We start from the raw sequence: 57,671 nt of genomic DNA on the forward strand, positions 1-57,671 counted from the left end.
CCCGACCGGCTTCCTGCTCGAAGCCTTCCCGCAGGGCCTGGTGCGCTACGTCGGTGACTTCGTCGCCATGTCCTCCTTCCGGGGTGATGATGGCTGGCTGAATGGCTGGACGCTGTTCTTCTGGGGCTGGTTCATCGGCTATGGCCCGCTGATGGCGATGTTCGTCGCGCGTATCTCGCGTGGCCGCACCCTGCGCCAGATGGTGCTGTTGATCGCGGTCATCTCGCCGCTGGTCACCTGCCTGTGGTTCACCATCATCGGTGGCAGCGGCCTGGCATTCGAGCTGAGCAACCCGGGCAGCGTCTCCGGCCCGTTCACCGGCTTCAATCTGCCGGCAGCGCTGATTGCCATCACCCAGCAGCTGCCGTTCGGCTTCACCATCTCGGTGCTGTTCCTGGTGCTGACCACGCTGTTCGTCGCCACCACCGGTGACTCGATGACCTATGCAGTCTCGATGGTGATGAGCGGCCACGACAATCCGCCGCGCGGCGTGCGCGTGTTCTGGAGCCTGATGATGGGCGTGGTCGCGGCGCTGTTGATCTCGATGGGTGATGGCGGCATCAATGCGCTGCAATCCTTCATCGTCGTCACCGCCGTGCCGGTGTCGCTGATTCTGCTGCCCAGCCTGTGGAACGCTCCGCTGATTGCCCGCCGCATGGCGCGCGAACAGGGCGTCTGATCGACTCACACGCTTGCAAGCAACGAGCGTGTCACACCATCAAAAACGCCGCCCCGAGGGGCGGCGTTTTCGTGTCTGTCGATCAGTCGTCAGCCATCAGACGCTGACGTTCAGCGTCACATCGATGTTGCCACGCGTCGCGTTGGAGTACGGGCACACCTGGTGCGCCTTCTCGACCAGCGCATCCGCCTCGGCCTTGTCCATGCCCGGCAGGCTGATATCCAGCGCCACCTCGATACCGAAACCGGCCGGAATCTGGCCGATGCCCACCTTGCCGGTGATCTCCAGGCCTTCCGGCAGCGTCACGCCGTCAGTGCTGGCCACGTGCTTCATGGCACCGATGAAGCACGCAGAGTAACCCGCCGCGAACAGCTGCTCCGGATTGGTACCTTCACCGCCACCACCGCCCAACTCCTTCGGCGTGCTCAGGGTGACATCCAGCGCCCCATCGGAAGAACGCGACTTGCCCTCACGACCCCCAGTGGTAGTGGCTTCTGCACGGTACAGCACTTGTTCGATAGACATGCCTGACTCCTTGAGCGGAAAAGCCCTCAGTCGAGGGATGGAAACAAGATGGCGCTTGTCGGGCAGAGTTTCAATTGCTTGATGTAGGACGTGTCCTTGGCGGCGAGGAAGGCCACTGATGGAAGGGGTCTTCGCCTGTGATGATGTTAACGACAGATTCCAGGTCATCGGAGCAATGCTTCAGACCACATTCCCAGATGATTAGCACTCGCCACCCATGACTCACCAAATCAGCCCACTTCCGCCAATCACGAGCCACGTTCCCCTCTAGCTTATCCTTCCAGAACGTCTTGTGGGTCGCAGGTGATGAGGCGTAAAAGCAGTCTTTGTGCTTATGCCAGAAGCACCCATTCACAAAGATCGCGAGGCGGTATTTTGGAAGCACAAGATCAGGTTTTCCGGGAAGATTCTTACGGTGAAGCTGATACCGGAAGCCCCGAGCATGGAGGTAGCGACGTATCGCCAACTCGGGGCTGGTATTCTTGCCTCGTATCGAGGCCATCATGCGTGAGCGGGTTTGGGAATCGACGATATCAGTCATTTTTCCCTACAGGCTATTTAAGTGTCTCAGGTTATTATCTGGCGACCAGAGCATACGATAAAAGCGACTAACGAGATTGTACCTTCTTTAGTGTCTGAACGATTTCTGTTGCAACGGCTTTGACAACATTGATACAAACAGAGTTACCAAATTGTTTGTATATCTGGCCTTGAGAGACAGCATCAACAATAAATTCTTCAGGGAAGCCTTGAAGTCTCGCACACTCACGAGGAGTAAGCTTCCTTGGGTTCTTGTTTAAGTGACTCTGATCAATTAAAATCTCTGAGCCATCTTTGTAATAGCGAGCACTAATGGTGTTAGTATATTCGCTATCAGCATTGTAAAGGGAGTAACCAAAGCCGTTGCCTTTAGTTTTATGACCTTCTTTTCGCTTTTGATGACCTTCCCAGAGCTTATCAGAAATTGTGTACTTATCTTTACCACATCTTTCTTTCTCTGCTTCCAGCTCTTCATCTGTCTGAAGAATATCACCAACACGAGTTGGCGTTAGTGCTGGTTCTGGCCAGTTGAAATCAAGATCAAAATCAGCATTAGGGAATTGATCTTTATCAAACCCGACAATGAAAATGCGTTCACGATTCTGTGGCGCGCCAAAGTCACCAGCACGAAGTACCATGTAAGTGACGTAATAGTTGAGTCTTTGTGATAAGGCGTGACGTGTTTCTTCACCAAGTTGAATTTCATCTGGTACTTCCTGCTCATGAGTACCCTGAAGAATGTCCAAAATGGTTTTAAGGGTTTTTCCTTTATCATGACCACGCAGCTGTTTTACGTTTTCCAGCATGAATGCTTTCGGACGTTTCTCAGCCAGCAAGCGCTGAATCTCGAAGAACATGGTGCCACGAGTATCGCTAAACCCTTTTTTCAGCCCTGCTTGAGAGAAGGTCTGGCAGGGGAAGCCGCCGAGGAGGATGTCATGATCCGGGACATCAGCAGCGCTAATCTGCGTGATATCACCATTTGGCATTTCGCCGTAATTCGTCAGGTAGGTCTTCTGGGCAAACTTGTCCCATTCTGAGGTAAAGACACAACGCCCGCCCAGCTGCTGAAAAGGCAGACGTATGCCTCCAATGCCTGCGAACAGGTCAATAAACCGGAACTCGGCATCATCCCCCTCGCTGCGGAAGGGGGCTGATTCCAACGCCTTGTTCAGATTTTCCTTGACCGCCTGTATGTCGGCCCATTTTTTTCCGCTTGGCTGGTGCTCGCCTTCCTCCCAGCCACGCACGGTACGCTCACCGTTGCTGCCGAGGCCAAGCAGGTTGGCAAGCTCAGTACGTCCAAGGCCCAGCGACCTGCGAAGTTCCTTGATGTACTCCGCTTTCACGTTCACATGAGCAGTCATATTCATCCCCTTATCCGGTTTCTGTCCCGGATGCTAACACTGGATGGATGGACAGTCAAACGGTAGTAGTAGTATATAATTTTATTTTGTATGTTTTGTTTTAATTCTAGTATCATTGTTTTCTTATACTTGATCTTGTTTAAGGAGAATTTATGTTGGTTGAACTAGAAGCCCACTTGCCTAAGCGTCCTGTAGTAGAGGATTCAGATCTTCCTGATTTCTTCTTGCCAAGTTATATTGTGAACAAATTGAACTCCGTACTTAATAAAGAGCATATTCAAGTCGATAGCTATACCTCAAATGCATTAACAAACCCTAAAAGATCTTCAATAGAAAAGAATTACGCTGTTTTCCCAAATCAATATTTCGTATATGTATGCAAGGTTAAAGATTTTGCTGAAAAAATATACGAGTATTTTAAGATTTTTGATAATTTAAAAAATAAAGAGTATGAAGAAAATGGAGAGCTAGTAAAGTATAATATGTATGGGAGTAGAGATTATCTATACAACCTGTTTAAGAGCAAACCAGACCTCAATGAAATATTTACTAATGACGAAGAAGTAGAGCTATTTTCGAAGTTTATGGATAAAGATAATAATGAATTTCGTTTAAAAGGTAAGAATTTAGTAAATGAGAGAGGTGAGCCTAGAGGTGCAGAAGACTGTTTTTCATCAGTACTTTTGACTCAATTAAATGTGCCTAACGTTTCTTCTAGTATTATTGGGACTATTGCATATCTTTTATGTGAAAATAAAAGTGTTTATGAGGAGTTAACGCAATTTTGTAAGAATTTTTATGCGCAGGCAGACATAGCTGATATTATAAAATATCATTACGACATTACGCTCCCCAAGTCTTTTATATTACTTGCTGGTTTGTCGGGAACTGGCAAGACGCGTTTTGTTAGGCAGCAAGCTGAGAAAACAGGAAGGCTTGACGAAACATACTGCTTAACATCAGTGCGTCCGGATTGGCATGAACCAAGTGATCTTTTGGGTTATATATCAAGACTTGATGGAAGGCCGCAATTTATTGTTACAGATGTTTTGTATTTTATTGTACAAGCATGGCGTGAAATTCTTTCTGCAGGAGTTCGGCTCGAAAAGACAGTAAATGGTCGATTCGTAGTGAGTGGGGAGAAAGCACATCTTGAACAAGTTAGACCCTACTGGCTTTGTTTGGATGAAATGAATTTAGCACCAGTGGAACAATATTTCGCTGATTATCTCTCAACATTGGAGACTCGTGAATGGGCATGGAGCGGAGAGTCATTCTCATATAGTAGTGATCCATTACTCAAATCAGCTACTATGGCTCAACTAGGGGAAGATTCCACGCTAAGAGAAGATCTTGGGCTTCAAAGTGTCAACTACGATATGGCATGGGAGATGTTTCATCAGCATGGTATCGGGATTCCTTTTAATTTAATCGTTGCAGGTACGGTTAACATGGATGAAACAACTCATGGTTTTTCAAGGAAGGTGATAGATAGAGCATTGAGCTTCGATTTTGGGGCCTTTTTCCCTAATGATTTTGATGATTTCTTCGTGCCAACTGTTAGTAATAAAGTACTAAGCTATCCGCTGCAATCACAAGCAGGTCAACTAGATTTGAAGTCAACTCATGATAGTGATGGCCAAAAGAGTATTGCGTTCCTAGAAGCGATTAATAAGGTTTTAAAAGGCACGCCTTTCGAGCTTGCGTATCGTGCACTTAATGAGTTGTTATTGGCAGTTACCTGTGCGCAGCCACAAGACGATAAAAGTCTGATAGCGGTGTGGGATGATTATATAATGTGCAAGGTGCTTCCTCGTATTGAGGGAGATAATGATAAGCTTACAACTGCAGGAGGGGACGCGATACTGATAAAGCTAAATGTTGTGCTGCAGGATCAGCTAGCCCCAATTTTTGACGAAAGTCATAATGATGTAATGCAGCGACCAGATCTTTATCGGGAAAGAATAATAACAGATAGTAATAGCGAAAAGACAATAAATATTCCATGTCGTTCTATAAGAAAACTGGAGTGGATGCAGCAAAGGTTAGTTAGCGCTACCTTCACCAGCTTTTGGCCTTAACCTTTTGCTTATAGTGGCAATAGACAATATGGAGGTCTAGCTATGCCTGAATTATTTCGATTGCAAACTCCTAATTACGAGTTTTCAGTCTGGTCTAGTGATATTAGTCAGCGCGTCAAAATGTATAATACCACTATGGCTAGAAATTCTAGTTTGACCACTAGTAATTCTAATGAGAATGGGCAGGAGAATAATGCCTCTGTGGTACCTATGGAAGGTATGTCGACGCCTAGTTACCAGTTACGCTTTTCACCTGAAATCGATCTTGTTGATTTTCGTTTAGAACCAAGTTCAAATCTGGAGAACACAAGTACTTCTGTGACAACAGAGCTGTCCACAAGTGTTTTAGGGCCTAAAAAGAAAGATAAGATACTATTAAGTTCACCAATTTTTTTTGAGAACACTCAATATCAGTTTGAGTGGGTGTTCTTCTCTAATGTGTCGTTTGCATGCATAAAGCATCGTAGTCAAAATGTTAATGACACTTTTCGTTTCTCAGAGCAACGAGGGCCAATGCCGGCTCGTTTGACAGGAACTATAAATACTGGAAACGATGTAGGATGGATGCGCTTGCCTTTATCTTTTGAAATTGAAGGCAGGATCCATCTACAGTATATCGCGTTCGAAGTGCTGCCAGTCAAGATGATGTTGCACCGTGATCTCCCATGTATGTATCGAGCAATTGATTCTATTTATCCGTTGTGGCGTTTCAGCCTTGTAGGAAAAACTGAGCAAGATGCAGCGATAGGCAATCAGCGAGGTCATTTCCCTTTAATGTGGCTAGCGAATTTTGCTGCTTTAAGGTTACGTTTTGAGCAGGGTCTCAAAGTGGTTTGTGCAGCACCCCATAGTCGCCTGCAGTCGCATATTGATAGTATCAAGGCTTCAAAGTTAAAGGGGCGTCTTCCTAGAAAGCTAGCTGAGCGCGTGAAACAGGATTTTTCTTCTGGGCAATATGATAAGCGATATAGAGTGAATAAAAAAAGGCTTAGTGTTGATACTCCCGAAAACAGGTTTATCAAGATGGCGGTAAGCCAAAGTAAGCGAAAACTAGCAAATTTCGAAAACAAGTTGCGCGCTAATAATAGTGCGCCTGAGAACCAGCGGTTATCAAATTATTTTTTAGATGAGCTACATTGCTGGCAGAAGCCTTTAAATAAAGTATTAACTCAAAGCTTTATTAGCGAGGTCGGCTCTTTCTCTGGAATGACACGAGAGTCATTGGTGCTACAACAAAAAACTGGTTATAGTGCAGTTTATCGAGTCTGGCAAGAGTTGAAATACTATCTCGATGCCTTTGACAATCAATCTAATATGTCTATGAAGTCGGTGTCTGAGATTTATGAGGTATGGTGTTTTTTATGCCTGAAGCAAATTCTTGAAGATGAGCTTGGTTTTAATTTGGTTGATAGTGAATTAATAAGTTTAGCTCAAAATGATTATTTTGAGTATCAATTAAGAGATGGATTTGCAGGCGCCTTTTGTTTCAAGCGAAGTGATGGTGTAACAGCGAGGCTGGCGCATGAGCCAAAGTTCACCAAAAAAGGCAAAGATATACGTTCCTATCTGGTGAGCCAGGAACCCGATATTGTATTAGAAGTCACGATCCCAGGAAATAATCAATCGGAAGAGGCGCAAAAGTTTATTTGGATATTTGATGCGAAGTACCGCATAAAAAATCATAAGGGACGTTATGATGATCAGTCTGAAGATGTCGACAATATAGACCGAGTGCCAGATGATGCAATCAATCAGATGCACCGATATCGTGACGCATTAATCCGCTTAACTGATCCCAATAAAAAAAGTGATAAGTTTGATGCTTCTTATCTAGTGAGAAAAAGTCGTCCCGTTTTTGGAGCATTTGCTCTTTATCCTGGATTTTTTGATCAGAAAGCACATGATAATCCATATGCTCGTGCGATTGAGGAGGTTGGGATCGGGGCTTTTGCATTGCTTCCTAGTCAAGCTGAGACGAAGTATTGTGGGCATCAATGGTTATTGGAATTTCTAAGGGCTCAAATTGGTGTAGCCCCTGCGGTAGAAATGACTAAATATTCCTCCTCAAGTATAAAAGAAAATCTATATGTACAAGAGGCTTCACGTATACCCTATTCTGGTATGCAGCAAGTACTATATTCAGATTTAACAATGACAGTAGCATTAAGTGGTAAGCGTAAGCGAGATAATGGCTACTTTGAGGCATTTGAACAAGGGGGTGCGCGCTGGTATCACATGCCGCAAAGTACTTTCTTGGGTAAATTTAAGCAGCATGTTGTAGAAGAAATTCGCTACCTGGCTTTGGCATCTACATCTGATGTCCAAACTAGCACCAAAAAAATAGATAAGCTTTGGCCAGTTAAGCGCGTAAGGCTCCTCCCTCGATATGAGATCGACGAAGAGCAGGCTGGAAAAGCTTCTAATGCGTCTGAGCTATATTATTTATTTGAGCTTGGAAAGCCACTTACATTACACGTTCCGGTAACGCGTGTGCCACATCGACCAATAGCTCATTCAATGAAACTCACTACTTTAACTCAGTTAGAGAGCGTAACAACTTTTGCCGATGTAGAGAAGGTTTACAATGAGGCAATGGTGTAACCGTGACTGGCGGAGGCCATGAATAATTTACCTTAAGCTATAAAGGCAGTTTGGCAATGGCATCCGCCAGTTTCTTAATACTGTTGGCCGCTATCACTCGATATTCTGAATCTGCTCGCGCATCTGTTCGATCAGTACCTTGAGCTCGACGGCGCAGCGGGTGGTGTCGGCAACGACGGACTTGGAGGAGAGGGTGTTGGCTTCGCGGTTGAGTTCCTGCATCAGGAAGTCGAGGCGGCGGCCGATGGGGCCTTTCTGGGTGAGCTGGCGACGGACTTCGCCGACGTGGGTGTCGAGGCGGTCGAGCTCTTCGGCGACGTCGGCCTTCTGGGCCATCAGGGTCAGTTCGGCTTCCAGGCGTTGCGGGTCGAGGGTGGCGCGGACTTCTTCGAGGCGAGCGAGCAGGTTCTCGCGCTGACGAGCGAGGATGTCGGGCATCAAGCGGCGGACTTCAGCGACGTGGGTGTCGACGCCATCGAGGCGTGCGCTGATCAGCTCGGCGAGGCGTTCGCCTTCGCGGGCGCGGCCTTCGATGTGCTCGTCCAGCGCGCGCTTGAACAGGCTGAGGGCATCGGCCTTGATGCGCTCTTGATCGGCGCCTTCGCGCACCAGCACACCGGGGTAGTCGAGCAGGGCGAGGCGTGAGGGCTGCGGGGCGTCCGGGCAGTGTTGGCCGACTTCGGCGAGTACGCGGCTGAGTTCACCCAGGCGTCTGGCATCGACGGCGAGGCTGTCGGCACCGGCTTCGGCGTCAAAGCGCAGCGAGAGTTCGACCTTGCCGCGGTTGAGGCGCTTGCGCAGGCCTTCGCGGAAGGCGCTTTCCAGTTCGCGCAGGCTGTCGGGCAGGCGGAAGTGCGGTTCGAGATAGCGCTGGTTCACCGAGCGCAGCTCCAGCGTCAGGGTGCCGTAGTCGGCTTCATGGGTCTGGCGGCTGAAGGCGGTCATGCTGTGGACCATGACGTGCTCCTTGTCGGTTGGCTGTCAGAAGAGGGGCGGTGCATGAGCGACCGCGCTGATAGCCTGAAGTGTACGCGTGCCGCTCTTGAGCGCCCAGTGATCAGGAGCGGGTCTGGCCCGCGCGGCGCGAAGGTCGTCGCCCGTGGCTGCGGCGTGTAGACTCTGGCCTCCCGAATACTGCAACAAGGAATCCCCATGAGCGAAGCCAACGTGATCCGTCCCAGTGGCCGTACCCCGGAGCAGCCGCGCGAGATCCGCCTGACCCGTGAGTTCACTCGTCACGCCGAGGGTTCGGTGCTGGTGGAGTTCGGGGAGACCCGCGTGCTGTGCACCGCCTCTGTCGTGGCGGGCGTGCCGCGCTGGCTGCGTGGTTCCGGCAAGGGCTGGCTGACCGCCGAGTACGGCATGCTGCCGCGTGCGACCCACACCCGTAATGATCGTGAAGCGGCGCGTGGCAAGCAGGGTGGCCGCACGGTGGAGATCCAGCGTCTGATCGGTCGTGCGCTGCGCGCCGCGGTGGACCTCAAGAAGCTGGGCGAATACACCATCACCATCGATTGCGATGTGCTGCAGGCCGATGGTGGCACGCGCACCGCGGCGATCACCGGTGGCTGTGTGGCACTGGTCGATGCGCTGCAGGGCCTGCAGCGTGAGCGCAAGATCAAGACCGACCCGCTGGTGAGTCTGGTCAGCGCCGTGTCGGTCGGCATCTACAAGGGTGTGCCAGTCACCGATCTCGATTACCCGGAAGACAGCAAGGCCGATACCGACATGAATGTCGTGATGGCCGAAGGCAAGGGGCTGATCGAGGTGCAGGGCACCGCAGAAGGCGCAGCCTTCGATCGCGCCGAGCTCAATGCGCTGCTGGATCTCGCCGAGCGTACCGGTGAGCAGCTCTTCGCCGCGCAGCGCGCCGCACTCGGCATGCCGGTCGACGCCTGAGCCTTGTGGCCCAGCGCTACTTCATGTGTGTCATGTCATCAGAGCGATGTCATGAGCGCTTGAGGCCAGACAGAAAACGCCCCCACCGCTTGCGCGATGGGGGCGTTTTCGTCAGTGCCCGAAGGCACATCATGCGACTGGCAGGGTGGCCCGAGGCCGAACGCTCAAGGGGTGACAGCGTGCATCACAGCTCGAGGTCGTACTCGACGATGACCGGTGCGAACTCGCTGAAGGTGGCATCGGTGTCGATCCAGGCGTCCTTGATATGACGGCGCAGGTTCGGGTCGATGACCTGATAGTCGAGGCGCCAGCCTTCCTGACGGGCGCGCGGCTGGTCACTGTCCAGCGCTGGCCACCAGGAGTACTGGTCGGCATCGCGATTGACTTCGCGGAAGGCGTCGATGAAGCCGATCGGGCCGAAGACCTGATCCATCCATGCGCGTTCTTCCGGCTTGAAGCCCGGCGTCATCTGATTGTCGGACCAGTTGGCGAGGTCGACAGTCTTGTGGGCCACATGCCAGGTGCCGCAGATCATGTAATCACGACGCTTGCGGCGCAGCTTGCTGAGGTATTCCTGGTACTGCTCCATGAAGGCGCCCTTGGCAGCCGGATCACTCCCATCAGGCATCAGGAAAGAGCAGATGCTGAAGCGGTCGTAATCGGCCTGCAGGTAACGGCCTTCGTTATCGCACTGCTCGAAGCCCAGTCCATACATGATGGCCTTGGGAATCTGGCGGCAATAGAGGCCAACCCCTGAGAAGCCGTCTTTTTCGGCGTCCAGAAAGTAGCCTTCGTACCCTTCCGGGTAGAGGATGCTGTCGTCGAGCTCGAAGCTCTTGGCCTTGAGGTTCTGGATGCAGACGACGTCGGCGTCCTGACTGGCAAGCCAGTCGAGGAAGCCGCGGCTGACCGCTTCTCGAATACCATTGACGTTAACTGTAGCGATTTTCATACGTGGTCCCTGGTTCGTCGCGCCTGTATGATACCCGAGCTTTAGACGATTTGGTAAATGGCTAACGAATTCAAAGGTGATATCGGATGCAGGACTACCAGCGGGAGTTCATTGAGTTTGCCATCGAGCAGGGCGTGCTGCGGTTTGGCGAGTTTACGCTCAAGTCCGGGCGGGTGAGCCCCTACTTCTTCAATGCTGGTCTATTCCGCTCCGGACAGGCCCTGGCACGTCTGGGACGCTTCTATGCGCGTGCCATCGTCGAATCAGGCCTGGAGGCCGATGTGCTGTTCGGTCCGGCGTACAAGGGTATCCCGCTGGGTGCCGTGACGGCCGTGGCGCTGGCTGACCATCATGATCGTGACATGCCGTTCACCTTCAATCGCAAGGAAGCCAAGACCCACGGTGAAGGGGGCTCGTTGGTCGGCGCGCCCCTCGAAGGCCGCGTGATGATCATCGATGATGTCATCACCGCCGGCACCGCCATCGGCGAAGTGATGGAGATCATCCACGCCGAGAGTGCCAAGGCGGCGGGCGTCGTGATCGCACTGGACCGCCAGGAGCGCGCTCCCGATGGTCAGGGAGGCCTGAAGGCGAACAGCGCCATTCAGGAAGTGGAGGCACGTTTCTCCATGCCCGTGGTCAGTATCGTGACGCTCGACCAGGTGCTCGAATATCTGGAACAATACGCACAGCAGGAACTGTCTGGGCATGCGGTCGCGATTCGCGACTACCGTGCGCAATACGGTCTCCAGGGCGCCTGAGAGCGTTCATGACCCGCGCAGCATTACCTTCCCAGTCACGTACAGAGGTGCATACATGACAGCTCACCGTAACATTCTCGGCCTTTCGGCAGCCATCCTCGCTGCCAGTCTGTCCGCCCCGGCCATGGCCGGCAACGCTGACCTCAACCTGAATAGTGAAGCCGTTCAGGGCGAAATCAATGGCGAGATCAGCAATGGCGTCCAGCTCGGCGGCGGTATCCTGTCCAGCGATGACCATGACGACGTCACGGCTGGCCACGTCCAGCTGCTGGGCACCGAGCGCACCAGCGAATACGACGTGGGCCTCGGCGCACGCTGGAGCCAGTACGACACCGACCACGGTGACGGCGGCGGTCTGGGCCTCGGCGGCTACGGCTACTACTACCTGCCGGGCGCACCGCGCGTCTCGCTGGGTGGCTACGGCTACGTGACCCCGGACGTCGCGACCAGCAACGACCTCGAGCACAGCTACGAATACGGCCTGCGCGCACGCTATCAGGTCATCGACAACGTCGAAGGCTATGTCGGCTACCGCAAGGTGAAGGCCGACTTCGAGAACCGTGACGAACGCACACTGGATTCCGGCCCGCTGGTCGGCATGCGTCTGCAGTTCTGAGCATGGTTCTCGGCAACGCGTGCTCCGCGTGAGTCACGCATTGCGGTAAGATGGCGGGCCCTCCGGGGCCCGCTTTGCGTTGTCATGACCAGGTGATCATCGCCGGGCAGCCCCCTGTTTTCGCCTTCTGCCGCGAGTCTGCTCATGCTCGATATCGTGCTCTATCAGCCCGAGATTCCGCCCAATACCGGCAACATCATCCGGCTGTGTGCCAACACCGGTTACCGCCTGCATCTGATCGAGCCATTGGGGTTCGAGCTGGATGACAAGCGCCTGCGCCGTGCCGGTCTCGATTATCATGAGTGGGCACGTGTGCAGCGCCATGCCAGCCTCGATGACTTCGTGGCGAGCGTGAGGCCTTCGCGGGTCTTCGCGCTCTCGACGCGTGGTCGCACCGCGCCGCATGAGGCCAGCTTCCAGGCCGGTGATGCACTGGTATTCGGCCCCGAGACACGCGGCCTGCCACAGGCGATGCTCGACAGCCTGCCCCGCGAGCAGGTGTTGCGCCTGCCGATGCTGGCCGACAGCCGCAGCATGAACCTGTCGAATGCCGTCGCCGTGGTCGTCTATGAAAGCTGGCGTCAGCTCGATTTCGCCGGCGCCGCAATTCTTGATTGATCGTCCAGCACGCGATTGATCGACCATCGCTCCGCGTGAGATGCATTTTCGCTCCCTTTCTTCGCCCAGCAGGACACCGTGATGACCGAGATCCGTGATCGCCTCGCCAAGCTCAACCCCCGCCAGCAGGAAGCCGTGCGCGCCATCGATGGCCCCTGTCTGGTACTGGCCGGTGCCGGATCAGGCAAGACCAGCGTGATCACGACCAAGATCGCCTATCTGGTGCAGGAATGCGGCATGAAGGCACGCAACATCGCCGCCGTGACCTTCACCAACAAGGCGGCGCGCGAGATGAAGGAGCGTGTCGGCAAGATGCTCAAGGGCCGCGAGGGCCACGGGCTGATCGTCTCGACCTTCCACACTCTCGGACTGACCATCATCCGCGGCGAGCTGAAGACGCTGGGCTACAAGCCGGGCTTCTCGCTGTTCGACACCGATGACGCCAAGGTGTTGATCAAGGAGCTGATGCACAAGGAAGCCGACACCGACGCCGAGCAGATCAACGCGGTGCAGAGTCAGATTTCCAACTGGAAGAATGACCTGGTCCTGCCCGGGGCGGCGCTGTCGCATGCCGAGGATGAAGACGCCCAGTACGCCGCGGTGATCTACGAGGCCTACAACCGGCATCTCAAGGCCTACAACGCGGTGGACTTCGATGACCTGATCCTGCTGCCGGTGGTGCTGTTCCGTGATCACCCCGAGGTGCTGGCGCGCTGGCAGCGGCGCATCCACTACATGCTGGTCGATGAGTATCAGGACACCAACATCAGTCAGTACCTGCTGGTGAAGATGCTGATGCAGGAGCGCCAGACCTTCACGGTGGTGGGCGACGATGACCAGTCGATCTACGCCTGGCGCGGGGCGCGCCCCGAGAATCTCGTCACTCTCGGCGAGGACTTCCCGCGCCTGAACCTGATCAAGCTGGAGCAGAACTATCGCTCCACCGGCATCATCCTGCGCGCGGCCAACACCCTGATCGCCAACAACCCGCACGTCTACGACAAGACGCTGTGGTCGCAGATGGGCGATGGCGACCCGATCCGCATCATCATGAATCGCAACGAAGAGGCCGAGGCCGAGCGCGTGGCGGGCGAGATTCTCACGCGGCGCATCAAGGAAGGCGCCGAATGGCGTGACTTCGCGGTGCTCTATCGCGGCAACTTCCAGGCGCGCCTGCTGGAGCTGAAGCTGCAGCACTACCAGATTCCCTACAAGCTCTCCGGCGGCACCTCCTTCTTCGGGCGCAACGAGATCAAGGACGCGATGGCCTATCTGCGTCTGCTGATCAACCCGGCGGACGACAACGCCTTCCTGCGCATCGTCAATGTGCCGCGGCGGGAAGTCGGGCCGGGCACGCTGGAGAAGCTGGCCAACTACGCCACCGGGCGTGGCGTGTCGCTCTACGCCGCCTGCAGCGAGATGGGCCTGCGTGAGCAGCTGAGCGAGCGGGCGCTGGACCGCCTCGGCCGCTTCACCCACACGCTGGACCGCGTGCGCCGCGAGATGGACGCCGGCCAGTCGATCAGCGCGATCCGCGAGCTGTTCCGCGAGGTGGATTACGAAGGCTGGCTGTATCAGAACGCCAGTGCGCCCAAGATCGCCGAGCGGCGCATGGCCAACGTCTGGATCCTGATCGATCAGCTCGAGAAGTCGATCAGCGGCAATCCGCAGGAAGAGGTGGAGGAGCTGGAGGGCAGCGAGGCGATGATCGGCGATACCGAGACCGGCGATGTCGCGGCGGCCATCTCACGCCTGGTGCTGCGCGACATTCTCGAGCAGCAGGCCGAGGAGGATGACTCCGACCGCGTGCAGCTGCTGACGCTGCATGCCTCCAAGGGCCTGGAGTTTCCGCATGTCTACGTGCTGGGGCTGGAGGAAGACCTGCTGCCGCACCGCAACTCCATCGAGATGGACACGGTGGAGGAGGAGCGCCGCCTCGCCTACGTGGGCATCACGCGGGCGCGCCGTACTCTAGTGCTGACGCTGGCGCGCCAGCGCAAGACCTACGGCGAGATGATGGACTGCGTGCCGAGCCGCTTCCTGGACGAGCTGCCGCCGGAAGACCTCGAGTGGGAAGGGCGGGCCGACAAGCCGCAGGATCAGGAGAAGAAAGTGGCCCGCGGGCGGGATGCCATCGCGGGCCTGCGTTCGTTGCTGGGCTGATGTTATCGTCGGGTGCTGTGCGCTGAGGTTCAGCGCACGGAATCGAGCAGGTAATCCACCGCGGCCTTCACTTCCTCATCGGAAAGCGCCGGATTGCCGCCCTTGGCCGGCATGGCATTGAAGCCTTCGATGGCGTGGGTGTAGAGCGTCTCGTCGCCCTTGGAGAGACGGCCTTCCCAGTCGCCGGCCTCGCCCAGGCGCGGGGCACCGGCGGCACCAGTGGTGTGACAGGCCATGCAGATGCCACCGTAAACCTTCTCGCCGTCTATCGCGCTGGCGGCATTGGCTTGCCCGCCAGCGCCACTGTCCGCCGGCTGTGAGCTCGCTGCCGAGGCATCACCGGCGCAGGCGTCGCCCTTCACGCATAGCTCGCCCACCGGCTTGAGTCGCTCGGCAATCGCCTCGCGGGAGTTGTCTGCGGCCTGTGCGGATGCGCTGACAAGCACGCTGAACAGCATCGCGCTCAATGAGAATGACAGGGGAGAGCGCTTGAGGGGAAAAGCAGCTGGCCGGCGAGCTTGCATGGCGTGCACCTTTTGGGGCTGTGTATCGAGCCAGTATAGCGCTCGCCGGAGGGGCAGCAACCGCATGGCTGGCGGGATATCTCGACATCGTAGAATCAAGACGTTACCATAAGCGCGCCTCGGTTCACTGCAACCCTGGCATGCGCGCCCATAGCTCAGCTGGATAGAGTACTGCCCTCCGAAGGCAGGGGTCGCAGGTTCAAATCCTGCTGGGCGCGCCAACGGATTCCCGTCACCGGCGCCATCGCCGGTCGACACCCGAAAAGCCCTCGTACCTCACGGTGCGGGGGCTTTTTGCATTGCGGCGTGCGGCAGCGGCGCAGGCGACTTTCTTTGACGTCATCAAACGAGTGTTCTAAAACGGGGTGAACCACGCCGGCGATCCTCCTCGCGCCGGTCGCTATCGGCTGGTACGCCATACTTGTGGCTGTCTGCCTTCGCTGCTGGCTCCGCCGGCCCTCACTGGATGTTCTCATGACGACTGCCGCCCCTGTTGATCCTGCTTCGCCTGAGCCTGCTACCTCGGCTGAATCTGCTGCCTCGCCTGCTGGCTCGTCTACTGAGAGCAGCGAGGCTGCCACTCGGGAAATCACGCGCATGCAGGCGCTGCTGGAAGACCAGCGCGCCGCCTATGGCCTGTCGCCTATGCCCAGCGCCAACGAGCGCCTGGCCTGGCTGACTTCGCTGCGTGATGCGCTCAAGTCGCACGAGGAGGCCTTGATCGCGGCGATCAGCGCCGATTTCGGCCACCGCAGCGCCCATGAGACGCGGCTGGCCGAACTGGTGCCGAGCTACGAAGGCATTCGTCATGCGCGCCGTCACCTGAAGGGCTGGATGAAGCCCTCGAAGCGCCATGTCAGCGCCGCCTTCCAGCCGGCCTCTGCGCGTGTCGTCTATCAGCCGCTGGGCGTGGTCGGCATCATCGTGCCCTGGAACTATCCCCTCTATCTGGCGCTCGGCCCCTTGATCAGCGCCCTGAGCGCCGGCAATCGGGTGATGATCAAGATGAGCGAGTTCACCCCCGAGACCGCCGAGGCGCTGCGCGTGATGCTGCTCGATGCCTTCGATGAGGTGCAGGTGGCCGTGGTGATCGGTGAGGCCGATGTGGCGGCGGCCTTCTCGGCCTTGCCCTTCGACCACCTGCTGTTCACCGGCAGCACGGCGGTCGGCAAGCATGTGATGCGTGCCGCGGCGGACAACCTGACTCCCGTGACGCTGGAGCTGGGCGGCAAGTCGCCGGTGATCATGTCGCGTGAGCTGTTGGCGGATGAGGCGCAGCGTCGTGAGGCGGCGGGGCGGCTGGCCTTCGGCAAGGGCATGAACGCCGGCCAGACCTGCGTCGCGCCGGACTATGTGCTGTGCAGTGAGGACCAGGTCCCGCTGCTGGTCACGGCGCTGGGCGAGGCATTCCAGCGCTTCTATCCGCGCTTCTGCGAGACGCAGGACTATTCGCGCATCATCAATCAGCGTCAGTACCAGCGCTTGCGAGAGGTGCTCGAGGATGCCCTGGCGAAGGGGGCGACACTCAGGCCTCTGGTCGACAGCCCCGACTGGGATGACCCGGAGCTGGTCGAGAAGCGTCTGATGCCGCCGCTGGCGTTGCTCGATGTGACGGATGAGATGCGCGTGATGCAGGAAGAGATCTTCGGCCCGCTGCTGCCGATCGTCGGCCTGTCGGCCCCGGGAGCTTCGAATGAGGTGGAAGGCGAGACGAGCGTGAAGGACACGTTGCTGGATGCACCGGCGGATACGCTATCCGTCGCGATGGCCTATGTGAACGCCCGGCCCCGGCCGCTGGCACTGTATTACTTCGGCCACGACAAGCAAGAACAGCAGCGGGTCACCGAGGGCACGCATGCGGGCGGAATGTGTCTGAATGACACCCTGCTGCATGTGGCGCAGGATGACATGCCGTTCGGCGGCATCGGGCCGTCCGGGATGGGGCATTATCATGGCAGGGAAGGTTTCCAGACGCTCAGCAAGGCCAAGGGAGTCTTCGCCAAGGGGCGCATGAATGGCGCGCGGCTGATGTATCCGCCCTATGCCGACGGGCCGACAGCGCGCGCCATCCATGGTCTTATCCGCCGCCTGCTGATGCGCTAGGCGTTTCAGCGGTGCAGGTCGCCGGCACTTTCCGGCTGGTAATGCAGCGCCTCGATACGCACCTCATGCAGGCTGCCATCCGGCAGCCGCCACTCGATGAGGCTGCCGACCTTGAGGCCGAGCAGGGCAGCCCCCAGTGGCGCCAGCACCGACAGGCCATCCTGCTGGCCGGGCAGCGCATGCGGATAGACCAGCGTGCGCACCAGAGTCTGCTGGCGGGTTAGGTCCGTGAACTCCACGCGGCTGTTCATGCTGACGATATCGGCGGGCACCTCGTGAGGCTCGACGACCTCGCCGCGCTCCAGCTCGTCCTCAAGCTGTTCTGCCACCTGACGGTCGGCGGCGGCAACGCGATCAATCAGGCGCTCGAGGCGTTCGGCGTCCAGACGATTGATGATGATCGAGGGAAGTGTGGCCATGAGACCTCCTGTCAGTCGTGGTGTCAGCCCCTTGTGAGCAAGGCCTTGCTGGACACCAAAAAAACAGCCCTCCGCCGGGAAGGGCGAAGGACTGTGTGCAGAAGTCATCATATAAACTTCGCTCGGCGATGGATAGTCCATTCAGGCAACTTGAGGTCAGCGCGAGGGCTATGACTGAGCTATGGCTGGACAGTGGTCGGGCATTGGAAGAGCCAGGAGAGAGCAAGGGGCAGACCCGCTCACTCCCGCGTCAGGCGCTGGAGCTGACGAACAGCCAGTCAGTGATCTCGTCGCGATTGAGCACGACCAGCTGCTGGGCGCGCGGAGACTCTTCCAGATGGTCCGGATTGATGCCCAGCTCGCGCAGGACGTACTGCACCAGAGCACCGCGTGTCGGCAAGTGCAGCTCACCATCCACCATGCCGTGGTCCTGTTCTATCAGGCCGCGCTCGGCGGGTGTCAGGCGTGGGTCGGCGCCCAGCTTCAAGGTGACTCGCGTCTCCCAGCCTTCATCGCACTCGCGCTGGCTACCTTCCAGGGCTTCACCGAACAGCTCCGGCACCGCGCGGAATCGAGACAGCACGAAGTCGCGAAAAGCGCGGTTCTTCTCGCAGAAGGCTCGCACATGCCAGCGGCCAGCGGCGTAGACCAGCGTATGCGGGCACAGGATGCGCTCCTCCCCCTGGGGGGAGTTGAGAGAGGCGTAGGTCACCTCGAGACGCGCGCCCTGACTGGCGGCTTCGATCAAGGCCCTGACCACAGGTGGGCTGGCGCTGCGCGACGGCAGACGCAGGGCCTCGGTATTTGCCTGTCCTAGCCCCAGCCCGGTGAAATGCGGATTCAGATTGTCGTGATTGCCCAGCAATTGCAGGTATTCATCGACCTCACCCCGCGTCAGCATGGGGCAGAAATTCGCCGACGGACGGTAGCCCTTGATGACGGGGTCATACTCGAGATTGTTCTCGGCGACCGTCTCGCGGTAGGTCTTCATGACGCGCGAGGCTTGCTGTCTGGCGATACCGAAGGCGTTGCCCAGATGACGCGAAGTGACGCGCCCCTCCCACAAGGCGATGATCTCGATCAGGCGGTAACGCGCCAGCGTGTCCCATGGCAGGACTTCGAGGCGTTGCTTGATGCTCATTGCTGAATCCTTTCATACGGGTCTTCTGGAGCGTATTCGTGACGCATTGCACACACCTGGCGTGGCAATGGCGACACATGGCGAGTGCTCACGAGGATCGGTAAGAGGACCCTGCTCCGGGTGGCGTGTGGTGAACAAGTCTTCGTTAACTGCAGGATATGCATGAAGAAAGCTCCGGCAGAAGATACCTGCTCCGTTGCGTTGACCCTAGTGACCGCGCATCGACGTCTCGTTTTTGCGTCGTCCAAACGCGACGCATCATTAGAATTTGACGATTTATCTTCGCTCTGTGGTGTGTGATTGCGCACTATCAATACATCAAGACATTACGTTGCGCAGTGGCATTGGCCGCGTGTGGCATGCTCTGGATGAAGACGCTATATGCACAACACAAATATGCCTCATATAACCCTCATTTAAGTGTTAGAGATGCCTCAGGCCAAGGTATCGCGCAAAGTTGCCTTATTCTGCGAGCCCTAATAGCGACGCACTTCCTGCAATGACATTCATAAGTATTAGAGAGATGGTCATGCTGCCCTTTGCGGCAACAGCGAAAAGTGCTCAAACGCAAAAGACCCGCCGAGTTGGCGGGTCTTTTGCGTTTGAGCACGATGCCCCCTGCCATCAGACAGGGGGCGGGCTGGGCCAGCTTACTTGCTGGCGCGCTTGCGCTCGTTCTCTTTCAGGTGCTTCTTGCGGATACGGATGTGCAGCGGAGTGACTTCCACCAGCTCATCGGAATCCAGGAACTCGATCGCCTGTTCCAGGGTGAAGCGAATCGGCGGCGTCAGCACGATGTTTTCATCGTTGCCGGTAGAACGCATGTTATCGAGCTTCTTGGCCTTGGTCGGGTTCACGACCAGGTCGTTGGCGCGGTTGTGGATACCGACCAGCATGCCTTCATAGACTTCGGTACCGTGACCGATGATCAGCTTGCCACGTTCCTGCAGGGTGTACAGGGCGTAGGACAGCGCCTTGCCCGGCACCATGGAGATCATGACGCCGTTGCGACGCTCGACGCCTGCGCCTTCCTTCAGATCACCGTAGTGATCGAAGCGGCTGGTCAGGATACCGGTACCGGAGGTCAGGGTCAGGAACTGGCCACGGAAGCCGATCAGACCGCGAGACGGGATGATGAAGTCCAGACGCACACGACCCTTGCCATCCGGGTTCATGTTGGTCAGCTCGCCCTTGCGGTAGCCCAGCTCTTCCATGATGGAGCCCTGGTGCTGCTCTTCACAGTCGATGATGACTTCTTCGTACGGCTCCTGCTTCTTGCCGTCGATTTCCTTGATGATGACTTCCGGACGGCCCACGGCCAGCTCGAAGCCTTCACGACGCATGGATTCGATGAGAACGGAGAGGTGAAGCTCACCACGACCGGAGACGACGAACTTCTCCGGAGTCTCGCCCTGTTCGACGCGCAGTGCGACGTTGTGGATCAGTTCCTGGTCCAGACGCTCACGGATGTTGCGGCTGGTGACGAACTTGCCGTCCTGACCGGCGAACGGAGAATCATTGACCTGGAAGGTCATGGAGACGGTCGGCTCATCGACGGTCAGCGGCGGCAGCGCCTCGACAGTGGCGGTGTCGCAGATGGTGTCGGAGATCGCGAGGTTCTCGATACCGGTGATGCAGACGATGTCGCCGGCAGTCGCCTTGTCGGTCTGCACGCGGTCCAGGCCCATGTGAGTCATGACCTGGCCGATCTTGCCCTTACGGACAGCGCCTTCCTTGGTGATGATGGACACCTGCTGACCCGGGCTGACGGCGCCGCGCTTGATGCGGCCCAGACCGATGACGCCGACGTAGCTGTTGTAGTCCAGTGCGGAGATCTGCATCTGGAACGGACCGTCCAGCTCGACCTTGGGCGGCTCGACGATGTCGACGATGGACTGGAACATCGGGTCCATGGTGTCTTTCAGGTCTTCCGGGTCCATACCGGCAATGCCGTTGAGGGCAGAGCAGTAGATGATCGGGAAGTCGAGCTGCTCGTCAGTCGCGCCCAGGTTGTCGAACAGATCGAAGATCTGGTCAACGACCCAGTCAGGGCGAGAGCCCGGACGGTCGATCTTGTTGACGACGACGATCGGCTTCAGGCCCTGGGCGAATGCCTTCTGGGTCACGAAGCGCGTCTGCGGCATCGGGCCATCGACGGCATCGACCAGCAGCAGCACGGAATCGACCATGGACATCACGCGCTCGACTTCGCCACCGAAGTCAGCGTGCCCGGGGGTATCCACGATGTTGATGTGGTAGTCGTTCCACTGGATCGCGGTGTTCTTCGCGAGAATGGTGATGCCGCGCTCTTTTTCCTGGTCGTTGGAATCCATGATGCGTTCCTGACCCTCGGCCTTGCGGTCCAGGGTGCCGGACTGACTCAGGAGCTTGTCGACCAGGGTAGTTTTACCGTGGTCAACGTGGGCGATGATGGCTATGTTGCGAAGTTTCTCGATCACGACGGGAACCTGTGCGGAAAATGGGCGCTCGCGTACCGGGCGCTTGTGATTTGGGGCGCATTATAGGGGGCATGGCATGCCTCCTGCCAGCATCGTGCATTCACGAGGCGAGTCAGCGAGTGCCTTCAATTGGTCTGAAGTGCCCAAATGATTGTCTCTCAAGTCTTTTCCGCCCCCCTGTCGCGCATGAAAAAAACTTGTGAGTCGAGGCCGACATCAGGAGGAAAGGAAGAAATGACCGCAATGTGATGCTGACGTGATCATCGGGTGTGAGCGGAGAAATACTTGAGATCCAGTATTTTGCACCATCGTGGAGCAATGACGTTTTTTGGTGCACCCAAATGATGAATCTGCACTGCGCGGCAAGAATTTTTGCACCTTGTCGGCCCATCCTTGGTCGGGTTTTCGTGCTGCATGCATGAAGATGATGATGTTTTTTTTCAGCATATTCATGATCTTACTGAAATCGACGATGCGGCGTGCGCCATTCTGGCACGCTCGCTGCATTGTTAGAGCATCCTGTCTGATGGCTGGCATAACGACGCCGACCATGAGAGAAAAGGCTTACAAAATAGAGCAATAACCCCAGACAACGCTGACACCAACTGTAACCAGAGCCGCCGGCTCCATCGGAGAATTACCATGGCTGAGAAGACACTTGCCCTGATTGAAGAACACGAAGTCAAGTGGGTTGATCTGCGCTTCACCGACACCAAGGGCAAGGAGCAGCACGTCTCCATCCCGGCGCGTGCAGTGGATGAGGAATTCTTCGAGAACGGCCAGATGTTCGATGGTTCCTCCATCGAAGGTTGGAAGGGCATCAACGAATCCGACATGATCCTGATGCCGGACGACGGCACTGCCTTCCTCGACCCGTTCACCGAAGACACCACCCTGGTGCTGCGCTGCGACGTCATCGAGCCGGCCACCATGCAGGGCTATGAGCGCGATCCGCGCTCCGTCGCCAAGCGCGCCGAGGAATACCTGAAGTCTACCGGTCTGGGCGACACCGCCTTCTTCGGTCCGGAGCCGGAATTCTTCATCTTCGACGAAGTGCACTGGAAGAACGAGATGAACGGTTCCATGTTCAAGATCTCTTCCGAAGAAGGTGCCTGGGCGACCGATTCCACGCCGGAAGGCGGCAACCTGGGTCACCGTCCGCGTCTGAAGGGCGGCTACTTCCCGGTCCCGCCGATCGACAGCTTCCACGATATCCGTGCTGCCATGTGCAACACCCTGGAAGCCATCGGTCAGGAAGTCGAAGTTCACCACCACGAAGTGGCGAACGCCGGCCAGAACGAGATCGGCGTCAAGTTCAATACCCTGGTCAAGAAGGCCGATGAGGTTCAGGAACTCAAGTACGTGATCCACAACGTGGCTCACGCCTACGGCAAGTCCGCGACCTTCATGCCCAAGCCGCTGGTCGGTGACAACGGTTCCGGCATGCACGTTCACCAGTCCTTCTGGAAGGATGGCGACAACCAGTTCGCCGGTGACGAGTACGCGGGTCTGTCCGAAATGGCCCTCTACTACATTGGCGGCATCATCAAGCACGCTCGTGCCCTGAACGCCTTCACCAATGCGTCCACCAACTCCTACAAGCGTCTGGTGCCGGGCTTCGAAGCGCCGGTCATGCTGGCCTACTCTGCCCGCAACCGTTCCGCTTCCATCCGCATTCCGTACACTGCCAGCCCGAAAGGCAAGCGTGTCGAGGCGCGTTTCCCGGATCCGACGGCCAACCCGTACCTGGCGTTCTCCGCGATGCTGATGGCCGGTATCGACGGTATCAAGAACAAGATCCACCCGGGCGACGCGATGGACAAGAATCTCTACGACCTGCCGGCCGAAGAAGCCAAGTCCATCCCGACCGTGGCCGAGAGCCTCGAACAGGCCCTGACCGCGCTGGACGGCGATCGTGAGTTCCTGACCCAGGGCGGCGTCTTCACCGACGACATGATCGATGCCTACCTCGAGCTGAAGGGCGAAGATGTCCAGCGCCTGCGCATGGCGACTCACCCGCTCGAATTCGACATGTACTACAGCGTCTAAGCACTGCAACGCCTAAGTACAGCAGCGTCCAGGCGCTGCAGAGGTTGAGGCAGCCATTCGCTAGCCACGCCATCTGACGGGGTACCTTCCAGGTGGAGGCAAGCCCCGGACGATGACGACAGCAGGGCCATACCGACAGGTGTGGCCCTGTTTTTCGTTCTGACTCTTTGCTCTGATCCTTTTCCCTGATATCGGCCATGCTGATGACAGACCTGCAGGGCGCGGTGGTAGCCTTGCGTGACAGTCAATGCCCACAGGCGTCTTGTCGAGGGCCCCAAATGCTGGCATCAACGCGGTAAGCTTTGTAACTTGTTAGCCTTGTCATCAGGCAGCAGGATCGCCTGCCGATAGACCCAATCCCGCTGGAGCTGCCTGCGGCTTCTGGCCTCCCATGACTCTCTTCAGGAATCTTCGGATGTGGCCCTTCGTATCCTCCCTGCGCGTCGCGAACCCCGCGACTGACTCGCGTGCACTGCCAGCAGCGCGCCCCGAGCCACTGCAGTGCCTGCTGCTGGCAGCGACGCTGATGCTGACGAGCCTGTCGTTCGATCTTCAGGCGGCTCAGGTCTATCGCCACGTCGATGCCAATGGCAACGTGGTCTTCAGTGATCAGCCTGCGGGCGGCAGCAAGGTGCAGCTGACGCCGCTCAGCGTGGTGCCGTCGACGGAATCCCTGCCGCCGCGGCGCAGCACGCCGTCGCGCGTGAGCTCTTCCTCATCCAGCGAGAGCACCCGCACCCGGGCGCCTGCGGTGGATGTGGCTTTCCGTGGCTATACCACCTTCACCATCCAGAGCCCGTCCAACGAGGAAACGCTGCAGACCGGGCAGGCGGGCAATCTGGCGGTACGCCTGGGGATCGAGCCCAAGCTGCGTCCGGAAGACAAGGTGCGCGTGACCGTGGATGGCGCGCCGTCTCAATCCGCCATGCACAGTACCGTCTTCATGGTGCCGGCGCTGGAGCGTGGCAAGCATGTCATCCAGGCGGAGTTGCTGGATTCCACCGGCCGCGTACGCCAGACCAGCGAGCCGAAGGTGGTCTATGTGCAACGCGCCAGCGTCAATCTGCCTCGCAATCCCAACAATCCTGCCAATGCTGGCGGAGGCTAGCAGCGTCTGGGCGGCCTTCTTTCATCTCGCGTTTCTCCTTCGCTGACAGGCCGCCTTCGGGCGGCTTTTTCGTGTCTGGGCCAGTCGATATCGGTTTGCCTGATGGCGGAGTGAAGCAACACGAGCTCGAGCGCGATTTCTCGCCTGCACCATTTTGGTGCCAATATGAGGGACCAGAAATGGTTGCACAGCATCGGACGCCGTGTTCTCGGTGCCTGCACCAGACTGGCGCGGTTATTGCAGAACAGGGAGACGTACTGCAGATGGCGAACAAACCCATGCATCAACGACTGCTCGAACACCTCAACACTGCCGTGATGGTGCTGGACTCACAACTGCAGATGGTCTGGATGAATCCCGCCGCGGAGACGTTGCTGGCGGTGAGTCTGGTGCGCGTGAAGGGCAGTACGCCCGACAACATGTCCGGATTGGATGACACCCTGGTCAATGTGCTGCGCAAGGCGCTGGAGGAACAGCATCCCTACACCCAGCGTGAGGCCGAGATCATCAACGCGGCCAATGAAGCGCTGACGGTGGATTTCACCGCGACGCCCATCAGCGCCAATGAATTGCTGGTCGAGATAGAACCGCGTGACCGCCTGATGCAGATCTCGCGCGAAGAAGCGCTGATCGCCCGCCAGGAGGCGGTCAAGGTGCTGACACGCGGGCTGGCGCATGAGGTCAAGAATCCTCTCGGCGGCATTCGTGGCGCTGCCCAGCTCCTCGAGCGTGACCTGCCCGAACCGCAGATGGTGGAATTCACGCGCATCATCATCGAGGAGGTGGACCGCCTGCGTGATCTGGTCGACCGCATGCTGGGGCCGAACCGGCCACCGCTGCAGTCACCGGTCAACATCCACTCGGTGACCGAGCGGGTGCGCTCCCTGCTGGCGGCGGAAGGGCATCACATCAAGCTGACGGCCGACTATGACCCGAGCCTCCCGGAGGTCATCGGCGATGAAGGACAGCTGATCCAGGCGGTACTCAACATCGCACGCAACGCGACCCAGGCGCTCAACGAGCAGCCCCGTCCGGATACGCACGAGGGCGAAGAGGCGCCCTGGGAGATCACGCTGCGGACCCGCGCTCGTCGTCAGTTCACGCTGGGCCATGAGCGCCACCGACTGGTGTGCGAGCTGGCGATCATCGACAACGGCCCCGGCATCCCGGAGAGCCTGCGCGAGACGCTGTTCTACCCGATGGTCTCGGGGCGCGCCGAAGGCTCAGGGCTCGGGCTGTCGATCGCCCAGGGCATCCTGCACCAGCATCAGGGGCTGATCGAGTGTGACTCGCGCCCCGGCCATACCGAATTCCGTTTACTCATTCCGCTAGCCGGCACTTCTGGAGATCACACATGAGCGAGACTGCCCGCGTCTGTATCGTCGATGACGACCGCGCCATTCGCTGGGTGCTGGAGCGCGCTCTGGCACAACCCGACCTCGAGGTGGAAACCTTCGAGCGTGCCGACCAGGCCGAAGCCAGCATCATGCGTCAGTGTCCGGATGTCCTGATCACCGATATCCGCATGCCCGGAACCGATGGCCTCGACCTGATGGCGCGCGTGCGCGAGAAATACCCGGACCTGCCCGTCATCGTGATGACGGCGCATTCCGACCTCGACAGCGCCGTGGCTTCCTATCAGGGCGGCGCCTTCGAATACCTGCCCAAGCCGTTTGATGTCGATGAAGCGCTGGCGCTGGTACGGCGCGCCGTGGCACATGCCCGTGAATCCAAGGCACCCGCCGCCGTGCCGGAAGGACTGACCAAGGAAATCATCGGCGAAGCGCCGGCGATGCAGGAAGTCTTTCGCGCCATCGGCCGCCTGTCACAGTCGCATATCACCGTCCTGATCAACGGCGAGTCCGGTACCGGCAAGGAGCGCGTGGCCCAGGCGCTGCATCAGCACTCGCCGCGCGCCGCCAAGCCGTTCATCGCACTCAACATGGCCGCGATTCCCAAGGACTTGATGGAGTCGGAGCTGTTCGGCCACGAGAAGGGCGCCTTCACCGGCGCCACGGCGCTGCGCCGCGGGCGCTTCGAGCAGGCCGATGGTGGCACGCTGTTCCTCGATGAGATCGGTGACATGCCCGCCGAGACCCAGACTCGCCTGCTGCGTGTGCTGGCCGATGGCGAGTTCTATCGTGTCGGTGGCATCACGCCGGTCAAGGTCGACGTGCGCATCATCGCCGCGACGCACCAGCACCTGGAAAAGCTGGTCGAGGATGGGCGTTTCCGTGAGGATCTCTTCCACCGCCTCAACGTGATTCGCGTGCATCTGCCGCGCCTGTCGGAGCGCCGCGAAGACATCCCGCGTCTGATGAGTCACTTCCTGGGCGAGGCCGCGCGTGAGCTGTCGACCGAGCCCAAGGTGCTGACGGAGGCCGCGGAGAAACACCTGACGCGCTTCGACTGGCCGGGCAACGTGCGCCAGCTCGAGAACACCTGTCGCTGGCTGACGGTGATGGCCTCGGGGCGTGAAGTGATGATCGAGGACCTGCCGCCGGAGCTGCGAGATGCCAGCGGCACCGAGGCGGCCTCCGGCGATTGGCGTGGTGCCTTCCGCGAGTGGGCAGACCGCGCGCTTGCCGCCGGTCATACCCATCTGCTGGAAGAAGCGGTGCCCGACTTCGAGCGTATTCTGATCGAGACGGCCCTCAAGCATACCGGTGGTCGCAAGGGCGAAGCCGCCGAGCTGCTGGGCTGGGGGCGCAACACCCTGACCCGCAAGCTCAAGGTGCTGTTGCCGGCGCTGGCCGAGGACTGAGGACAGCCTGAGCGGGTTCGAGGGCAATCTTGGCGAGCTGAGGATGACTTGAGCGGGCTGGAGACAAGGAGAACAGGGTGCCACAATCCCTGTTCTCTTTTTTCATGCGCGTCATTCACCTGTTATCTGCTCGCCGGCGCCAGCACTCGGCGCCTGCCAAGGAGTTGCCTGATGTCATCGATGAGCTGGGAGCGACTGCTGGAACCGAGTCGCCTGCATGACGCACCGGGCACCGTATCGCGTGAGATGGGGCGGACTCCCTTCCACAAGGACCACGACCGTATCGTGTTCGCGGGTTCCTTCCGTCGCCTGGGGCGCAAGACCCAGGTTCATCCGCTGACCGACAACGACCACATCCACACGCGCCTGACCCACTCGCTGGAGGTCGGCTGCGTCGGCCGCTCGCTGGGCATGATGGTCGGCGAGAAGCTCAAGGAGCAGTTGCCCGACTGGATCACGCCGTCGGATCTCGGTGTCATCGTCCAGACCGGCTGCCTGGGGCATGACATCGGCAACCCGCCCTTCGGGCATGCCGGGGAGTACGCCATCCGTGACTGGTTCGCCGCCGAGGCCGCCAGTGATCACGGTCGGCTGGCCGGGCTGAGCGATGCCGAGCGCGAGGACCTGCTCACCTACGAAGGCAATGCCCAGGGCTTTCGCATCGTCACCCAGATCGAATACAACCAGTTCCATGGCGGCATGCGCCTGACGGCAGCGACGCTGGGCACGCTGCTCAAGTACCCGTGGACGGTGGAGCACGCCACGGCGGGCGGCAAGTTCGGCTGCTATCAGAGCGAGCGCGTGCTGCTGGATCAGGTCGCCGAGCGTTGCGGTCTGCTGGCACGGGCCGGTGGACGCTGGTGCCGTCACCCGCTGGCGTGGCTGGTCGAGGCCGCCGATGACATCTGCTATGCGCTGCTGGACCTGGAAGATGGCCTCGAGATGGGCATTTTGCAGTTCGAGGAAGTGTTCGAGATTCTCACCGGCATCAGCGGTGGCGAGCCGCGCGAATATCAGGAGATGGTCGCCCGCGGCACTTCCCAGCGGCGCAAGGTGGCGGCGCTGAGAGGCGCGGCGATGGAGCGTGCCGTCAATGATGTCGCCGAGGCTTTCGTCCAGCGCGAGACGGAACTGCTGGCCGGTACGCTCAGCGAAGACCTGCTCGACCTGTGCCACCCCGACCTCGGCTGGGGCGTGCGGGAAGCCAAGAATCTGGCGCGCCAGAAGATCTTCCGTAACGAGCGCAAGGCCAAGCTGGAGATCGGCGCCTACACCACGCTGGGCATCCTGCTCGAGGCCTTCATCGGCGCTGCGCATGAGCTGCATACCACGGGACGTTCCAGCTTCAAGCATCAACGTGTGCTGGCATTGATCGGCGAGAACACGCCGACCAAGGATTGGGATCTCTACCGCAGCTATCGGCGCATGCTCGACTTCATCGGCGGCATGACGGACCACTTCGCGGTGGACCTCGCCCAGGAGATGGGCGGGCGCCTGCGCGGTGACTGAGAGCGAGGCGCCATCAGCCCGATCATCTCAAGCCTGATCTCTTCATGCCTATTCCCCCAAGCTTGACCACTGCAGGCTTCATCACTTCTAGCCTCATCATTTCCCGCCAGGGAGCGGTAGCGGCGACGTGCCGTTCCCTGGTGGATGCCTGCGGTCCGGCCTGACATCTGCTGCCTGTTCTGACTGTGTCTTCCCTGCTGATTTGCCTGTCGCTGCCAGCCCTGTCGTCGTGCTTCCTGCTCTTCTCTTGGCCTGAACGCCACGGCCTGCCAGGCGCTAATAAATGACTTGCTTGCGTTAAATTATCTTTACGTAGGCGCTTGGATCGTTGTACTAGGATTGTACGCAGTGGGGATGCGTGTATCGCAATCACTCATGATAAGCTGTTATCATGCATGGCAACAACGATAAATGAGGCTTATATATGAGCAAGGAAACCCGAAAGGTATCCGCCAAGGCGGCGGGGGATCGGCCCGAAAAGCCCTTCGACATGATCGACAAGCCGACCTTCTTCGGTTCGATCTTCCTGCTGTTGGCAGTGACGCTGCCCCTGGTCATCTTCCCCGAGCAGGGCGCGATGTGGGTATCGGCGGCCAAGAACTTCGTCACCAGCAAGCTCGGTGTGCTCTATCTGCTGCTCGGCGTGGGGGCCGGCGGCTTCATGATCTACATCATCTTCAGCGACATCGGTCAGATAAAGCTCGGTGATGCCGAGGAGAAGCCTGAATTCTCCATCGTGTCGTGGGCGGCGATGCTGTTCTGCGCCGGCATCGGGGCCTCCATCCTGTACTGGTCGATGATCGAGTGGGTCTACTACTACCAGTCGCCCCCATTCCATGTGGAAGGCCAGACACCGGAGGCAGCGGAATGGGCCGCGGCCTACGGCATCTTCCACTGGGGCCCGCTGGCATGGGCGATCTACCTGATCCCCGCCGTGCCGATCGCCTACTTCTACTACGTGCGTCACCACAGCGTGTTGAAGATTTCCGAGGCGCTGATGCCGGTGCTGGGCGAAAAGCTGGCACATGGCTGGCTGGGCAAGCTGATCGATATCAGCTTCGTCTTCGGCATGCTGGGCGGCGGCGCGACCACCCTGGGGCTGGCGGCACCGATGATCAACGAGGGGGTGCACGAGCTGTTCGGGGTGCCCAAGTCGCTGACCACGCAGATCGTGGTGCTGCTGGTGTGTACCGCCCTGTTCGGCTACAGCGCCTACGTGGGCCTCAAGAAGGGCATCAAGCTGCTGTCAGACATCAACTTCTGGCTGGCGGTCGGCCTGTTGCTGTTCATCTTCATCGTGGGGCCGACCCTGTTCATGGCCAATACCGGTCTGGATGCGCTGGGCCGCGTGATGAGCAATCTGATCCACATGGCCACCTGGCTTGAGCCGTTCGCTGAGTTCAAGGGCTTCGAGGACACGCACTTCCCGCAGGACTGGACCATCTTCTACTGGGCCTGGTGGCTGGTGTTCGCGCCCAGCGTGGGGCTGTTCATCGCGCGTATCTCGCGGGGCCGCACCATCCGCGCCATGGTCGCCGGTTCGATGTTCTTCGGCACCATGGGCTGCTTCCTGTTCTTCATGGTGATGGGCAACTACGGCCTCTACCTGCAGCTGTCCGGTGAGCTGGACGTGGTCACCATCCTCAATGACCAGAGCCCGACCGCGGCCATCTTCGCGATGCTGCACACGCTGCCGCTGGACTACGTGGTGATCTTCGCCTTCACGCTGCTGGCGCTGATCTTCACCGCGACCACCTTCGACTCCATCTCCTACATTCTGGCCGCTGTGGTCCAGAAGGAAGTCGATGAAGAGCCGATGCGCTGGAACCGCCTGTTCTGGGCCTTCGCCCTGTCGTTCATGCCCATCGTGCTGATGTTCATCGGCGGGCTGGAGACCCTGCAGACGGCTTCCATCATCGGGGGAGTGCCGCTATTGGCAGTGGCCTTGATGCTGTGCATCTCCATCGTGCGTGCCGCGCACTATGACCTGCGCTACCAGCCGGATTACACGGTCAAGGAAATCAATATCGAGGAATTCCCGGCGGATGACCCCTGGACCGAAGAAGGCACCTGGGAAATCCCCGACGAGGATGTGCCGGCAGCAGGCAAGCCGCGGCAGGACCCGCCCAAGGATCATATCGAAGGCGACCCGCACAGCCGCCCCTCGCGCCTGTAAGGAGATGAGCCAGCTGGCCAGTTGAGCGGCCAGTACCAGACGACAAGACGCCGCCCATTGGGCGGCGTCTTGTCGTTCAGGGCAGGCAGGGGCGTGCGCCCGCAAGATGTCAGCCGGTTTCCTTGAGTGTCGCGCGGCGCACGCGGCGTGGTGTGAGGATCGGCGGCGTCGGTTCCTTGTCGTCATTGTCGAGGGCCAGATAGCGACCGATGGCGGCACCGATGCGTCGAGAGCTGTCCTGGATGCCCTGATTGCCGAACAGACGGTTGAACTCGAAGATCATCGGGTGGCCATCGACCATCGCGATATCGAAGCCGGCATGATCAACACTCAATGCCTCGGCCAGGTGCAGGGCCAGGGCGATGGCGGGGGCCGGAATATTGTCGTAGTCCGTCTCGCCACCCTGACTGACATTGGAGCGATAGCCGCCCAGCGGCGTGACGCGCCAGTAGGCGGTGATGACTTCGCCACCTACCACCACGATGCGCAGGTCGCGGTCGATCTCCAGGCGCGGCTGGGCATACAGCACCGGATGCTCCGCCGCATGCGCTTCCAGTTCGCCACGCGACTGGATCAGCTTCACACCGACACCCATCGAGCTTTTGACTTCCTTGACGATCAGCGGGTAGCCGAAGCGCGCCTCGATATCATCGATTGCCTGACGGCTGGCGCCGCGAATCTCGGTCGGCGGCACATTGTCCGGGCAGATGGCCTGAAAGACGCGCGTCTGCTCGACCTTGTCGTGGCCGATCGCGTAGCTGGGCAGGCTGGGGAAGATGCGTTTGCCGAGGCCGTAGACCAGGGTGGTGATCTGCCAGTATTCGGGAAACAGCAAGATGTCGGCGGCGCGGATCTCGTCGAGGTGATCCAGCATGCGCTCCGGCTTGATATAACGAACACCGGGGATGCCGAGGGTACGAAAAGCGTCGAAGGTGATGAGTTTCATGCGGGATATGTCGTCAAGAGCGCCATCATTGCGATAGCGCGATAAGGTTGCCAAGGCTGGACCGGCGCGTATTTAACGCCGGGCGGGGCGCCTTGGCAAGCCTTTGTCTGGCGCTGCCATGCTCCGAGGGGCCGGAGCATGGCGGAGGATCAGTTTGTGGCGAGGCGCTCGGCCTGAACGCGGTCGAGAATCGCCTCGTTGATGCGCTGCTTGAGGGCGTCATCCAGGGTCGGGCAACCCTCTTCGGGAGCCATGCAATGGGTGCTCAGCCACTCGGCCAAGCCCTCGCCATTGACGACATCCGGGTCTTCGGCACGCTGTGTTCCCTCGCGGATGATCTTCCAGCCCGGCAGGGCCAGGATGCCATGTACCGGAACCTCGACACCGCACTCACGCTTCAGCCAGGCGGCCGTCCAGTCGCGTGCGGTACGTGTCTCGCGCAGCGGTTTGCGCTCGCGATAGCCCGGGAAGTACAGGCGACCATCCTTGAGCTTGACCTCATCCTTGAGTGCGCCCAGTGCATCCAACGGCCGTGAGCGCGCCTTGGTGCGAATGGCGTAGGCACCAGCGGGGGTGACCACCAGATGATCGATATGGAAGCCCTCGGCAGGCACGTCGTGATAGACCATGCTGGTCAGCTGTTCCGGGCGGATGAGCTGGTCGAGTTCCTGACCGATGGACAGCTCGCAGGCCAGCCCCAGCTTGAGCTTGCGGATACGCTGGAAGTGACGCGTCAGGCGCAGCGCGAAGATCAGCACGAACAGCGCACAGGCCAGACCATAGGCGGCCCACTCAAGCCAGTTCTGCTCTTCACCGAACACCATGCGCCCCATGCCGTAGACCAGCGGGCTCAAGGTGATGAGCGGCCCGAGCGCCCCGTCGAGAAACAGCGCCTGGAAGGCCTCATCGAGACGATCGCGCAGGCTCTGGCCCGGCTCGCGCAGCTGACGGCGGGTCAGCGGCGACTGGATGCGCCGCTCATGCAGGCCGCGCATGCCCAGCACCACCAGCGCGATGGCACCCAGAGGGGTAAGGAAGAAGACAGGTAACAGGTATTCCAGCCAATCCATTGGGGTGTCCTATCGGTGAGAGACGGGCCTGCTGATCAAGTCGAACGTACAGGTCAAGCCCAACGTACTTATCGGGCCGGGCGTAGGCGCCATCAGTGGCCCAGCGCACGCGGCAGTGGCGTGAGCGGGATCTCGACCTCGCCTTGTGAGACGCTGCCGTCACCCAGCACCGGCACTGCGCTGTCATTGATCCAATAAAGACGCCCTTCGCTGCGCACATCGGCTTGCAGCGCATAGCGATGGCCTTCCTCGATGGCATTGCGATCGTATTGCAGGCTGACCGGGAAAGGCCCTTCACGCAGGCCGCCATAGCGGGTACTGGCAATCAGCCCAGCCTCGGCATCGGCGCGGGAGACATCCACCAGGCGCACTTCCAGCATCGCATCCGGCGGTGCGGTGAAGGCCTGCTGTGGCACCACGCGCGCCTCCAGCTGCGTGAAGTCCGGGCCGGTCATGCAGCCACCCAGCCCGAGCGTGGCCAGCAGCAGGCCAGAGAGCGAGAGCGTGCGAGCCGAAGGCCGGCGTGCCGTGATGATGTTCAGCATGGAAATCCCTTGTGCAGCGAGATGGAAGGCAATGGTGCGCGCAGCGGGCGTTCAGCCACCGGCCAGCTTGACGGTATAGCCCATCCGCGTGAGTTCCGCCTTGAGCGTCTCGCGGTGATCGCCCTGGATCTCCACGATGCCATCCTTGAGGCTGCCGCCAGTGCCGCACCGCTGCTTGAGAGTCTTGGCCAGGGCCTTGAGTTCCTTCTCGGCGAGCGGAATCCCGCTCACGGTGGTCACGCCCTTGCCCTTGCGACCGCTGGTCTCGCGACGGATACGCACCACGCCATCGAGGCTTGCCAGGCGTTCACGCTCGGCGAGGTCGGCACATTCGCACTCGGCTTCGGCACGCCGACACTCAGGGCAGGTTGCGCCATGTTCGGTGGAATAGACAAGCCCGGACAGTTGATCCTTGAGCGAGGCCATGATGTCTCCTGCGATACGGTGATGAATGATCAATGCCAAACGGAATCTCGAAAGGATACCTGCGTGCGCGAGAGGCTGGCACCCTGAGGCGCATAAAAAAGGCGACCCCGAAGGGTCGCCTTGCTCTTCCTTCCCTGTCTGCCCGCGTGCGCGCAGGGGGGGCAGGCGGGGGCCGCCCGATCAGTTGATCTTCGGGTCCAGCTCGCCACGGTTGTAACGCTCGAACATCGCTTCGAGGTTGATCGGGTCGATCTTGCTGCCATGACCGGCGGCACCGAAGGCTTCGTAGCGGGCGATGCAGATGTCGCGCATCGCCTTCACGGATTCCTTCAGGTACTTGCGCGGGTCGAATTCAGACGGGTTCTGCGCCATGAAGCGACGGATGGAACCGGTAGAGGCCAGACGCAGATCGGTGTCGACGTTGATCTTGCGCACGCCGTGCTTGATGCCTTCGACGATCTCGTCGACCGGCACGCCGTAGGTTTCCGGAATCTTGCCGCCGTATTCGTTGATGATTTCCAGCCAGTCCTGCGGCACGGAGGAAGAGCCGTGCATCACCAGGTGAGTCTCGGGGATGCGGGCGTGGATTTCCTTGATGCGCTGGATGGACAGGGTGTCACCCGTCGGCGGCTTGGTGAACTTGTAGGCGCCGTGGGAGGTGCCGATGGCGATGGCCAGGGCATCGACGTGGGTCTTCTTGACGAAGTCGGCGGCTTCTTCCGGGTCGGTCAGCATCTGGTCGTGGTCCAGCTTGCCTTCGGCACCGATGCCGTCTTCTTCACCGGCCATGCCGGTTTCCAACGAGCCGAGGCAACCCAGCTCGCCTTCGACGGACACGCCACAGGCGTGGGCCATCTCGACGGTGCGACGGGTCACATCGACATTGTATTCGTAGCTGGTCGGGGTCTTGCCGTCTTCGCCCAGCGAGCCGTCCATCATCACCGAGCTGAAGCCCAGCTGGATGGAGCGCTGGCAGACTGCCGGCGAGGTGCCGTGATCCTGGTGCATGACCACCGGGATATGCGGGAATTCTTCCACCGCAGCCAGGATGAGGTGGCGAAGGAACGGCGCGCCCGCGTATTTGCGTGCGCCGGCGGAGGCCTGGACGATCACCGGAGAATCGGTGTGATCGGCGGCTTCCATGATGGCGCGCATCTGCTCGAGGTTGTTGACGTTGAACGCCGGGATGCCGTATCCGTACTCGGCTGCGTGGTCCAACATCTGGCGCATGCTGATCAATGCCATGACATCACCTGTCTTTTTGAGGAATCGAGTGGAGAAGCGTCGGGTGCCCCCCGTCAGCTGACGGGGAGCGACCTTGTAGCCGTGACTCTAAGCCTGCGCCAATGAGGACACAGGCGGGTTCAGCTTGCTGCGGCTTCCAATGCCGCAACGGCCGGCAGTACCTTGCCTTCCACGTATTCGAGGAAGGCGCCGCCACCGGTGGAAATGTAGGAGACGCGCGACTCGACGTCGTACTTGTCGATGGCCGCCAGGGTGTCGCCACCGCCGGCGATGGAGAAGGCATCGCTCTCGGCGATGGCCATCGCCAGCTGCTCGGTGCCGTTGGCGAACTGTTCGATCTCGAACACGCCGACCGGGCCGTTCCACAGAATGGTGCCGGCGTCCTTGAGCAGCGCACCGAAGCGCGAGGCGGTCTCCGGACCGATATCCAGGATCATCTCGTCGTCCTGGACGTCGGCGACGGCGCGCACGACGGCTTCGGCCTTGTCGGAGAACTCGGTGGCGACGACGACGTCGGTCGGCAGCGGAATCTCGACCTTGTCCATCAGCGCGCGAGCGGTATCGAGCAGATCAGCCTCGTAGAGGGACTTGCCGACGTTGTAACCGGCCGCCGCGATGAAGGTATTGGCGATGCCGCCACCGACGATCAGCTGATGGCACTTGTCGGACAGCGCCTTGAGCACGTCGAGCTTGGTGGAGACCTTGGAGCCGCCGACGATGGCGACCATCGGCGCACGCGGTGCGGCGAGTGCCTTCTCGAGGGCTTCCAGCTCGGCGGCCAGCAGCGGGCCGGCGCAGGCGTTTGGCGCGAAGCGTGCCACGCCATGGGTCGAGGCCTGGGCACGGTGCGCGGTGCCGAAGGCATCCATCACGTAGACATCGCACAGCGCGGCGTAGGCGCGGGACAGGGATTCCTCGTCCTTCTTCTCGCCCTTGTTGAAGCGCACGTTCTCCAGCAGCACGACCTCGCCTTCGGCGATATCCGGTGCCGTGTCGAGATAGTCGTTGATCAGGCGCACCGGGCTGCCCAGCAGCTCGCCCAGATGTGCCGCGACCGGTGCCAGCGAGAACTGATCTTCCGGCTCACCCTCGGTAGGGCGGCCCAGATGACTCATCAGCATCACGCGTGCGCCGGCGTCACGTGCCGCCTTGATGGTCGGCAGGCTGGCACGGATGCGCGCGTCGCTGGTCACCTGACCGTCGCGGATCGGCACGTTGAGATCTTCGCGGATCAGCACACGCTTTCCGGACAGGTCGAGGGCGGTCATCGTTTGCACGTTCATGACGGGTTCCTTGGTCGTGAATCGGTGGAGAGAGCTTCCCTCGCCAGAGGCGTTGTCATCTCGCAGGCGTGCCAATGGGTGGCGACGTCCAGCATGCGATTGGCAAAGCCCCATTCGTTGTCGAACCAGCACAGCATCTTGATCAGCCGGCCGCCGGCAACACGGGTCTGGGTCGCATCCACGATACCCGAGCGCGGATCGTGGTTGAAGTCGATGGAAGCCGTCGGCTCCTCGCTCAATCCCATCAGGCCCTGCAGGCGTTGTGTGCAGGCCTCGCGCAGCAGGTCATTGACCTCATCCGCGCTCACGTCGCGCTTCACCTCGATGGACATGTCCATGCAGGACACATTGATGGTCGGCACGCGCAGGTGCAGACATTCGAAGCGTCCTTCCAGGTGCGGCATCAGGCGGTTGATGCCCTTGGCCAGGCCGGTGTCCACCGGCACGATCGAACTCATCGCCGAGCGCGTCAGTCGCAGGTCCGTCTGGTGGTAGGCGTCGATCACCGGCTGGTCGTTCATCGCCGAGTGCACCGTGGTGGTGACGCCGCGTTCCAGACCGAAGGCCTCTTCCAGCACCGTCAGAATCGGAATCAGGCAATTGGTGGTGCACGACGCCGCCGAGACGATGCGCATGCCGCTGCCTGCCTGCCCCGCCTCGGCGGGGGCCAGCGCCGACTGGTTGATGCCGCACACGATGGTGGCATCGACATCGGCGTCGGTATCGCCGGGCTGGGAGAACAGCAGTCGTCCGGCGCCTGCTGCCAGATGCCGCTCGGCGGTGGCGCGGTCCTTGAAGCTGCCGGAGCACTCCAGCACCAGGTCAATCCCCAATGCCCGCCAGGGCAGGCAATCTGGATTGGCCTCGGACAGGATGCTGATCGCATGGCCGTTGACGATCAGCTGGCCGTCGCGCTGTTCCACCGTGCCGGGGAAGCGGCCGTGGGTGGTGTCGTAGCGGGTCAGGTAGGTGATGGTGTCCAGATCTGACAGCTCGTTGATCGCGACCACTTCCAACGGCAGTGACTCACCGCGTGCTTCACGTTCTACCAGCGCTCTCAGCACACACTGACCGATGCGTCCGTAGCCATTGATGGCCACTCGCAAGGGAGCATTTCCCTGGCGTCGGGACGCCTTGTCTCCCTGGGGAGCGTCGGCGGTGGACAGAGGCGGCTGGTGGTTCAAGGATGTCGTGTTCCGAGTATTTTTCAGGGGGTCCATGGTAGCGCATCGCTTTGCTGGGCGGAGGGAGCGAAAGGCGCGCAAGCGCCTGATTTCTGGTTTTTTTCGTCTAAGGACACGTAGTCACACTACCCAACTGGTGGGGTTGTGTAGTCGCCGTCTGCGCTGTCTTTCATGGGTACGGTCGCTGGAGAATGACCGCTCATGCAGGATGAATCGTGTCATCACGACCGCGACTCGTGTGAGCCACGTCGACTACAGGCGACAGCCGGTGACGCTTGAGGTCTTCCCGAGTGTCGCACAGACGAAAACGCCGCCGCTCCCAGTGGGAGGCGGCGGCGTCGATCTGCATCCCACCCCGTCATCGACGGGGTGGCTCAGGCGGTGATCAGCCCAGCAGCTTGTTGGCGCGTTCGACCACGTTCTCGACCGTGAAGCCGAAGTGCTTGAACAGGTCGCCGGCCGGCGCGGATTCCCCGAAGGTCTCCATGCCGATGATGTCGCCGTTCAGGCCGACATACTTGAACCAGTAGTCACGATGACCGGCTTCGATCGCCACGCGCGCGGTGACGGAAGACGGCAGCACGGATTCGCGGTATTCCGCGTCCTGCGCATCGAACAGGTCGGTGGCCGGCATGGACACGACACGCACGGCGCGGCCGGCGGCTTCCAGCTCGGCGGCGGCATCCATCGCCAGGCCGACTTCGGAGCCGGTGGCGATCAGGATCACTTCCGGCTGGCCGTTGGCGGCGTCCTTCAGCACATAACCACCACGGCTGATGTTGGCCAGCTGGGCCTTGTCGCGGTTCTGGTGCGGCAGGTTCTGACGCGACAGGATCAGCGCGGTCGGGCCGGAGTGACGCTTGATGGCCGCATCCCATGCCGCCGCGGTCTCCACGGCATCCGCCGGGCGCCAGGTGGACAGGTTCGGCGTGGTGCGCAGGCTGGTCAGCTGCTCGATCGGCTGGTGCGTCGGGCCATCTTCGCCCAGACCGATGGAGTCGTGGGTGAAGACATAGACGGCCTGCTGACCCATCAGGGCGGCCATGCGAACGGCGTTGCGCATGTATTCCATGAAAATCAGGAAGGTCGCGCCGTACGGGATGAAGCCGCCGTGCAGACCGGCACCGTTCATGATCGCGCCCATGCCGAACTCACGCACGCCGTAATGCAGGTAGTTGCCGCTGAAGTCTTCGCGGGTGATCGCCTGGGCGCCCTTCCAGAAGGTCAGGTTGGACGGGGCCAGGTCGGCACTGCCGCCGAGCAGTTCCGGCAGCTGCGGGCCGAGCTGGTTCAGGCACTCGAAGGAGGCCTTGCGCGAGGCCGGGCTGTCGCCGGCGGCCTGGGCATCCTCGATCATCTTCTCGCTGGTCAGGGCGTGCGGCAGCTTGCCTTCCAGACGACGGGTGAACTCGGCGGCCAGTTCCGGGTGTGCTTCGGCGTAACGGGCGAAGCGCGTATCCCAGTCGCTCTCGAGCTTGGCGCCGCGCTCGCTAGCATCCCACCCCTGATAGATGTCTTCCGGGATGTGGAAGGGCGCGTGGGCCCAGCCCAGCTTCTCGCGGGTGGCGGCGACTTCGTCGTCACCCAGCGGCGCGCCGTGGCAGGACTCGGTGCCTTCCTTGTTCGGGGAGCCGAAGCCGATCACGGTCTTGCAGATGATCAGGCTCGGCTTGTCGTCGTGGCTCTTGGCCAGGGCGATGGCGGCGTTGATCTCTTCCGGCTTGTGGCCGTCGACGTTGGAGACGACGTGCCAGCCGTAGGATTCGAAACGCTTGGCGGTGTCATCGGTGAACCAGCCTTCGACTTCGCCATCGATGGAGATGCCGTTGTCGTCATACAGGGCGATCAGCTTGCCCAGACCCAGGGTACCGGCCAGTGAGCCGACCTCGTGGGAGATGCCTTCCATCATGCAGCCGTCACCCAGGAAGCACCAGGTGGTGTGGTCGACGACGGTGTGGCCCGGACGGTTGAACTGCGCCGCCAGTGTCTTCTCGGCGATCGCCATGCCGACGGCATTGGCCAGACCCTGACCCAGCGGGCCGGTGGTGGTCTCGATGCCCGGTGCGTAGCCGTATTCCGGGTGGCCGGCGGTCTTGGCGTGCAGCTGGCGGAAGTTCTGCAGGTCTTCAAGGCTCAGCTGATAACCCGAGAGGTGCAACAGGGAGTAGAGCAGCATGGAGCCATGGCCGTTGGACAGCACGAAGCGGTCACGATCGGCCCAGTTCGGGTTGGCCGGGTTGTGCTTGAGGTGGTCGTTCCAGAGCACCTCAGCGATGTCGGCCATGCCCATGGGGGCGCCGGGGTGGCCGGACTTGGCCTTCTGAACGGCGTCCATGGAAAGTGCACGGATGGCGTTGGCCAGGTCTAAACGGGAAGGCATGCAGTAGCTCCTCGCCTGCGGGCGTCAAGAGTGGGGCAATGAATCACGGCGTGCTGCGCCGGACGCCCAGTGCATCCCGAGAGCCAGGGCATGCTGCTGCCTGGGTCTCCTTCAGGACTGTGCGCCTGAAACAGTGCGCCGGAAAGGACAGTGCGTCGCGTGAACCTTGTACGCGCGGACTCGCGTCCGAGCGTGATCTCCGGGCGGGTATTGTCACCGAGATGACAGGGCGCGGCAAATCGCATCCGGGATGTGTGCTCGTCCAAAGGTGGCAATGGCTTATTACCCTGTGTGCAGCGCTTGTCGCAAAAAGGTCTCGATTGGACGCCCCCACGCGCCCCAATACGCTAGGAACTCACATAAGTGGCGTGTAAACTCGCCCCCCCGAGGCTCAACCGCCCGTGTTGAGCTTCATCGTGCGCCGCAAGCGTGTTTCTACTCGGTCGTCAACGCAGTCTGCCGTCAGTGGCCGAATCATCCCCGCATCCGAAAAGAGGGTCGAGGACCAATGAGCGAATACTCACTCTTCACATCCGAGTCCGTGTCCGAAGGGCATCCGGACAAGATTGCCGACCAGATTTCCGACGCCGTGCTCGATGCCATCATCGCGCGCGACAAGCAGGCACGCGTCGCGTGCGAAACGCTCGTCAAGACAGGCGTTGCCATCGTGGCCGGTGAGATCTCCACCAGCGCGTGGGTGGATCTCGAGGAGCTGGTACGTCGTGTCATCACCGATATCGGCTATACCTCTTCCGACGTCGGCTTCGACGGCGAGACCTGTGGTGTCCTCAACCTGATCGGCAAGCAGAGCATCGATATCGCCCAGGGCGTCGATCGCACCAAGCCGGAAGATCAGGGCGCGGGCGACCAGGGCCTGATGTTCGGCTACGCCACCAACGAGACCGACTCCTTCATGCCGGCGCCGATCCACTACGCACACCGTCTGGTGGAGCGTCAGGCGGAACTGCGCAAGAACGGCATGCTGCCGTGGCTGCGTCCGGATGCGAAGAGTCAGGTCACCTTCCGCTACGACGAAGCCGGCAAGCCGGTCGCCGTCGAAGCTGTCGTGCTGTCGACCCAGCATGACCCGGAAGTGTCTCAGGAAGACCTGCGCGCGATGGTCAAGCGCGAGATCATCGAGCAGGTGCTGCCGGCCGAGTGGCTGTCCGAGACCACCGAATACCACATCAACCCGACTGGCAACTTCGTCATCGGTGGCCCGGTAGGTGACTGTGGTCTGACGGGTCGCAAGATCATCGTCGACACCTACGGCGGCATGGCCCGTCACGGCGGTGGCGCCTTCTCCGGCAAGGACCCGTCCAAGGTCGACCGCAGCGCCGCCTATGCCGGTCGCTACGTGGCCAAGAACGTCGTCGCCAGCGGCCTGGCCGACAAGTGCGAGATCCAGGTCTCCTACGCCATCGGTGTCGCCGAGCCGACCTCGGTCTCGATCAACACCTTCGGCACCGGCAAGATCAGCGATGCCAAGATCGTCGAGCTGGTGCGCGAGCACTTCGACCTGCGTCCGTACGCCATCACCACCATGCTGGACCTGGCGCACCCGATGTATCAGCTGACCGCTGCCTACGGCCACTTCGGTCGTGAGCCGTTCGAGCACAGCTACAGCTGGACCGACGTGAGCGGCGAGAAGAAGACCGAAACCTTCACCGCCTTCCCGTGGGAAAAGACCGATCGTGCCGCTGGTCTCAAGGCTGCCGCTGGCCTGTAAATCCGCCAGTTCGACAGGCCTGGCAGGTGGCGGACGTCTCGCCCCTCGCTTTCGGCGCCATGACAAGAAAACCCGCCTCGGCGGGTTTTCTTGTCTCTGGCCCTCCTTCGGACAGCAACAGGAGAGATGCCCAGTGGCTGATCTACGCTATCTCAAGGGCTACGCCCCCGAGATCCAACAGCAGGCGAGTGAACTGCTGGCCTCGGGCAAGACGGCAGCCTTCTTTCTCGGCAAGTATCCCGAGCCCCACCAGCTGCAGGGCGCGCGGGCGCTGCATGACTACACCATGGCGCTGAAGAATCAGTATCTGCGCAGCTCGGCGCCGATCAGCAAGGTGATCTACGACGACCGGATTCACGTCATCGACAACGCCCTGGGGCTGCACACCTTCGTGTCGCGGGTGCAGGGCAACAAGCTCAAGGCCAAGAACGAGATTCGTATCTCGTCGCTGTTCCGGCGCCTGCCGGAGCCGCTGCTCAACATGATCGTGGTGCATGAGCTGGCGCATCTGCGCGAGAAGGCCCATGACAAGGCGTTCTACCGGCTCTGCTGTCACATGCAGCCGGAGTATCATCAGCGTGAGTTCGAGCTGCGTCTCTATCTCTGCCACCGTGAACGCCACGGCGATCTCTGGTAGCCATGAGCCGCTCTGGTAGCCACGATTCGTTCTGGCAGCCACGCGCCGCTCACGCGACGGAAGAACTGGAAAGAATGACAAGGACGTCATGCCATCAGGGGTATCGGCGCCACTGCAAAGGACCGTTTCGGATGCTCAATCTCGCTGCACTGTTCATCACCATCACTGCCGTATGCATGTGGTTCAATCATCGCGTCCTGCGGCTGCCGCCGACCATCGGCGTGATGGCCATCGGCCTGGTGCTGTCGCTGGGCGTGATCGGGCTCGATCACTTCGCGGTGACCACCGTCGTGGCCGATACCGCGGAAGACTGGTTGGGGCGCATCAACTTCAACAGCCTGCTGATGGACGGCATGCTGTCCTTCCTGCTGTTTGCCGGCGCGCTGCACGTGGATCTTTCGCGCCTCAAGGCCTATCGGCGCTCCATCGGGCTGCTGGCCACGCTGGGCGTGCTGATCTCGACGCTGGTGATCGGCTCCGCCGCCTGGTGGCTGTTCCAGTGGGCCGGTATCGAGGTGCCCTACCTGTATTGCCTGGTGTTCGGTGCGCTGATCTCGCCCACCGACCCGATTGCCGTGCTCGGCATCATGCGCAGTGCCGGCGCGCCTGCCGACATGGAAATCCGCATCGTCGGCGAGTCGCTGTTCAATGATGGCGTGGCGGTGGTGCTGTTCACCGCACTGCTGAGCGCGGCGTCGGCCGGCAGCGGTGAGGTCGAGCTCGGCCACATGGGGCTCTTGTTCCTCGAGGAAGCCGGCGGCGGCATCCTGCTCGGGCTGGCGCTGGGCGCGCTGGTCTACCAGCTGATGCGCAGCATCGACCAGTATCAGGTCGAGGTGATGCTGAGTCTGGCGCTGGTGCTGGGCGGCTATGCGCTGGCCTCGGCGCTGCACGTCTCCGGCCCCATCGCGATGGTGGTGGCGGGGCTGATCATCGGCAACATGGCGCGTGATGGCGCCATGTCTGACAACACCCGCCGCTATCTGGACGGCTTCTGGGAGCTGGTCGACGAGATTCTCAACGCGGTGCTGTTCGTACTGATCGGGCTTGAGCTGGTACTGATGCCGATCACGCTGACCTCGATCGGCATCGCGCTGGTGCTGGTGGCGGTGATCCTGCTCTCGCGCCTGGCGCTGATCGGCCTGCCGCTGAGCCTCTTGCGCCGCTGGTACACCTTCCGTCCCGGCACCACGCGCGTACTCACCTGGGGCGGTCTGCGCGGCGGCATCTCGGTGGCACTGGCACTGGCAATTCCCGAAGGCGACTACCGCGAGCCGCTGGTGGTCACCACCTACATCATCGTGCTGTTCTCGATCCTCGTGCAGGGGTTGAGCATCGGCAAGCTGGTGACGGCGGTGGTCGGCGATCGCAGCCACTCGGAAGAGTCGAACGACAAGCGCTGAGTCAGAGTCGGCCAAAGCAAACGCCACGATAGTGGCAGCGACCAGCCCGGATGTCTGGTTGCAATGACTGGCCGTGACCTGGCTGTACCTTCAGCGCCCTGCTGTCGCCATCGAGGAGGATGACGACAGCAGGGCGCTTTCGTTCGTGTTGCCGGCGCGTTCGTATTGCCGACACCTCTTCGTCCTTGCCTCGCCTGGCCAGCCTGATGACACCCCACATTGTTCTATCAGGCAGACGGTAATCTTGCGTTTACTGATCAACTCTTTATTGCAGTGAGGTGTGCTCTGTACGCGGTGTAACATTGGATGATGCTACCGAGTGTCGAGGATGGAACATGCCGCTTCATGAACATCTGATATTGCCGGGCAGGGACGGTTCGGATATCGAAGCGCAGCACTATCGCACGCGAATCAACAATACCTTCATCATGTTCGCCATGGCGTGCTTCGCCTGCTTCCTGCTGTTTGACTATTTCCAGGTGCCGTCTGCCTGGCAGGCATTGTGGGTGGGGCGGCTGATCATCTTCCTCTGCTGTCTGCTATGTATCCTCCAGCTGCGCCGCGGCGACGTGTTCGCGGACAAGATCTTGCTGGCCGGGGCGATACCCGCCAATCTTTTCTTCTGCTTCGGGGCCGCGCTGATTCCGGATGCGCTGACGCTGACGTTGTGGAACCTGAGTTTCTCGACCTGCATGCTGATCGCCATGCCCGCCTGGCTGGTGTGGGGCTGGCGCTACCAGCTGGCCAGCAGCCTGCCGCTGATAGTGTGTTATGTGCCCATCTTTCTGTGGCTGAGTCCCTTGTCGTTGACGACATTGGCCGGTGCGGGCGGTGCCTACATCCTGGGTACCCTCTTCATAGCGCCGGCACTGGCGCACGCCCGCGCCTCGACCTTCCATCGCACCATCCGGCTGCAGCGCACACTGGAGGCGCGCAATCTCGAATTGCACGACATGAATCAGCGGTTGCTCATCCAGCAGAACGAGCTGGAATACCGTGCCAATCATGATCTGCTGACGGGGCTGCCCAATCGCCGGTTCGGCTTGGATTTTCTCGAGCGGATGCTGGCCGAGAGCACGAGCACTCGGCAATGCATGTCGATCCTGTTCGTGGATGTCGATCGCCTGAAGCACGTCAACGACAGCTTCGGGCACGCCGAGGGTGATCGCCTGATCCAGCTGGTGGCCCGGAGTGTCGCCCAGGCGGCTGGTGAAGACGGACTGGCATGCCGTCTGGGCGGCGATGAATTCCTGGTCGTCATGCCCGGAGCCTGTGATATGGCCAGCCAGCAGGCGACGACCCAGTTGATGCGCCATCTTCAGGAGCAACGCCTGCAGCAGCAAATCCCCTTCCCGGTCGAGGTCAGCATCGGGCGCGTCACCCACGACCCGGTATTGCAGGGCGATGTGGATGTCGATGATCTGATCCATATCGCGGATGACCGCATGTATCGTCAGAAGCGCGCTCGGCGGCGGGCCATGGCGGGCGCCAAGGACCCTCAGGCGTGAGAAAGCCCGCGAACTTCCCTTAATCAATGCCGCAAGTGATTGATGGCCATGGCTGTCATCGCTTTTTCATGTCGCTGTTACGGGTATGTCATCGCCTCCCCTCAGTCTTGCTGGGCAACGACAGGGGCCATCTGGGCCTCGCCTGTCGATTCCGCCTGGCAACCCGGAGGTGACTGACATGACCGCTTTGCAATCGGCTCCCCATGCTGAAATGCCGCCTGCTTCCGACGCTCTCGGTCAGGTTCGTACGCTGTTCATCTCCGACGTGCATCTTGGGACTCCGGACTGCCAGGCGGCGCTGCTTGCGAAACTGCTGCGTCGCGTGCGCCCGGAACGCCTGTATCTGGTCGGCGATATCGTCGACCTGCTGGCGATGCGCAAGCGTGCGGTGCTCGACAAGGACCAGCAGGCGCTGGTGGCGCGGGTGCTGCGTCTGGCGCGCAGCGGCTGCGAGGTCATCTATATTCCCGGCAATCATGATGCCGCCTTCCGTCGCCTGTGCGGCCTGAAGCTGCACAATGTGAGCATCGAGCGGCGCGCGATCCATACCACCGGCAGCGGTCGTCGCCTGCTGGTCTCCCACGGTGATGAATTCGACACCCATGTGCGCATCGCGCCGTGGTTGCTCAAGCTGGGCGATGGCATGCACGGCTTCATCCTGTCGCTCAATCGCTGGTGCAATCGCGCGCGTGGCATGTTCGGGCTGCCGTACTGGTCGCTGGCCAGCGCGCTCAAGCGTCGCAGCGGTACCGCCCAGCGCTACGTGGCCCAGTTCGAGGAAGCCGCCATGCGCCAGGCGCGCCTCGAAGGGCTGGATGGCTATGTCGGGGGGCATATCCACCAGGCGGGCTTCCGGGTCGAGGAAGGCGTGCTCTACTGCAACGACGGTGACTGGGTCGAGCACTGCACCGCGCTGGCAGAAGATGCCGAAGGCGCGCTGCACCTGATCGACTGGCAGGGGCAGATCCTCGAGACGGCGCCGCGCCATCTGATGCCGCGTCAGGCGCCGGCCACGACGCCCGACGCTGTCACGCCCGGGATGGCCGGCGCCTGAGCCTCACCCCAGGCCGCTGATCGCCAGCATCCATGACAGATACAGCGGGATGATCAGCGGCGCTGCCAGGGTGGTCAGCATCACCGCGATCGCGCCCTTGGCCGGCTGGATATTCAGCTCGATGGCCAGCACGACCACATTGGCGGCCATCGGCACCACGCCCAGCAGCAGCAACACTTGCGCCAGCACCGGGTCGAGGGCGAACAGGCTGCCCAGCAGCATCACGCTGCCCAGACTCAGCAGCGGCCACATCACGAAGCGCAGGCCGGTCGCGGCCAGAATGAAGCGCGGGTCGATCTCGCGCAGGCTGACACCGCCCAGCGTCATGCCGATGATCATCATGCCCAGCACCGTGTAGCTGTACTTGAAGTAGTCGAGTCCCTCCATCACCGCCCCCGGTACCTCGAGGCCCAGTGTCCCTACCAGCAGAGCGGCCAGAAAGGCGTAGATCAGCGGCAGACGCACGATCTTGACCAGACTCTGGCGCATCGAGAACTGCCCGCGCGCACTGACGTAGAAGCCCAGCGTGAATTCATACAGCGTGATGCCGAGCAGGCAGAACAGGTACTGGGTCACGCCTTCCGGCGGCAGTAACAGCATCGCGACCGGCAGGCCGAAGTAGCCGGTATTGCCGGTGCCCGAGGAGAAGGCGAGCAGGGCAGCTTCCTGCGGCGGGAAGAACCTCGCGGCCAGCGGGCGCACCAGCAGGCAGATGCTGCTGGCCAGCGAGAACAGCCCCAGCGTCAGGCCCAGATCACTCAGCGATGGCTCGCCGAGCACCAGCCCGCGAAAGAAGGTCAGCGGCGCGATCACATAGATCAGCAAGGTGGCGATGGGGCGCGGATCGATCGCGAGGCGGCGTGCACAGAGGGCGCCGAGGGCGACGAAGGTGATCAGCATCCAGAGCGGTTGCTGCAGATCGATGTGGTCCATCACGGTTCCTTGTGAAGCGTCATTGTCCTTTTGGTTCATCATGCCGTGTGGCCCCTGTCAGCGTCATCCCATGAATGTCACTCATTGCGCCTTTCCTTCATCAGGCTTCGGGTCGCGCATCAGGCTTTGGGTCGCGTGGTTGCGCGGCTGGTGAGGGGCAGGACTGAGGAGCAGGATGCCACCGTCAGCAATGGTTATAAACACGCACTTTCTTATATGAATGGCATTGAAGTTGAGGCGAAAACCTTTCATTGGCCGGGGTCGGCGGCGGCGGTCAGAATGCTCGACATGCAGTGCAAGGGCGGTGGCGTGACGCACCGGACGTGTATTGCTGCACGCACACCGCGAAGTGTGCGGCGATAACGACATCAATGCCGGACACGACGACCACGAGGGCCGCCCCATGAGTGCAAGCGAACATCCGTCAGGGATCAGCTTCGAATTCTTCCCGCCGAATACCGAGGCCGGGCGTGAAAAGCTCAAGGGGGTTCGCGATCAGCTGGCGGCGCTGGAGCCGGAGTTCTTCTCCGTCACCTATGGCGCGGGCGGCTCCACGCGTGAGCGTACCTTCAACACCGTGCAGTCGGTCAGCGCCAGCGGCATCTGCACCGCGCCGCACCTGTCGTGTGTCGGCAGCGACCGCGGTGAGCTGCGTGAGATCCTGGCGCAATATCGTGAGCAGGGTGTCAAGCGCCTGGTGGCGTTGCGCGGGGACCTGCCCTCCGGGATGGGCTCGCGCAGCGAGCTGCGTTACGCCAACGAGCTGGTCGAGTTCTTGCGCGAGGAGACCGGCGATCACTTCGAGATCGCGGTGGCGGCCTATCCCGAGTGCCATCCGCAGGCCAACAATTACCATAGCGATCTCGAGAACTTCGCGCGCAAGATGCAGGCCGGCGCCGATATCGCCATCACCCAGTACTTCTTCAATGCTGATGCCTATTTCCACTTCGTGGAGCGCGCGCGTGCCGCCGGCATCGAGCAGCCGATCATCCCGGGGATCATGCCGATCACCAACTACGCCAAGCTGGCGCGCTTCTCCGATTCCTGCGGTGCGGACATCCCGCGCTGGCTCCGCCGCCAGCTCGAGAGCTATGGCGATGACAGCGAGAGCCTCCAGGCCTTCGGTACCGAGGTGATCTCGCGCATGAGTCAGCGTCTGCTGGATGGCGGCGCACCGGGCCTGCACTTCTATACCCTCAACCAGGCCGAGCCGTGTCTGAAGGTGCTGGAAAATCTGGGTATCGCTTCTCGTTGAGTCACGTGCGCCGGGTGTGCACGGCAAGTCATTGGAAGAGTGGCATTGAATGTGACGTCGATCGCCCTGAGGTCTGATGGGTAGCCGCTCGTGACAGCGGCCCGCAAGCCACTCAAGGCGTCGGCAGTGACGCCGGCCTCAGTGATGGAGAGATTGCTCATGAATCACGAGACACAGCACACGGCATCCTTTACGCCCTCTTCCAGAAAGCCCCTCAAGACCGCCGCGACGGTGGCGCTCGGCGCCTGGTTGTTCGGCGGTGTCGCCCAGGCAGCCACCGAGGTGGAAATGCATCGCGTCAGCAGTGATGGCGTCGGTGAGTCCGTCGGCAGTGTCATGGCCGAGGATACCGATGACGGTCTGCTGCTGACGCCGAAGATCGAGGGGCTCGAGAGCGGCATCCACGGCTTCCACCTGCATGCCAATGCCAGCTGCGAACCGGCTGAGAAGGATGGCGAGACCGTCGCCGCCGCCGCGGCAGGTAGCCACTTCGATCCAGAAGAGACCGGTACCCACCAGGGCCCCTACGGTGATGGCCACCTCGGTGACCTTCCGGCGCTGAGTGTCGATGCCGATGGCAAGATCTCGCTGCCGGTGCTGGCACCGCGTCTCAAGGAGAACGATCTCAGCGGCCATGCGCTGATGATCCACTCCGGGGGTGACAACTACACCGATACGCCCAAGCTGGGCGGTGGCGGCTCGCGCGTTGCCTGCGGTGTAGTTGACTGATGTGTGGTCGACTGGCCTGTGGTCAACTGAACCACCTGCCGAGATGACATGAAAAAGCCCCGCCAATTGGCGGGGCTTTTTCATGTCGCAGTGATACAGCAGATATCAGTGCAGTTTGCCGGGATCCAGAATGCGCACCGGCTGAACCTCATCGCTCGCCGGCGTCTCGCGGGGCTCGCTCACGCGCGTGGAAATCTCGGCGAGGGTCGGCGGCTCCTCGATGGCTTGCTGTTCGAAGAAGTCGCAGGACACGCAGTCACGGTAGCGGGTCTCGTTCTGCTCCCAGGTGCGCAGGCGGTCCATTGCTCCGCAGCGCGGGCAGACGGCACCGGCGATGAAGCGCTTGATGGTAGACATGGTGCCTCCAGTCAGGGTCAGGGTAGGTCTGGCAATCCCGCCTCGGGCGGATGATGCGCCATATGATACGCCCCCGACCGGTAAAGGTCAGGGGCGCATGGTCAGCGGCTCGTGGTCAGGCTTGCGCCATCACGAGACGGGGCGAGATCAGGCCGCCTGGGCACCGATGCCGGAGTGACGCAGCAGGGCATCGACCTGCGGGTCACGGCCACGGAAGGCGCGGAACAGCTCGGCGGCGTCACGCGAGCCACCGCGTGCCAGTACCTCGTCACGGAAGCGTTGGCCGGTGGCGGTATCGAAGACCGCGCTTTCCTCGAAGGCACTGAAGGCGTCTGCCGACAGCACCTCGGCCCACTTGTAGCTGTAGTAACCCGCAGCGTAACCGCCGGCGAAGATATGGCTGAAGCCATTCTGGAAGCGATTGAACTCGACCGCCGGCACCACGGCGACCTTGCTGCGCACCTCGTCGAGCAGCGCCTGGACATCGCTGGCCGACGGCTTGTCGAGCTCATGATGCAGGCGGAAGTCGAACAGCGAGAACTCCAGCTGGCGGACCATGGTCATCGCCGCCTGGAAGTTGCGGGCTGCCTGCAGGCGCTCGAGCATGTCATCGGGTAGACGCTCGCCGGTGTCCACGTGACGTGCGATCAGATCCAGTCCTTCACGCTCGTAGCAGAAGTTTTCCATGAACTGGCTGGGCAGCTCGACGGCGTCCCATGCCACGCCATTGATGCCGGAGACTTCGGCGACTTCCTGACGGGTCAGCATGTGATGCAGGCCGTGACCGAACTCGTGGAACAGCGTGACCACTTCATCGTGGGTCAGCAGCGCCGGGCGATCGCCCACCGGGCGGGTGAAGTTGCAGGTCAGGTAGGCGACCGGCAACTGCAGGCTGCCATCCTCGCGGCGACGACGGACGCGGCACTCGTCCATCCAGGCACCGCCTCGCTTGCCTTCACGCGCGTAGAGATCGAGATAGAAGCCGGCGATCGGGGTGTCATTCTCGATGACCTCGTAGTAGCTGACGTCCTCGTGCCAGACCGGCACGTCGCGCTGCTTGAAGGTGATGCCGTAGAGGCGGTTGACGACCTCGAACAGTCCGCCGATGGCCTGCGGCGCCGGGAAGTAGGGGCGCAGCTGCTCCTGATTGATCGCGTAGCGCGACTCGCGCAGCTTCTCGCTGGCATAGCCGACATCCCACGGCTGCAGGTCGTCGATGCCGAGGCTCTCGGTGGCGTAGGCCGCCAGCTCGTTGAACTCCTCACGCGCCTGCGGCACGGCGCGGGTAGCGAGGTCATCCAGGAAGGCGATGACCTGCGTCGGCGAGTCGGCCATCTTGGTCGCCAGTGACAGCGAGGCGTAGTCGTCGAAGCCGATCAGCGCGGCCAGCTCCTGACGCAGGGCCAGAATCTCCTCGATCACCGGGCCGTTGTCGAACTCACCGGCGTTGGGGCCCTTCTCCGAGGCGCGCGTGACGAAGGCAGTGTAGACCTCCTCGCGCAACTCGCGGTTGTCGGCATAGCTGAGCACCGGGAAGAAGCTCGGGAAGTCCAGGGTGATGCGATAGCCTTCCAGGCCCTTGGCTTCGGCATTGGCCTTGAGCGCTTCAAGGCCGCTTTCCGGTATGCCCGCCAGTGCCTCTTCGTCGACATCCTTGTGCCAGGCCTGGGTGGCATCCAGCACATGGTTGGAGAAGGTGTTGGAGAGCTCGGACAGGCGCGCCTGTATCTCGCCGTAGCGCTGCTTCTTGTCTTGCGGCAGATCGACACCGGCGAGGCGGAAGTCGCGCAGGCTGTTGGTGATCGCCTTCTGCTGGGCTTCATCGAGGCTTGCGAACTCATCGCTGTCCGCGAGGCGCTGATAGGCCGCGGCCAGGTCGCTGTTCTGACCCACCCAGGTGGAGTAGGCCGACAGCTTGGCGAGACAGGCCTGATAGGCCTCACGCAGCTTGGGCGAGTTCATGGTCGAGTTGAGGTGCGAGACCGGCGACCAGGCCTGGCTCAGGCGGTCACCCAGCGCTTCCAGCGGCGCGGCGAAGTTGTCCCAGCGCGTGTCATCGCGGGTGGCCTCGATCAGGCGCTCTATCTCCTGCTGGTTGTGCTCCAGCAGTTCGCTGATCGCGTCCTCGACGTGCTCGGCCTTGAGGGTGTCGAAGGGGGGCAGGGTGTTGCGTTCCAGCAGGGGATTGATCGACATCATGTACCTCGCGTCATTCGGGTGGGCGGCAGCGGTGAGCGGTAAAGGAGAACTTGCGCATTGATTGCGCCGTGAAAACGGCGTCACCGCTGCCGCGGGGATACCTAGAATGTGAGGCCTCGGCGCGTGTTATTCAATCTATCGCCTCGATAGGCGGGCGCTGCCACGCGCATGTCGCATTGGCCGAGGCCGGTACGGCTGCTATCTTGCTGGCCTTGGCCCCCGAGTGGGGCCTGTATCCTTCCCCCGTACCGAAACCACGAGAGCAGACATGAGCGAAACCACCGAACGCTGGGGCAGTCGCCGAGCCTTCATTCTGGCCGTGACCGGCGCCGCCGTAGGGCTGGGCAACATCTGGCGCTTCCCCTACATGACCGGCGAGAACGGCGGTTCCGCGTTTCTGCTGCTGTATATCGGTTTCGTGCTGCTGCTGGGCCTGCCGGTGATGATGGCCGAGATCATGATCGGGCGCGCCGGACGTCGCGGACCGATGCAGGCGCTGGTCCATCTGGCCGTCAGCGGTGGCCGGACCCCGCACTGGCGCTGGCTGGGGCTGTTCGGCGCCATCACCATGTTCTTCATCCTGTCGTTCTATTCGGTGGTGTCGGGCTGGTCGATCGAGTATCTGGTCGATTCGCTGAAGGGTGACTTCAGCGGCATGAGCCCACCGGAGATCGGCGCTACCTTCGGTGCCTTCCTGGAAGACCCGGTGACGATGACCTTCAACCACACCGTCTTCATGCTGATGACGATGAGCGTGGTGGCCGCCGGCATCTCTTCCGGGCTCGAGCGCCTCAACAATCTGATGATGCCGCTGCTCTATGTGCTGTTGCTGGCGCTGGCCGGTTACAGCATCAGCACGCCCGGCTTCGGCCCCGCGCTGAGCTGGCTGTTCATGCCCGACCCGAGTGCCATCACGCTGGACGTGATGCTCAATGCCATGGGACATGCCTTCTTCACGCTGGCGGTCGGCGCCTGTGCACTGATGGCCTACGGCGCCTACATGCCGGAGCGCCAGAGTCTGCCGACGGCCGCGATCGCCGTGGCGGCGCTGGATATCGGTGTGGCGCTGCTGGCGGGTATCGCCATCTTCGCGGCGGTCTTCAGCCAGGGCATGGACCCGGCCTCCGGCCCCGGCCTGATGTTCGTCAGCCTGCCGATCGCCTTCGCCAATCTGCCGGGCGGCAGCGTGCTGCTGGCGCTGTTCTTCCTGCTGTTGCTGCTGGCGACCTGGACCAGCTCGATCAACATCGCCGAGCCCATCGTCGAGGTGCTGGAGGGTTGGGGCCTCAAGCGTCGCCACGCGGCACTGGCGGTCGGTGTCTCGGTGTGGGCGATGGGGTTGTTGTCGGTGCTGTCCTTCTCGAGCCTCAAGGACGTGCACGTGCTGGGCGAAATGAATGTCTTCGATGCGGTGACGACGATTCCGCCGGACTTCTTCCTGCCGATCGGCGGGCTGCTGATCGCTATCTTCGCGGCCTGGGTGATGCCGCAGAATCGTGCGCTGGCTGGCCTCGGCACATCGCGTGGCTTCTTCCGCACCTGGCGTTGGGTACTGCGCTGGGTCTCGATTCCGCTGGTCGTCGTCGTGCTGGGCTGGAGCTTCTTCAAGTAAGCCCGCTTGTGCCATCGGTACGTGAATCTGACGTTGAGTCGGCGCCAGGCGTGGGGCGATGCGCAGGGCATGTCGAGCCTGAAATCGGGGCGTCGGGACGGGGTGTCGAAAACATCGCAACGCGAGTCAGGCCGTCGCGCTATTGGCATCCCGGTGTTTGGCGCAGTAGGCTGGATGCCTAATTCAGGAGGTAAGGCATGAGCATTAGATCCTTCAAGGGCCTGACGCCGCGACTGGGCGAGCGGGTTTTCGTCGATCCGGCCAGTGTGGTGCTGGGTGATGTCGCCCTCGGGGATGACAGCTCGGTATGGCCGCTGGCGGTGATTCGCGGCGACATGCACCGTATCCGCATCGGCGCGCGCACCAGTGTGCAGGATGGCGCGGTACTGCATATCACTCACGCCAGTGATTTCAATCCGGGTGGCTATCCGCTGGAAATCGGCGATGACGTCACCATCGGTCACAAGGCCGTGTTGCATGGCTGCACCATTCACGACCGCGTACTGGTCGGCATGGGCGCCATCGTGATGGACGGCGTGGTGGTGGAAGATGAAGTCATCATCGCGGCGGGTGCGCTGGTGCCGCCGGGCAAGCGTCTCGAGGGCGGGCATGTGTATGCCGGCAACCCGGCCAAGGCACTGCGCCCCATCAAGGACAGTGAGCGTGAGTTCTTCACCTATTCGGCGGTGAACTACGTCAAGCTGAAGGATCAGCATCTGGCCGAAGACTACGTCGACTGAATCTTCCTCGCGGAGAGTGGCAGACGCAGCAATGATCACTCCCCCGTTGGCTCAGGCCAGCGGGGGAGTGCTCGTTTCAGAGCCGGATTATTCGCAAGTCAGGGGCAAATTTTCCGCAAGCCAGGGGCGGATTTTCCACAAGCCAGGATCGGTTTTTCCACGAGCTTTAGAAGGCAGAGATGGCAGTGGCGCGCACAAACCAGGACAAGCCATTGTTTTTCATGAAATGCTTGCGTCATAATCTGGACGTATATCCAGTGCCGGCGTGTGGCGTCTGGTCCAGTGACATCGTCGAGGGCTCGCGACCCGTATTTCATGGCCAATTTTCGTACCCATATCACCGTAGCGGCCTTTGCCGGCGGCATCGTCGCGGCGGCGGGCTGGCAGGGCGGCCTGTGGTCGCTGGCGGAGGGGGTTCCGCTGGCGAGTCTGACCACCTTCGGCGGTATCCTGCCGGATATCGACTCCGACAACTCGCGCGCCATCCGGATCCTGTTCACGCTGTTTGCGGTACTGGCGACCATGGCCTGCGTGCTGCTGCTGCAGGACCGCCTGCTGGCGGGGCCGTTGATGATGGCGGGCGGCGCCACCTATCTGGGCGTGCGCTATGTGGCCAGCGCCATCTTCAAGCGCTTCACCGTCCACCGCGGTATCTGGCACTCGCTGCTCGCGTCACTGCTGTGCTCACTGGGCGTGACGGCCGCCAGCCTGCATGTACTGGGGCAGAGTGAAGAGCAGGCCTGGTGGCAGGGCGCGGCCCTGTTGTTCGGCGCCATGATCCACCTGTTGCTCGATGAGATGTACAGCGTCGACATGGTCGGCGCACGCCTCAAGCGCAGCTTCGGTACCGCCTTCAAGCTGTTCGATTATCGTGAGCCGGGCAACTCGCTGGCGATGGTGGCGGTGATCGCCGCCATGACGCCCTGGCTGCCGCCCGTTTCGGTGCTGGTGGACATCATGCATCTGCAGGGGCCGCTGTCCGTGTTCGGCGAAGGCCTGTCGCGGCTGATGGCCGGCGTCTGATGCTGTCTGGCTGAAGACCGGCGCGAATCTCCGTAGCGTTGTCTTGGTCGTGATGCCTTGGTTGTGATGCCTCTGTTGTGGTGCATCAGGCACGATGCCTCAACCACGATAGGGCTCGGCGCTCAGGCCGTGCTTCTTGAGCTTGTCGTAGAGTGTCTTGCGCGGCAGCCCCAGCCGTTCGCAGGCCATCACCACCTGACCTTTGCTGGCCGCCAGGGCTTCGCGAATCAGCGCGGCCTCGAACGCCTCCATGCGCTGCGGCAGCGATTGCGCCTGCGTGGCTGCCTTCACGTTGTGCTCCAGTTCCCCCAGCTCGCTTGATTCCCTCGATGCTCCTGATGCATCCCGCTCGCACGTGCCGGTGGTGATGTCTTCTCTGTCCGCCTCTCTTGCGGCTTCCGTGCTGTTCACGGCCGGGCTACTCGTGCCCGTGGTGAGCGGTCGCCCTTCCGCCATGCTGTCGCCGATGTTGCCTTCCAGCCCGCCCAGCAGCACATGACGCTCCGCACAGTTTCTCAGCTCACGCACGTTGCCCGGCCAGTCATGCGCCAGCAGTGCCTGCAGGGTGGTGGCGTCCAGCGGTGGGACTTCCAGACTGGTGCGTTCGCTGGCCAGAATCGCGAAGTGCCGGAACAGTTGCAGGATATCTTCGGCATGCTCGCGCAGTGGCGGCAGATATAGCGTGACCACGTTCAGGCGGTAGTAGAGGTCTTCGCGAAACTCGCCGGCGCTGGCCGCTTCACGTAGATCCCGCTTGGTGGCGGCGATGACGCGGATATCGATGGGGCGTGGCGTATTGCTGCCGAGCCGCTCGATACTGCGCTCCTGCAGCACCCGCAGCAGCTTGATCTGCAACGACATCGGCATCGATTCGATCTCATCGAGGAACAGGGTACCGCCGTCGGCGTGTTCCAGCTTGCCGATGCGGCGCTCGCTGGCACCGGTGAAGGCGCCTTTCTCGTGGCCGAACAGTTCCGACTCGATCAATGTCTCCGGCATGCCGCCACAGTTGAGCGCCACGAAGGGCTTGCTGGCGCGGGCGCTGCGCTCGTGCAGACAGCGGGCGACACGGTCCTTGCCGGCGCCGGTCTCGCCATATAGCAAGGTGTCGGCATCGACTGCCGCCAGGCGTGAGACCTGGGCATCCAGGCGCTGCATGAGGTCACTGCTGCCCACCAGCCTGGGGCCGGCGCTGTTGCGCTGGGTATCCAGCTGTTCGCGCAGCGAGCGGTTCTCCAGTGCCAGCCGGCGGGCGGCCACCGCGCGCCGTACGCCATCGAGCATGCGCTCGCGATCGAAGGGCTTCTCGATGAAATCCCAGGCACCGGCCTGCATGGCCGCGACGGCGGTATCGATGTCGCCATGACCGGTCATCACGATCACCGGCAGCTCGTCATCCACGGCATGTGCCGCGTGCAGCAGGCTCAGGCCATCCATGCCCGGCATGCGAATGTCCGTGATCACCACACCCTCGAAGGGCGCCTCGGCGCGCAGGATTTCCAGCGCCTGCTCGGCACTGGCCAGCGGGCGAGTGCGGTAATCGGCCAGCATCAGGCTCTGGCTCAGGCTGTCGCGCAGGTGCGGTTCGTCATCCACCACCAGCACCTGCATGTCGGTATTCGTGACGTCGCTCATGACGGCTCCTGTGAATGGTTGGCGGTGGGTGGCATCGGGGGTTGTGAGGGCATCGAGAGCGCCGGCAGCGTCAGCCGGAACAGTGCGCCACCCAGCGGCGAGGGGTGCGCCTCGAGGGTGCCGCCGAGGTCGGCGACGATACGCGCGCTGATCGATAACCCCAGCCCGAGCCCCTGGCCGTCGGCGCGCTGGGTATAGAAGGGTTCGAACACGCGCACCAGTTGCGATGGCTCGAGGCCGGGGCCGTTGTCGTGGACTTCCAGCACGACCTGATCACCGGCACTGCCTGTTTTCTCATGCAGGTCGAGCTGGATGCTGGGGGGCTCCGTGCGCTCGGGGGGCATGTCGGCCAGCGCGTCCAGTGCATTGCCGATCAGGTTGACCAATACCTGCTCCAGACGCACCGGCTCGGCGCGCACTTGGGCCAGCGTTGGACCCGCTTCGCGAATGAGGGTCACGCCGAGCGCCTCGCAGCGTGCATGCAGCAGGCGCAGGGCATAGTCGAGGCTGGTGGTGAGGTCGATGGCCTCCAGACGGTCACCGCTCTTGCGTGAGAACTGACGCAGCTGCGCGCTGATCTCGCCCATGCGCTGGGTCAGCTCGGTGATCTGGCGCAGGTTGCTTTCGACCTGGGAGGTCTGGGCGCGAGCGAGGAAGGCAGTCGCGTTCTCGGCATAGGCGCGGATGGCGGCCAATGGCTGATTGAGCTCGTGATTGATGCCGG

48 protein-coding genes and 1 tRNA gene (2 of these 49 only partly in view) are annotated in these 57,671 nt (G+C 60.9%); 26 read left to right on the forward strand and 23 right to left on the reverse strand.

All coding sequences use genetic code 11. The annotated features are described in order from the left end of the window. Positions 1-679, forward strand: partial view of a BCCT family transporter gene (locus QQF40_RS06210; protein ID WP_285460715.1) — the end only. Its footprint begins 902 nt before the window's first position; the window shows 679 of its 1,581 coding nt (coding positions 903-1,581); its start codon lies off the left edge, out of view; it ends in the stop codon at positions 677-679. 96 nt (positions 680-775) lie between these two features. On the opposite strand, the gene QQF40_RS06215 is transcribed toward QQF40_RS06210, so the two are convergent. The 3 genes from QQF40_RS06215 to QQF40_RS06225 form a co-directional block, all read right to left on the reverse strand. Beyond that, positions 776-1,204, reverse strand: a complete 429-nt coding sequence (locus QQF40_RS06215) for an organic hydroperoxide resistance protein (protein WP_054556341.1) — start codon at positions 1,202-1,204, stop codon at positions 776-778. A gap of 70 nt (positions 1,205-1,274) precedes the next feature. Then, on the reverse strand, positions 1,275-1,745 hold the full coding sequence (locus tag QQF40_RS06220) for a very short patch repair endonuclease (RefSeq protein WP_285460716.1): 471 nt from the start codon (positions 1,743-1,745) through the stop codon (positions 1,275-1,277). A gap of 67 nt (positions 1,746-1,812) precedes the next feature. Continuing rightward, positions 1,813-3,117: a DNA cytosine methyltransferase gene (locus tag QQF40_RS06225; protein WP_285460717.1), complete on the reverse strand. Its 1,305-nt coding sequence runs from the start codon at positions 3,115-3,117 to the stop codon at positions 1,813-1,815. A 146-nt stretch (positions 3,118-3,263) separates the two neighbouring features. Here QQF40_RS06225 and QQF40_RS06230 point away from each other — a divergent pair, with 146 nt between their 5' ends. Together QQF40_RS06230 and QQF40_RS06235 are read left to right on the forward strand one after the other, a co-directional pair. Further along, positions 3,264-5,192 (forward strand): McrB family protein, encoded by a 1,929-nt coding sequence (locus tag QQF40_RS06230; protein ID WP_285460718.1) that lies wholly within the window; start codon positions 3,264-3,266, stop codon positions 5,190-5,192. Between the two features lie 42 nt (positions 5,193-5,234). Then, on the forward strand, positions 5,235-7,793 hold the full coding sequence (locus tag QQF40_RS06235; protein ID WP_285460719.1) for a DUF2357 domain-containing protein: 2,559 nt from the start codon (positions 5,235-5,237) through the stop codon (positions 7,791-7,793). A gap of 93 nt (positions 7,794-7,886) precedes the next feature. Here QQF40_RS06235 and QQF40_RS06240 read toward each other — a convergent pair whose 3' ends face one another. After that, complete coding sequence (locus tag QQF40_RS06240; protein ID WP_285460720.1) at positions 7,887-8,750, reverse strand: YicC/YloC family endoribonuclease; 864 nt, start codon at positions 8,748-8,750, stop codon at positions 7,887-7,889. A gap of 195 nt (positions 8,751-8,945) precedes the next feature. Here QQF40_RS06240 and rph point away from each other — a divergent pair, with 195 nt between their 5' ends. Continuing rightward, positions 8,946-9,692 (forward strand): ribonuclease PH, encoded by a 747-nt coding sequence (rph, locus tag QQF40_RS06245; RefSeq protein ID WP_285460721.1) that lies wholly within the window; start codon positions 8,946-8,948, stop codon positions 9,690-9,692. Positions 9,693-9,876: 184 nt separating this feature from the next. Here rph and QQF40_RS06250 read toward each other — a convergent pair whose 3' ends face one another. Then, on the reverse strand, positions 9,877-10,644 hold the full coding sequence (locus tag QQF40_RS06250) for an exodeoxyribonuclease III (protein ID WP_043331765.1): 768 nt from the start codon (positions 10,642-10,644) through the stop codon (positions 9,877-9,879). Between the two features lie 86 nt (positions 10,645-10,730). On the opposite strand from QQF40_RS06250, the gene pyrE reads away from it, so the two are divergent. The 4 genes from pyrE (at position 10,731) to rep (ending at position 14,802) form a co-directional block, all read left to right on the forward strand. After that, the gene (pyrE, locus tag QQF40_RS06255; protein ID WP_285460722.1) at positions 10,731-11,405 is read left to right on the forward strand and encodes an orotate phosphoribosyltransferase; all 675 of its coding nucleotides are present in this window, start codon (positions 10,731-10,733) and stop codon (positions 11,403-11,405) included. A gap of 55 nt (positions 11,406-11,460) precedes the next feature. Next, entirely contained in the window at positions 11,461-12,021 is a 561-nt protein-coding gene (locus QQF40_RS06260) for a YfaZ family outer membrane protein (protein ID WP_175090625.1), read from the forward strand. Positions 12,022-12,165: 144 nt separating this feature from the next. Continuing rightward, positions 12,166-12,639, forward strand: coding sequence for a tRNA (uridine(34)/cytosine(34)/5-carboxymethylaminomethyluridine(34)-2'-O)-methyltransferase TrmL (trmL, locus tag QQF40_RS06265; RefSeq protein ID WP_175090626.1), 474 nt, complete (start codon positions 12,166-12,168; stop codon positions 12,637-12,639). An 81-nt stretch (positions 12,640-12,720) separates the two neighbouring features. Further along, positions 12,721-14,802 (forward strand): DNA helicase Rep, encoded by a 2,082-nt coding sequence (gene rep / locus QQF40_RS06270; RefSeq protein WP_175090627.1) that lies wholly within the window; start codon positions 12,721-12,723, stop codon positions 14,800-14,802. A gap of 29 nt (positions 14,803-14,831) precedes the next feature. Here the strand turns inward: rep and QQF40_RS06275 are convergent, their stop codons facing one another. Beyond that, positions 14,832-15,326: a c-type cytochrome gene (locus QQF40_RS06275; protein WP_175090628.1), complete on the reverse strand. Its 495-nt coding sequence runs from the start codon at positions 15,324-15,326 to the stop codon at positions 14,832-14,834. A 144-nt stretch (positions 15,327-15,470) separates the two neighbouring features. Between QQF40_RS06275 and QQF40_RS06280 the strand changes: the two genes are divergently transcribed. Together QQF40_RS06280 and QQF40_RS06285 are read left to right on the forward strand one after the other, a co-directional pair. Continuing rightward, a tRNA-Arg gene (locus tag QQF40_RS06280) sits at positions 15,471-15,547 on the forward strand. A 376-nt stretch (positions 15,548-15,923) separates the two neighbouring features. Then, positions 15,924-17,429, forward strand: coding sequence for a coniferyl aldehyde dehydrogenase (locus tag QQF40_RS06285; RefSeq protein WP_285460723.1), 1,506 nt, complete (start codon positions 15,924-15,926; stop codon positions 17,427-17,429). Positions 17,430-17,434: 5 nt separating this feature from the next. Here the strand turns inward: QQF40_RS06285 and rnk are convergent, their stop codons facing one another. The 4 genes from rnk to QQF40_RS06305 form a co-directional block, all read right to left on the reverse strand. Continuing rightward, positions 17,435-17,848 (reverse strand): nucleoside diphosphate kinase regulator, encoded by a 414-nt coding sequence (gene rnk / locus QQF40_RS06290; protein WP_175090630.1) that lies wholly within the window; start codon positions 17,846-17,848, stop codon positions 17,435-17,437. A gap of 250 nt (positions 17,849-18,098) precedes the next feature. Further along, positions 18,099-18,989, reverse strand: a complete 891-nt coding sequence (locus QQF40_RS06295; RefSeq protein ID WP_043331776.1) for a WYL domain-containing protein — start codon at positions 18,987-18,989, stop codon at positions 18,099-18,101. 650 nt (positions 18,990-19,639) lie between these two features. Next, positions 19,640-21,448: a translational GTPase TypA gene (typA, locus tag QQF40_RS06300; RefSeq protein WP_175090631.1), complete on the reverse strand. Its 1,809-nt coding sequence runs from the start codon at positions 21,446-21,448 to the stop codon at positions 19,640-19,642. A gap of 216 nt (positions 21,449-21,664) precedes the next feature. Further along, on the reverse strand, positions 21,665-21,955 hold the full coding sequence (locus QQF40_RS06305) for a hypothetical protein (RefSeq protein ID WP_285460724.1): 291 nt from the start codon (positions 21,953-21,955) through the stop codon (positions 21,665-21,667). A gap of 135 nt (positions 21,956-22,090) precedes the next feature. Here QQF40_RS06305 and glnA point away from each other — a divergent pair, with 135 nt between their 5' ends. The 6 genes from glnA (at position 22,091) to QQF40_RS06335 (ending at position 31,054) form a co-directional block, all read left to right on the forward strand. Then, positions 22,091-23,497 (forward strand): glutamate--ammonia ligase, encoded by a 1,407-nt coding sequence (gene glnA / locus QQF40_RS06310; protein WP_175090632.1) that lies wholly within the window; start codon positions 22,091-22,093, stop codon positions 23,495-23,497. A gap of 415 nt (positions 23,498-23,912) precedes the next feature. Continuing rightward, the gene (locus QQF40_RS06315; protein ID WP_254627213.1) at positions 23,913-24,605 is read left to right on the forward strand and encodes a DUF4124 domain-containing protein; all 693 of its coding nucleotides are present in this window, start codon (positions 23,913-23,915) and stop codon (positions 24,603-24,605) included. A gap of 263 nt (positions 24,606-24,868) precedes the next feature. Further along, entirely contained in the window at positions 24,869-25,963 is a 1,095-nt protein-coding gene (gene glnL, locus QQF40_RS06320; RefSeq protein ID WP_285460725.1) for a nitrogen regulation protein NR(II), read from the forward strand. Continuing rightward, positions 25,960-27,369, forward strand: coding sequence for a nitrogen regulation protein NR(I) (ntrC, locus tag QQF40_RS06325; protein ID WP_043335756.1), 1,410 nt, complete (start codon positions 25,960-25,962; stop codon positions 27,367-27,369). Before glnL ends, ntrC begins: the two co-directional genes overlap by 4 nt. A 171-nt stretch (positions 27,370-27,540) precedes the next feature. Further along, a complete protein-coding gene (locus tag QQF40_RS06330; RefSeq protein ID WP_285460726.1) occupies positions 27,541-28,878 on the forward strand; it encodes a deoxyguanosinetriphosphate triphosphohydrolase in 1,338 nt (445 codons plus the stop codon). 424 nt (positions 28,879-29,302) lie between these two features. After that, positions 29,303-31,054, forward strand: coding sequence for a BCCT family transporter (locus QQF40_RS06335; protein WP_175090634.1), 1,752 nt, complete (start codon positions 29,303-29,305; stop codon positions 31,052-31,054). Between the two features lie 109 nt (positions 31,055-31,163). Here the strand turns inward: QQF40_RS06335 and QQF40_RS06340 are convergent, their stop codons facing one another. The 8 genes from QQF40_RS06340 to tkt form a co-directional block, all read right to left on the reverse strand. Then, the gene (locus tag QQF40_RS06340) at positions 31,164-32,000 is read right to left on the reverse strand and encodes an ATP-grasp domain-containing protein (RefSeq protein ID WP_285460727.1); all 837 of its coding nucleotides are present in this window, start codon (positions 31,998-32,000) and stop codon (positions 31,164-31,166) included. A 149-nt stretch (positions 32,001-32,149) separates the two neighbouring features. Next, complete coding sequence (locus QQF40_RS06345) at positions 32,150-33,070, reverse strand: nuclease-related domain-containing protein (RefSeq protein ID WP_285460728.1); 921 nt, start codon at positions 33,068-33,070, stop codon at positions 32,150-32,152. A 92-nt stretch (positions 33,071-33,162) separates the two neighbouring features. Further along, the gene (locus QQF40_RS06350) at positions 33,163-33,615 is read right to left on the reverse strand and encodes a YbaY family lipoprotein (protein WP_285460729.1); all 453 of its coding nucleotides are present in this window, start codon (positions 33,613-33,615) and stop codon (positions 33,163-33,165) included. A 51-nt stretch (positions 33,616-33,666) separates the two neighbouring features. Then, positions 33,667-34,041: a translation initiation factor Sui1 gene (locus QQF40_RS06355; RefSeq protein WP_043335744.1), complete on the reverse strand. Its 375-nt coding sequence runs from the start codon at positions 34,039-34,041 to the stop codon at positions 33,667-33,669. Positions 34,042-34,221: 180 nt separating this feature from the next. Next, positions 34,222-35,286, reverse strand: a complete 1,065-nt coding sequence (gene fba, locus QQF40_RS06360; protein ID WP_043335741.1) for a class II fructose-bisphosphate aldolase — start codon at positions 35,284-35,286, stop codon at positions 34,222-34,224. A gap of 119 nt (positions 35,287-35,405) precedes the next feature. Continuing rightward, a complete protein-coding gene (locus tag QQF40_RS06365) occupies positions 35,406-36,569 on the reverse strand; it encodes a phosphoglycerate kinase (protein ID WP_285460730.1) in 1,164 nt (387 codons plus the stop codon). Beyond that, entirely contained in the window at positions 36,566-37,675 is a 1,110-nt protein-coding gene (locus tag QQF40_RS06370; protein ID WP_254627214.1) for a type I glyceraldehyde-3-phosphate dehydrogenase, read from the reverse strand. Before QQF40_RS06370 ends, QQF40_RS06365 begins: the two co-directional genes overlap by 4 nt. 463 nt (positions 37,676-38,138) lie before the next feature. Beyond that, complete coding sequence (tkt, locus tag QQF40_RS06375) at positions 38,139-40,133, reverse strand: transketolase (RefSeq protein WP_285460731.1); 1,995 nt, start codon at positions 40,131-40,133, stop codon at positions 38,139-38,141. A gap of 508 nt (positions 40,134-40,641) precedes the next feature. Between tkt and metK the strand changes: the two genes are divergently transcribed. From metK to QQF40_RS06400, 5 genes are all read left to right on the forward strand, one after another. Continuing rightward, positions 40,642-41,862 carry a methionine adenosyltransferase gene (gene metK / locus QQF40_RS06380; RefSeq protein ID WP_175090641.1) on the forward strand — a complete coding sequence of 407 codons (1,221 nt, stop codon included), beginning with the start codon at positions 40,642-40,644 and terminating at the stop codon, positions 41,860-41,862. Between the two features lie 133 nt (positions 41,863-41,995). Next, a complete protein-coding gene (locus QQF40_RS06385; RefSeq protein ID WP_043335730.1) occupies positions 41,996-42,499 on the forward strand; it encodes a M48 metallopeptidase family protein in 504 nt (167 codons plus the stop codon). 131 nt (positions 42,500-42,630) lie between these two features. Beyond that, complete coding sequence (locus QQF40_RS06390; RefSeq protein WP_175090643.1) at positions 42,631-43,902, forward strand: cation:proton antiporter; 1,272 nt, start codon at positions 42,631-42,633, stop codon at positions 43,900-43,902. Between the two features lie 335 nt (positions 43,903-44,237). After that, positions 44,238-45,410 (forward strand): GGDEF domain-containing protein, encoded by a 1,173-nt coding sequence (locus QQF40_RS06395; RefSeq protein ID WP_285460732.1) that lies wholly within the window; start codon positions 44,238-44,240, stop codon positions 45,408-45,410. Positions 45,411-45,588: 178 nt separating this feature from the next. Continuing rightward, positions 45,589-46,464, forward strand: a complete 876-nt coding sequence (locus tag QQF40_RS06400) for a UDP-2,3-diacylglucosamine diphosphatase (RefSeq protein WP_285460733.1) — start codon at positions 45,589-45,591, stop codon at positions 46,462-46,464. A 3-nt stretch (positions 46,465-46,467) separates the two neighbouring features. Here the strand turns inward: QQF40_RS06400 and QQF40_RS06405 are convergent, their stop codons facing one another. Continuing rightward, the gene (locus QQF40_RS06405; protein WP_175090645.1) at positions 46,468-47,397 is read right to left on the reverse strand and encodes an AEC family transporter; all 930 of its coding nucleotides are present in this window, start codon (positions 47,395-47,397) and stop codon (positions 46,468-46,470) included. 403 nt (positions 47,398-47,800) lie between these two features. Between QQF40_RS06405 and metF the strand changes: the two genes are divergently transcribed. Then, positions 47,801-48,652: a methylenetetrahydrofolate reductase [NAD(P)H] gene (gene metF, locus QQF40_RS06410; RefSeq protein WP_285460734.1), complete on the forward strand. Its 852-nt coding sequence runs from the start codon at positions 47,801-47,803 to the stop codon at positions 48,650-48,652. Between the two features lie 159 nt (positions 48,653-48,811). Next, entirely contained in the window at positions 48,812-49,381 is a 570-nt protein-coding gene (gene sodC / locus QQF40_RS06415; protein WP_175090647.1) for a superoxide dismutase family protein, read from the forward strand. A 105-nt stretch (positions 49,382-49,486) separates the two neighbouring features. On the opposite strand, the gene QQF40_RS06420 is transcribed toward sodC, so the two are convergent. Next, complete coding sequence (locus tag QQF40_RS06420) at positions 49,487-49,738, reverse strand: YheV family putative zinc ribbon protein (RefSeq protein WP_175090648.1); 252 nt, start codon at positions 49,736-49,738, stop codon at positions 49,487-49,489. Between the two features lie 147 nt (positions 49,739-49,885). Next, positions 49,886-51,934: an oligopeptidase A gene (gene prlC, locus QQF40_RS06425; protein WP_285460735.1), complete on the reverse strand. Its 2,049-nt coding sequence runs from the start codon at positions 51,932-51,934 to the stop codon at positions 49,886-49,888. A gap of 271 nt (positions 51,935-52,205) precedes the next feature. Between prlC and QQF40_RS06430 the strand changes: the two genes are divergently transcribed. From QQF40_RS06430 to QQF40_RS06440, 3 genes are all read left to right on the forward strand, one after another. Further along, positions 52,206-53,549 carry a sodium-dependent transporter gene (locus QQF40_RS06430; RefSeq protein ID WP_175090650.1) on the forward strand — a complete coding sequence of 448 codons (1,344 nt, stop codon included), beginning with the start codon at positions 52,206-52,208 and terminating at the stop codon, positions 53,547-53,549. Positions 53,550-53,746: 197 nt separating this feature from the next. Then, complete coding sequence (locus QQF40_RS06435; RefSeq protein WP_043335714.1) at positions 53,747-54,289, forward strand: gamma carbonic anhydrase family protein; 543 nt, start codon at positions 53,747-53,749, stop codon at positions 54,287-54,289. 315 nt (positions 54,290-54,604) lie between these two features. Next, the gene (locus QQF40_RS06440) at positions 54,605-55,312 is read left to right on the forward strand and encodes a metal-dependent hydrolase (RefSeq protein WP_175090651.1); all 708 of its coding nucleotides are present in this window, start codon (positions 54,605-54,607) and stop codon (positions 55,310-55,312) included. A gap of 99 nt (positions 55,313-55,411) precedes the next feature. On the opposite strand, the gene QQF40_RS06445 is transcribed toward QQF40_RS06440, so the two are convergent. Both QQF40_RS06445 and QQF40_RS06450 read right to left on the reverse strand, forming a co-directional pair. Continuing rightward, a complete protein-coding gene (locus tag QQF40_RS06445; protein ID WP_285460736.1) occupies positions 55,412-56,947 on the reverse strand; it encodes a sigma-54-dependent transcriptional regulator in 1,536 nt (511 codons plus the stop codon). Beyond that, positions 56,944-57,671, reverse strand: partial view of an ATP-binding protein gene (locus QQF40_RS06450; RefSeq protein ID WP_285460737.1) — the final stretch only. 1,639 nt of this gene lie beyond the right edge of the window; only the last 728 of its 2,367 coding nucleotides appear in the window; its start codon lies off the right edge, out of view; it ends in the stop codon at positions 56,944-56,946. Before QQF40_RS06450 ends, QQF40_RS06445 begins: the two co-directional genes overlap by 4 nt.

This window comes from Cobetia sp. LC6 (assembly GCF_030264805.1).
Taxonomy (GTDB): Bacteria; Pseudomonadota; Gammaproteobacteria; order Pseudomonadales; family Halomonadaceae; genus Cobetia.

Coding starts and splice junctions, on each gene's coding strand:
- QQF40_RS06440 (WP_175090651.1), top strand. CDS start 54,605: ATGGCCAATTTTCGTACCCATATCACCGTAGCGGCCTTTGCCGGCGGC.
- QQF40_RS06260 (WP_175090625.1), top strand. CDS start 11,461: ATGACAGCTCACCGTAACATTCTCGGCCTTTCGGCAGCCATCCTCGCT.
- ntrC (WP_043335756.1), top strand. CDS start 25,960: ATGAGCGAGACTGCCCGCGTCTGTATCGTCGATGACGACCGCGCCATT.
- prlC (WP_285460735.1), bottom strand. CDS start 51,934: ATGTCGATCAATCCCCTGCTGGAACGCAACACCCTGCCCCCCTTCGAC.
- QQF40_RS06295 (WP_043331776.1), bottom strand. CDS start 18,989: ATGAGCATCAAGCAACGCCTCGAAGTCCTGCCATGGGACACGCTGGCG.
- QQF40_RS06345 (WP_285460728.1), bottom strand. CDS start 33,070: ATGGATTGGCTGGAATACCTGTTACCTGTCTTCTTCCTTACCCCTCTG.
- QQF40_RS06225 (WP_285460717.1), bottom strand. CDS start 3,117: ATGAATATGACTGCTCATGTGAACGTGAAAGCGGAGTACATCAAGGAA.
- QQF40_RS06445 (WP_285460736.1), bottom strand. CDS start 56,947: ATGAGCGACGTCACGAATACCGACATGCAGGTGCTGGTGGTGGATGAC.
- QQF40_RS06355 (WP_043335744.1), bottom strand. CDS start 34,041: ATGGCCTCGCTCAAGGATCAACTGTCCGGGCTTGTCTATTCCACCGAA.
- QQF40_RS06230 (WP_285460718.1), top strand. CDS start 3,264: ATGTTGGTTGAACTAGAAGCCCACTTGCCTAAGCGTCCTGTAGTAGAG.
- QQF40_RS06350 (WP_285460729.1), bottom strand. CDS start 33,615: ATGCTGAACATCATCACGGCACGCCGGCCTTCGGCTCGCACGCTCTCG.
- rnk (WP_175090630.1), bottom strand. CDS start 17,848: ATGGCCACACTTCCCTCGATCATCATCAATCGTCTGGACGCCGAACGC.
- tkt (WP_285460731.1), bottom strand. CDS start 40,133: ATGCCTTCCCGTTTAGACCTGGCCAACGCCATCCGTGCACTTTCCATG.
- QQF40_RS06435 (WP_043335714.1), top strand. CDS start 53,747: ATGAGCATTAGATCCTTCAAGGGCCTGACGCCGCGACTGGGCGAGCGG.
- QQF40_RS06315 (WP_254627213.1), top strand. CDS start 23,913: ATGTGGCCCTTCGTATCCTCCCTGCGCGTCGCGAACCCCGCGACTGAC.
- sodC (WP_175090647.1), top strand. CDS start 48,812: ATGAATCACGAGACACAGCACACGGCATCCTTTACGCCCTCTTCCAGA.
- fba (WP_043335741.1), bottom strand. CDS start 35,286: ATGGCATTGATCAGCATGCGCCAGATGTTGGACCACGCAGCCGAGTAC.
- QQF40_RS06430 (WP_175090650.1), top strand. CDS start 52,206: ATGAGCGAAACCACCGAACGCTGGGGCAGTCGCCGAGCCTTCATTCTG.
- glnL (WP_285460725.1), top strand. CDS start 24,869: ATGGCGAACAAACCCATGCATCAACGACTGCTCGAACACCTCAACACT.
- QQF40_RS06330 (WP_285460726.1), top strand. CDS start 27,541: ATGTCATCGATGAGCTGGGAGCGACTGCTGGAACCGAGTCGCCTGCAT.
- metK (WP_175090641.1), top strand. CDS start 40,642: ATGAGCGAATACTCACTCTTCACATCCGAGTCCGTGTCCGAAGGGCAT.
- trmL (WP_175090626.1), top strand. CDS start 12,166: ATGCTCGATATCGTGCTCTATCAGCCCGAGATTCCGCCCAATACCGGC.
- QQF40_RS06235 (WP_285460719.1), top strand. CDS start 5,235: ATGCCTGAATTATTTCGATTGCAAACTCCTAATTACGAGTTTTCAGTC.
- QQF40_RS06335 (WP_175090634.1), top strand. CDS start 29,303: ATGAGCAAGGAAACCCGAAAGGTATCCGCCAAGGCGGCGGGGGATCGG.
- QQF40_RS06340 (WP_285460727.1), bottom strand. CDS start 32,000: ATGAAACTCATCACCTTCGACGCTTTTCGTACCCTCGGCATCCCCGGT.
- QQF40_RS06420 (WP_175090648.1), bottom strand. CDS start 49,738: ATGTCTACCATCAAGCGCTTCATCGCCGGTGCCGTCTGCCCGCGCTGC.
- QQF40_RS06395 (WP_285460732.1), top strand. CDS start 44,238: ATGCCGCTTCATGAACATCTGATATTGCCGGGCAGGGACGGTTCGGAT.
- QQF40_RS06400 (WP_285460733.1), top strand. CDS start 45,589: ATGACCGCTTTGCAATCGGCTCCCCATGCTGAAATGCCGCCTGCTTCC.
- rph (WP_285460721.1), top strand. CDS start 8,946: ATGAGCGAAGCCAACGTGATCCGTCCCAGTGGCCGTACCCCGGAGCAG.
- QQF40_RS06275 (WP_175090628.1), bottom strand. CDS start 15,326: ATGCAAGCTCGCCGGCCAGCTGCTTTTCCCCTCAAGCGCTCTCCCCTG.
- QQF40_RS06365 (WP_285460730.1), bottom strand. CDS start 36,569: ATGAACGTGCAAACGATGACCGCCCTCGACCTGTCCGGAAAGCGTGTG.
- QQF40_RS06240 (WP_285460720.1), bottom strand. CDS start 8,750: ATGGTCCACAGCATGACCGCCTTCAGCCGCCAGACCCATGAAGCCGAC.
- QQF40_RS06405 (WP_175090645.1), bottom strand. CDS start 47,397: ATGGACCACATCGATCTGCAGCAACCGCTCTGGATGCTGATCACCTTC.
- QQF40_RS06390 (WP_175090643.1), top strand. CDS start 42,631: ATGCTCAATCTCGCTGCACTGTTCATCACCATCACTGCCGTATGCATG.
- metF (WP_285460734.1), top strand. CDS start 47,801: ATGAGTGCAAGCGAACATCCGTCAGGGATCAGCTTCGAATTCTTCCCG.
- QQF40_RS06220 (WP_285460716.1), bottom strand. CDS start 1,745: ATGACTGATATCGTCGATTCCCAAACCCGCTCACGCATGATGGCCTCG.
- glnA (WP_175090632.1), top strand. CDS start 22,091: ATGGCTGAGAAGACACTTGCCCTGATTGAAGAACACGAAGTCAAGTGG.
- QQF40_RS06305 (WP_285460724.1), bottom strand. CDS start 21,955: ATGCAGCGAGCGTGCCAGAATGGCGCACGCCGCATCGTCGATTTCAGT.
- QQF40_RS06285 (WP_285460723.1), top strand. CDS start 15,924: ATGCAGGCGCTGCTGGAAGACCAGCGCGCCGCCTATGGCCTGTCGCCT.
- rep (WP_175090627.1), top strand. CDS start 12,721: ATGACCGAGATCCGTGATCGCCTCGCCAAGCTCAACCCCCGCCAGCAG.
- QQF40_RS06250 (WP_043331765.1), bottom strand. CDS start 10,644: ATGAAAATCGCTACAGTTAACGTCAATGGTATTCGAGAAGCGGTCAGC.
- QQF40_RS06215 (WP_054556341.1), bottom strand. CDS start 1,204: ATGTCTATCGAACAAGTGCTGTACCGTGCAGAAGCCACTACCACTGGG.
- pyrE (WP_285460722.1), top strand. CDS start 10,731: ATGCAGGACTACCAGCGGGAGTTCATTGAGTTTGCCATCGAGCAGGGC.